Genomic DNA, 57671 nt, shown 5'->3' with positions numbered 1-57671 from the left:
CACCCGGCGGCCGGCGTCCAGCGGCGCCCTCGGATCGATCCATGCGATCTCGGCGATCTCGGCTGCCGCCACCGGCTCGCCGCGCAGTTGCGACGCGAACACCGTGGCCTCCACGTCGGTGTCGGCCTCATTTGCCGCCGGACACACCCAGCGGCCCAGCGGTGTGAGGATGTCGACGTTCAGGCCTACCTCTTCGCGGACCTCCCGGATCGCCGCCTCGATATCGGTCTCCCCGGGCTCATGCTTGCCGCCGGGCAGCATGAAGGCGTGGGTGTTGCGCTTGCGCACCACGAGCAGTCGACCGCGGTCGTCGAGCAGGCAGACCGCGGCCACCGTCAGGCGATTCATCTGACAGACCTTAATGTCACCGCCCGGCCGTTGGGACGCTGAAACGGCCGATCAGCTATATTTCGCACTTGTGACCGCAGAATCGGATAGAGAGCGACTCTGATGACGCGTCTGCGTATTCGCCATGCCGCCGACGTGCTCGGCGTCAGTGACGACACCGTGCGCCGCTGGATCGCCGCCGGCGAGCTGACCTCCGTCGACGACGCCTCTGGCCGTGCGACCATCGACGGCCGTGAGCTGGCGCGGCTCGCACAGCGACGTGCACCGGAAAACGCCGACGACGACGGTTCCGGGATCGTTCGTTCGGCACGAAATCACTTCGTAGGACTAGTCACCGACGTGCGATCGGATGCGGTGATGTCGCAGGTCCGGATGCAGTGCGGGCCGTTCGAGGTGACCTCTCTCATCAGCACCGAGGCGGTCGAAGAGCTCGGGCTCGAGCCCGGCGTGCTGGCGACCGCGGTCATCAAGGCCACCAACGTGATCATCGAGAAGAAGGACATGTCATGATGCGCTCGACTCTTCTGCGGGTGTCCGGGGTCGCGGTAGCTGCACTCGCGGCCGCCGGTGGTCTCGCCGCCTGCGACAACGGCGAGTCGTCGTCGAGTTCGGACGGCACCACACCGTCGGTGGTGACCGCGCAGGCGAGCAGTTCCGCGGCCGCCTCGACCGATCTGTCGGTGTCGGCTGCCGCCTCGCTCAAGACCGCCTTCACCACGCTCGCCTCGTCGTTCGAGAAGAGCCACCCCGGTGTGACCGTGAAACTGGAGTTCGACGGTTCGGCCACCCTGGCCAACCAGATCAACCAGGGCTCTCCGGTGGACGTGTTCGCCAGCGCCGACGAGAAGAACATGACCAAGATCGGCGACAAGGCACTGGACCCGAAGACCTTCGCCACCAACACCCTCGTGATCGTCACCGCCCCCGGGAATCCCAAGGGCGTCAACTCACTCAAGGATCTGCAGCGTTCCGACGTGACGACCGCTCAGTGCGCCGTCCCGCAGCCCTGCGGCAACGCCTCGGTGGCGGTCGAACGCAACGCCGGTGTGACCATCAAGCCGGTCACCGAGGAGCCCTCGGTCACGTCGGTACTCACCAAGGTGACCACCGGTCAGGTCGACGCAGGTCTGGTGTATGTCTCCGATGCCAAGTCCGCGGGCGACAAGGTGACCACCGTCGAGGACCCGGCCTTCGCGACGGTGGTCAACAAGTACCCGATCACCGTGGTCAAGGGCACCTCGAAGCAGGATCTGGGCAATCAGTTCGAGACGCTCGTACTCTCCTCCGAAGGGCGTGACGTCCTGACCTCGTTGGGATTCGGCGCACCCTAGGTTGTGCCGACGATGAGGCGACAGCGTGAGTGAGTGCTGATGCGTTCTGGAGTACGAGACCTGCCACTGTGGGCCTACCTGCCCGCGGTCGTGGGTATGGCGTTGGTGGTGCTCCCGCCGCTGGCAATGGTCGAGAAGACCCCGTGGCACGACTTCACCTCCTTGGTCGGCTCCGAGTCGTCGCGCCAGGCCCTCGAACTGTCGCTCAAGACCGCCGCGCTCAGCACGCTGCTGTGCCTGCTCCTCGGTGTGCCGATGGCGATGGTGTTCGCCGCACACGACGGAGTGGTCATGCGGATCGCGCGCTCGCTGGTGTTGCTGCCGCTGGTGCTCCCTCCCGTGGTGGGCGGTCTGGCTCTGCTCTACACCTTCGGCCGCTTCGGGCTCATTGGAAAGCACCTGTCCGCGTGGGGAATCGAGATCGGGTTCACCACCGCTGCAGTGGTGCTGGCGCAGACCTTCGTGGCACTGCCGTTCCTGGTGATCAGCGTGGAGGGTGCATTGCGGACCACCGGCACCCGCTACCAGCAGGTGGCCGCGACACTCGGGGCCTCGCCCACGCGGGTGCTCTGGCGGATCACCGTACCGCTGCTCATCCCGTCACTGCTCGCCGGTGCGGTGCTCTCCTTCGCCCGGGCGCTGGGTGAATTCGGCGCCACGATCACGTTCGCGGGCAACCGGCCGGGTATCACCCAGACCGCACCGCTGGCGATCTACGTCCAGCAGATCGACGATCCGAATCAGGCGCTCCCGCTGTCGATGGTGCTCGTGGCCATCTCACTGGTCGTGGTGGTCGCCGTGCACGGGCGCGCACGGCGACGCCGCGGTGTCGCCGCGATATGAGCGGTGACCCACACACGGGCGGGTCGTCACATCTGCGCGCTCACGTCGTCTCCGACGTCCCACATCTCGACGTCGACCTCGACGTTGCCTCGGGACAGGTGCTCGCGATCATGGGGCCCAATGGATCTGGCAAGACGACCACGCTGTCGGTGATCTCCGGATTGCTGCGGGGCGGGACCGGGACCACCGTCAGGCTGGGTGAGCGTGAGCTGTGCGGGCGGTCGACATTCGTCCCGCCGTATCGGCGCGGCATCGCGCTGCTGGCACAGGATGCCGGATTGTTCCCGCATATGACCGTCCGTCAGAACATCGCCTTCGCCGCGAGTGCGCGCGGCGACTCGCGTATGCAGGCACGCCGCCGGGTCGATGAGTTGCTCGAGCAGACCGCCACCACCGAACTCGCCGCCCGCCGCCCGGCCCAGCTCTCCGGCGGTCAGGCGCAACGGGTCGCCATCGCCCGGGCGCTGGCGGCCGAGCCGGCGCTGCTGTTACTCGACGAGCCGTTCCGCGCACTCGACGTCGACGTCGCGGCGCGTATCCGGTCGCTGCTGCACGACATCATCGCCGGGCGCTCGCAGACAACGGTTTTCGTGACCCACGATGTGGTCGACGCACTCACGCTGGCCCACCGGCTCCTGGTTCTCGTCGACGGGGAGGTGACCGATCGCGGTCCGGTGCGCGACGTGCTCTCCGCGCCGCAGACCGCGTTCACCGCATCGCTGGGCGGACGCAACCTCCTCGAAGGTGTGTGGGACGGTGCGTATCTCGACACGCCGATCGGACGTCTCGCCGGCGGTGTCGATTCCGGTGTCGACGCGGGTGCGACGCTGTTGGCGACCTTCCCCCCGTCTGCGGTGTCGGTGAATCCCACTGCGACCGACACGAGCATCGCCGCGCGGATCCTGGCTGTGGAGCCCTATGGTGATCGCGCGCGGATCCGTTGTCAGACAGAGCAATCCGAGAGCATTCCGGATGTGGTCGCCGACGCCGACTGGGATCTGGTGGTCGATGCGCATCTCGAGGCCGGCACTGCGGTGCAGCTGAGTGTCGAACCGTCGCAGGTACGGCTGTACAGGCGCACCGAGCGCTTATCGCCGTGAGTCGGAGTGTCTGCGGTTGGGCTGCAAAACCCGTGCGTGCAGACGGCGATACCCGTTGACCGACAACGTCGGGATGGTCTTGATGAAGAAGGTGTCATCGTCGGCGAGTGCGTCGGCGAGTTCGGAATCGATCAGCACCGAACCGGCACGCGCGGCGCCGGCGAGGCGGGCCGCGATGTTCACGCTCTCCCCGAAGACATCGCCGAACCGTGTCACCACCGGCCCGTAAGCCAGGCCCACGCGCACCGGCGGCATGGTCTGGTCGTCGGCGAGCTGCGTGAGTGCCAGCCCGGCATTGCCGGCCGCCGTCGGGTTGTCGATGGTGAAAAGTATTCCGTCGCCGAGGTTTTTGACCACCTGGCCACCCGCGTCGGTGACGATGCTGTGCGCGTTGGACTCGAAGGCGTCGAGGAGGTCGGTGAGCGCCCCGGTGTCGATGCGGCGGGTGAGCGACGTGTACCCCACGATGTCGACGAAGCCCACCACCGTCTCACTCGCGCCGTGCCGGTCGTTCTGCATCGCATTCTGGAGTCCGGCGACCAGATGCCGCCGCCACACCATCGTCTGGGCGATCTCGAATCCCCGGGCCAGTTCGGGGATCCGGTCGGCGAAGCGCGGGTCGCGAGCGATCTGTGCCAGTCGGACGGCCTCCCACTCGGCCAGTCGCGACATGGTCTGACCGATGGTGCGCGCGGTCGCGATCTCGTACTGCAGCGCACGTTCGTCGGCTTCCTCACCCGGCACATCCCGGTCGGCCATCACGAACAGTGCCAGGGCATCGAATTCGGCGTCGGTGAGCACCGGCCCACCGGTCGGATCGTGTGGGAGGCCGAACGCGCTCCACACCCGGTCGGCATGGTCGTTGCTGATCCCGTACTCGGTGAGGATGTCCTCGCGGGTGCGTGTGCGCTCGGCGCCGCCGAACAGATCGGTCAGCGCATCGGAGACCGATGACGTGGCGACCGGTGTGGAGTCGGGTGTGCTGGGGTCGGGGGTTCCCGAATCAGCTGTCCCCGCGTCCGTCGCCGATGAGTCCGAGTGCACCCTTCATAAGATAGGCCAGCTCGGCGGGGAAATCGGCGCGGTTGGCGTTTCGGCCCATCCGCACCGCGTCGTTGGCGATACTCAACGCCGCATGAACCTGTAGCGCTGCCTCGCCGACGTCGAGCTGCGCCTGGCCATCGCGCCGGCGGCATTCCTGGAGCAACGAGATCCATCGGCGCACGTAGTTGCGTTGGACGGCCAGCAACTCGCGCGTGGTCTCACCGTCGGCGTCGGCGAGGACATAGGTGTTGTCGAATCCGACCGACAGGTCGGGGGTCTCGGTGATGATCTGCACGTACGAGTCCACGAGTCCGGCCAGCAGCTCGGGCGGGCGGGCCGCCGCGGCGAAGATCGCGTCGGCGTCGGCCTCGAGCCGGTTACCGCTGCGCCGCGCGATTCCCGCGACGATCGCGCGTTTGGAATCGAAGTGGTTGTACACCGACGGGCCGGAGATGCCGACCGCAGCGCCGATCTCGTCGATCCCCACATGGGCGAAGCCGCGCGTCATGAACAGCTGGGCGGCTGCGTCGAGGATCTGTTCGCGACGCGTCGGGGAGGTGACCTCGGCGCGCTGCCGGCGCCGCTGGGCGGGCGCGTCGTCGGGAGACAGGCGGATGAGACGTTCGATCACCTCGGCGATCTGCGCGCGGGCGCGCACCGACGACAACCGGGTGTGGTGCACCGAGACGCTGCCCACCACGCTCATGATCGCCCACGACAGGGTGCGCGAGCCCGGTGCGGCTGCACGCTCGGGACCGAGCAACCCCTGTGACCAGTGCGAGAGCATCGCCTTGGTGCGGGCGGCGATCTCGTGATTCTGCTCGTCGGAGAGGAAGACGCTGTTGGCGCGCCACAGCACCGCGGTGGCGGGTCGTGAGACCGCGACCGAGCTCAACACCCGGAACAGGTCGGCGCGATCGGAGCGGTCGTGCACCGAGCTGACCGTGCACTCCTCGAGTTCCTCCACCCCGCGCAGCACGGCGGCGAGCAGCAGCGACTGTTTGTCGGGGAAGTGCCGGTAGAGCGCGGGTCCGGTGACGCCGGCGGCGCGGGCGACATCGGCCACCGACACATGGGCATACCCGCGTTCGAGGAAGAGTCCGGCGGCGATGTCGGCGAGCTGGTTCTTGCGTTCCCGTGATCGGGCGGCCCGCACACCGGTGCGCCCGATGGCGTTCGCGGGGCGCTCGTCGATACTCATGGTGAATCGAGACTAGCCCACGCTGGCGCGGTATCGCGACTATCTGACCAGTTGCTATGGTCTTTTCTGTTATCGGGGGTTAGCCTCGTGGCAGTAGTGCAACTCCCAGGCTGCCCGGTGCCCTGCGCCGGGTCATCGTGAAAGGAACGTCGAGTGCCTGAAAACGCATTCATCTACGAGGCGTTGCGTACGCCGCGCGGCAAGCAGCGCAATGGTTCGCTGCACACCGTCAAGCCGATCGACCTGGTCTCCGGGCTGATCAAGGAACTGCAGGTCCGTCATCCGGATCTGGACCCCACCACCATCGACGACCTCGTGCTGGGCGTCGTGTCCCCGGTCGGCGAGCAGGGTGCGGTCATCGCCCGCACCGCCGCGCTGGTCTCGGGCCTGCCGGAGACCGTTCCGGGCACCCAGGTCAACCGCTTCTGCGCCTCGGGCCTGGAAGCCGTGAACCTCGCTGCTCAGAAGGTCGCCTCGGGCTGGGATGACCTCGTCATCGCCGGCGGCGTCGAGTCGATGTCGCGCGTGCCGATGGGCTCCGACGGCGGTGCCCTCTTCGAGGACCCCACCACCAGCTACGACAACTACATCGCCCCGCAGGGCATCGGTGCCGACCTGATCGCCACCATGGAAGGCTTCAGCCGCGACGACGTCGACGCCTATGCCGCCGAGTCGCAGGCCCGCGCCGAGAAGGCGTGGAGCGCAGGCTACTTCGCCAAGTCCGTGGTCCCGGTCCGCGACATCAACGGCGTGACCCTGCTCGACACCGACGAGCACCGTCGTCCCGGCACCACCGCCGAGGCACTGGGCAAGCTGAAGCCGGCCTTCGAGGGTATCGGCGCGATGGGCGGCTTCGACGCCGTGGCGCTGCAGAAGTACTACAACTACGAGCGCATCAACCACGTGCACACCGGTGGTAACAGTTCGGGCATCGTCGATGGCTCGGGCATCGTGCTCGTCGGCAGCGAGGCCGCGGGCAAGGCGGCCGGCCTGACCCCGCGTGCGCGCGTCGTCGCCACCGCCGAGATCGGCTCCGAGCCGACCATCATGCTCACCGGTCCGACCCCGGCCACCGAGAAGGTGCTGCGCAAGGCCGGACTGACCGTCGACGACATCGACGTCTTCGAGCTCAACGAGGCCTTCGCCGCCGTCGTCCTCAAGTGGATGAAGGATCTGAAGATCCCGCACGAGAAGACCAACGTCAACGGTGGCGCCATCGCGATGGGCCACCCGCTCGGCGCCACCGGCGCGATGATCCTCGGCACCGTGGTCGACGAGCTCGAGCGCACCGGCGGCCGCTACGGCCTGGTCACGCTGTGCATCGGCGGCGGCATGGGTGTCGCCACCATCGTCGAGCGCGTCTGATCGTCGTCCAACCTACCGATTTCGAGACTCAAGGAATCTGAAAACTCATGAGTGACAACATGATTTCGTGGGAGAAGGACGCCGACGGCGTCGTCACCCTCACCATGGACGACCCGAATCAGGGCGCCAACACCATGAACGCGCTGTTCATGTCCTCCATCGCCGAGATCGCCGACCGCCTCGAGGCGGAGAAGGACGACATCTCCGGTGTCATCATCGCCTCCGCCAAGAAGACCTTCTTCGCCGGCGGCGACCTCAAGGACATGACCACCGATCGCAGTGACGAGGATCCGGTGGCCGTCGCCACCGAGATCGAGAACCGCACCAACGAGATGAAGCGCAACCTGCGCCGCATCGAGACCCTGGGCAAGCCGGTCGTCGCCGCCATCAACGGTGCCGCACTCGGCGGTGGCCTGGAGATCGCGCTGCACTGCCACTACCGCGTGATCGCCGACGTCAAGGGCGCCGTGGTCGGCCTGCCCGAGGTCACCCTGGGCCTGCTGCCCGGTGGCGGCGGCGTCACCCGTACCGTGCGTCTGCTCGGCATCCAGACCGCCCTCATGGGAGTTCTGCTGCAGGGCAAGCGTTTCCGGCCCGAGGATGCCAAGAACACCGGTCTGGTCAACGAGGTCGTCGCCTCGGTCGACGATCTGGTCCCCGCCGCCAAGGCGTGGATCGCCGAGCATCCCGAGAGCCAGCAGCCGTTCGACGTCAAGGGATACAAGATCCCCGGCGGCGGTCCAGCCCAGCTGTCCAAGGCGCAGATGCTCCCGGCCATCCCGGCTCTGCTGCGCAAGCAGGTCAAGGGTGCACCGATGCCGGCACCGCGTGCCATCATGGCCGCTGCCATCGAGGGCGCCTACGTCGACGTCGACGATGCCGATCTGGTGGAGACCCGCTACTTCACGTCGCTGGTGACCGGCCAGGTGTCGCAGAACATGATCAAGGCGTTCTTCTTCGACCTCAACCACATCAACGGTGGCGGCTCGCGTCCGGCCGGATACGAGAAGTACACCGCCAAGAAGGTCGGCGTCATCGGCGCCGGAATGATGGGTGCGGCAATCGCTTACGTGTCGGCCAAGGCCGGTATCGAGGTCGTCCTCAAGGACATCGATCTCGACGCCGCCAAGCGCGGCAAGGGCTACTCGGAGAAGCTCGAGGCCAAGGCTCTCGCCCGTGGCAAGACCACGCAGGAGAAGTCCGACGCGCTGCTCGCCCGCATCACCCCGACCATCGACCCGCAGGATTTCAAGGGCGTTGATCTGGTGATCGAGGCCGCCTTCGAGTCGGTCGAGGTCAAGCACAAGGTGTTCCAGGAGATCGAGGACATCGTCGAACCCGACGCGATCCTGGGCTCGAACACCTCGACCCTGCCGATCACCATCCTCGCCGAGGGTGTGAAGCGTCAGGAAGACTTCATCGGTATCCACTTCTTCTCGCCGGTCGACAAGATGCCGCTGGTGGAGATCATCCGTGGCGCCAAGACCTCGGATGCGGTGCTGGCCAAGGTTATTGACTACACGCTGCAGATCAAGAAGACCCCGATCGTGGTCCACGACAGCCGTGGCTTCTTCACCAGCCGCGTGATCGGCACCTTCATCAACGAGGCACTCGCCGCCGTCGGTGAGGGTGTGGAGCCCGCCGCCATCGAGCAGGCCGGCAGCCAGGCCGGTTACCCGGCCCCGCCGCTGCAGCTGTCGGATGAGCTCACGCTCACCCTGATGCAGAAGATCCGCAAGGAGACCGAGGCCGGCGCCAAGGCCGAGGGCAAGCCGTACCCGGAGCACGGTTCGTTCGCGGTGGTGGACTGGATGCTCGAGCAGGGGCGTACCTCGAAGAAGGACGGCAAGGGCTTCTACGACTACGACGAGAACGGCAAGCGCACCCAGCTCTGGCCGGGTCTGCGCGAGCACTTCAAGTCGGGCTCGGGCAATGTGCCGTTCAAGGATCTGCAGGAGCGCATGCTCTTCGCCGAGGCGCTCGAGACGGTGAAGTGCTTCGACGAGGGTGTTCTCGATTCCGTCGCCGACGCCAACATCGGCTCGATCTTCGGTATCGGCTTCCCGGCTTGGACCGGTGGTGTCATCCAGTACATCAACCAGTACGAGGGTGGACTGCAGGGCTTCGTCGACCGCTCGCGTGAGCTCGCCGCCAAGTACGGCAGCCACTTCGAGCCGCCGGAGTCGCTGGTCAAGAAGGCCGCGGCAGGCGAGAAGTACTGACGCTGTAGCTGTTTCGTGAGCGGGGTCCGGCCGGTCTGGTCGGGCCCCGCTTTCGCGTGTTCGGGGCCGTTCCCGCTCACCGATTTGGCTCCCGCTCACGGAGTTCGGTGAGCGGGAGGTAAAGCGGTGAGCGCGAGCGTTCGCGTGAATGACGGCGTGTGAACCTGATCGGACCCGGCGGCGTCTGTATGGGTGTGACGCTTTCCATCTCCGGCCTTCCAGCCGACCAGTTCGGTCTGATCCGTCGTGACGCGGCTCTCGCACACGATGTGTCCGACAAGCAGCTTGCCGCGGCGGTGCGACGCGGTGAGCTGATCCGGCTCGTGCCCGGCGTCTTCGTGGCCGACCCCGGCCGGTTCGCCGGTCACGGTGGTCGCGACGAGCTGTATCGACTCCGGTGCGTGGCCGTCGCAACGTCGGAGTCGGCCGGCGGATTTCCGCTCAGTCATGCATCCGCCGCCGCTGTTCACGGGCTCGGCACCCTCAAGCCCGATCGCGATCGCGTTCACGTGACGAACGGGCGTTCCTCGGGCGGCTCGATCCGCACATATCGCCACATCCATTCCGGTGCACTGCACACCGAAGACGTCACGGTGATCGACCAGATCGCCGTGACCTCACTCGAACGCACGGCAGTCGACGTCGCGGTCACCGGCGACTTTGCCCAGGCGCTGACCGTCTTCGATGCAGCACTGCGTCATGGCGCCGATCGAGACCTGATGTCCGATCTCCTCGCCGCTGGGCGCCGAACAGGTATTCGTGCGGCGCGCCGCGCCATCGCCCTGGCCGACGGACTGTCGGAGAGTGTCGGCGAATCGTGGAGTCGTGCACAGATGATCGACGCGGGACTACCGATACCCCGACTCCAATCGATGTTCCGGAGTCGGTCGGAGTATCGCTGCGACTTCGAGTGGGAGCGTCGGCTCATCGGTGAATTCGACGGCGTGCACAAGTACGGACGTCTGCTCCGGCCCGGCGAGACACCTGCCGACGCGGTGGTGCGGGAGAAGGTGCGTGAAGACGAGCTGCGGGCGATGGGTCTCATGGTGGTGCGATGGACGTGGGCAACCCTCGAACGCGGTGAGATGGTACCGCTGCTGCGGGCCTGGATGGCGCGGCTGGGTATTGCCGGGTGAGGCTCCCGCTCACCGAATTACCTCCCGCTCACGGAGTTCGGTGAGCGGGAGGTAAAGCGGTGAGCGCGAACACTTCGCGCGCAGATGCCTAGGCCGATGCGTCGAGGGCGCGCTCGTCTTCGGCACCGAAGGTGTCCTCGAGCGTCTCAGGGGAGTGGTCGAGGTCGATCTCGGCGACGTCACGACCGCGGGCGGATTCGATCGCCGACAGTCGTCGCTGGGCACGGTCGGCGGCGTAGGTGAGGAACACGTCGCTGTCGATGCCGAACGGCTCCTCCTCGAACTGATCGTTGACCCAGGTGATCATCCCCAGCGCGAGGGGTAACAGTTCACCCATCCGCTCGGTCACCGCATCCCAGAGTGAATCGTCGGCGGCCACATGTCGTCGGCAGGTGAAGGTGCCCCACGCCATGTGCCGACGTTCGTCGTTGCCGATGTGACGGATCAGCTGCTGCATGCCGGGGAAGATCTTGTTGCGGGTGCACACCGTCTGCCACGCGTAGTAGCCCGTCAGCGCCAGGCTGCCCTCGATCACGTGGTTGTAGGTGACGCTCGCGCGAATCTGGTTGCGCGGGGAGGGATCTCGGTCGAGCAGATGCAGCGACGCGGGCAGCTCCTCGTAGAACAACTGCCGGTAGTAGGGGTTGTCGGCGACATAGGACTGCAGGTCGTCGGTGAGCCCCACCGCATCCATCCAGAGGCGGAACACCTGCGTGTGTTTGGCTTCCTCGGAACAGAATTGGGTCAGATACATCTCGTCGCCGAAACGCCCTTCGGCGGCCATCGCGTTCATGAACGGCTGGATGTCCTGGGTGACCGCCTCTTCACCGGCGACGAACTGGCTCACCAGATAGGTGCTGCTGCGGCGTTGCTCGTCGTTGAGTCCGGCCCAGTCGTCGGCGTCCTGGCTGGAGTCGATCGACAACGGATCCCAGAACTTGGCGTTTCCCTTGGCGAACAATCTCAGCGGGAAGGACTCCCAGCTCAGTCCGCCGCTGCGTAGCGAGGAGAAGTCGTCGCGAGTGTGGGTGGGGTGCGGGGCGAGCGTCATGATCATCACCAACCGGGGCTGTTGAACCGCGTTGTCCGTTCACGCTATCCCGGTGACGTGCGTCACGTTGTGGTTTTCGGCGCTGGGGCGGCGACCATCCCGACCGGGTCGCGTCGGCCCAGACGGCGAAGCGTCGGCCACAGGTTCTTCGGGTCGTGCGGACGTTCGCAGAGTGCAACCGGAATGCCCTGTTCTTCGTTGTCGACGCCGATACCGTTGTCGAGGGTCGCGAGAACTGTCCACGATCGGATAAGTGTTGTTGCTCTGTGCAGTTGACCGCCGACGATGAGGACGGCGTCGGTCTCTGAGGGCGAGGCCACCGCGCACGATCGTCTGTCTGGGAAACACCCATGTGTGGCCCGGGTGGAGAACGGCCTATCCATCGGGTGGCAGCACTGATCGTCGCGTGGTGTCGCTGGCTCCGCATTCGGGCCGCGCGATGAATGCGCGGGCGCCGGTATCAATGGCAACCACGCTAATTCCCCGTCAGCCCGCCGGCGACCGCTCAGTGCGGCCGAGAGCTGGTGCGCCGCGACGGCGCCGTCACCCGATGGCGGGTGTCGGAAAAGCACAGTGACTCCAGAACACCCTGTGTCGTCTTGAGCACGTAGGTGGGGCCGGCGGCGTTCACGACGTCCGGGAGACCGATCACGGCCGACACCACGGTCGCGCCCACTGTGGCGATGTCGTCGAGGAGATCGGTCGCAGCCTCGGCCATGTCGAAGGCGTCGTCGAGCTGGACCTGTGACGCCGGGATCGCTTGGGACCAGCTGCGCTCGTCACTCTGTCGCACCACCCCACCGACGTACAGCGGAAAGGGTCCCAGGATGTCGAGGACGGTACCGAGCGTGCCGAGGTCGGCGGCTTCGAGCGGCAGTGCATTCTTGGGGACGCGAATGGTGTTGAGCGCAGCGAGGATACGTTTGCCCTCGGCATCGTAGGAACCTCGCTGGGCTGGGCTCACGCGATCACGCTCCTCGCGGAGGACGCGAATGGTGAACTGGCCGAGGCTCTCTGAGGCGATCGGCGCGCAGGTGGCGTCGGCGAGGTCGACCTTTCGTACGTCGGTCATCACCTGCGCGGGAATCGTGGTTGGGGCGGGGAGCGGGGACCGCTGATGGACGGGCCCCGGCCCGGCCAGACAGTTCTGAGTGGTGTACGCCTCGACGTACTTGCCCAGAAGGCCCGCGATCTCCGGCACGGTGGACAACACCGGCGAGAAGTTCGCCGCGAGCTCCAGACCGAGTAGCGAGTCCTCGAGTGCCTCGTTCAGCGTCAGGTCGCTCGCGCGGTATTGCGTGCGGTAGGTACCGTTCTTGATCGCGATCACTTGTTGCACAAGTGCATTCGACGAGTGCATGCCGCCGGCGGCGGTTTCCTGCGACACGTCGACGGCCGGATCGATGACGGCGAGTGCGCTCACCCGTGACCGATCGAGCCAGCCACTGACCGTGGCGCCGGCGGCCTCGATGGCCGGAGCCATCGCCGACGGCATCGACCGTCGCAGACTCGCGGCGGTGAAATCGACGACGTCGGAGAGGCTCAGCTGATCGGCGGTGCGACAGGTGGGGTGCTGCGGTGACGCTGCCGGCGCGGCCGACCCGGTGGGGGCGGTCACGGTGAGGGTGGCGAGCGTGGCCACGCACGAGATCACCGTGGTGGCTATGCGGGCGCCGGCGGATGGTGTGGGCATGGGTCTGCTTCTGTCGTGGCGGTCTGCGGGTGGGGTCGGTCCGGTCGTGTCAGAATCGCTGCGACTGGCTCGGTTGACCGTTCTCGAGATGGCCGGCGAACCGGCGCCGCAGGCCGGGATAGGTGGGGGAGGTGACGGTGACGTCGTACCAGCCGTGGTCGTGTGCCAGTGCGTCGATGATGTGCTCATGCCGCGCTGCCACGCCCGCGACGATCTCCTGTCCGCCGATGCGGATGCGCGCGGGCTTGTTCCCGAGATTGGAGATCGCGATCACCAGTTTGGGGTAGGCGGTGCCGATGACCGAGGTCGACACGTCGAGGGCATCCGACGGTTCACCCGACGCTGCGAGCAGAAATCCGTTGGGGCCGTGCACCGTCACGTCGAGCTGGCCGCTGGGGGACACGAACACGCTGGACGTGTGCTCGGGTGGGATGGTGAGGTGGGTGACCCCGATCTCGGGCGAACCCTGGTCGCGGACATGTATCGCGACCGCAGCCGAACCGAGGTTGTTGACCATCACCTCGTGGCCGCGCGGGGCGTGTACGGTGTGCGCGCCCAGCTGGTACGGCAGCGGGCGCGCGGGTCGGGTGCCACGCTCCTTGACGCTGGGGGTGTCGAGGCCGCCGAGTGGTGGAATGGTGGTGGGCAGCTTGGTCTGCACGCCCTGGGCGTGCAGCTTGAGCGCGTTGGCATCCGGGAGTGACGGGAAGGAAGCCTTCTTGGTGGTGAAGTCGAAACAGCTCAGGAGATCTCCACAGATCTGTCGCCGCCAGGGTGAGATGTTCTCTTCGCGAACGCCGGTCCACCGTTCGAGGAATTGGAGCACGGAGGTGTGATCGAAGACCTCGGAGTTGACGAAACCGCCCGTGCTCCACGGTGAGATCACGGTCATCGGCACCCTCATGCCCAAGCCGATCGGTGTCTGGCCACCGAGGTCAGCGGTGGGGATCCCCAGCGGCTGACCGGCCCAGGTGATGGGGAAGGAGTTCGCATCGGAGATGAGCGGCAGGAATTCCCCCGGTGTGCCCGGTGGTGGCACCGGCGGTGGGATGTGATCGAAGAAGCCGTCGTTCTCGTCGTAGTTGATGAAAACGACTGTTTTGGACCATAATTCGGGGTCTTTCCAGATTGCGTTGAGCATCGCCTCGACGAATGCCTCGCCGTAGGCGGGACGAGCGGAGGGGTGCTCGCACCAACCGTAGGGTGCGACCACCCAGGAGACCGCGGGCAGGTGTCCGGCGGCACAGTCGGAGAGGAAGGTGTCGAGGACATGCTCGACCTGTTCCCCCTTGCCGGAGTCCGGTTTCCATCGTGTGTGCAGGCCTGCACGTTGTGCGAGCCGTTGACGACGGGGATCGTGGGAGTTGAGGGCATCGTGATACTGCTTGAACAGCCACAGCGAGTTGTCGCCGTAGTCCCCGACGTAGGGGTGATCGTCGCTGTTGCCGACCTCGTCGTTGGCGTAGACGCGCCAGGAGATCCCGGCGCGCTCGAGACGTTCGGGGTAGGTGGTCCAGCTGAACGTCGGGGTGTAGTCGAGTGGATTGGTGCTGGCCGGGCCGCCGTGTCGTCCCTCGGGATCGATGGTTCCCGACCAGAGGTAGAGGCGGTTGGGGGTGGTCGGGCCGAGAAGTGAGGCGAAGTAGTTGTCGCAGATCGTGAATGCATCGGCAAGACCGTAATGGTATGGGATGTCGGTGCGGCTGAAATAGCCCATCGTGTAGTCGGACTTCCACGTTGGCCAGGAGTCGTTGCGCCCCTCATTCCACGCCAGGTGCATCGTTTCCCAGTCGTGCGGCAGCGAGGGGACCTCCTGCGCATCCGATCGGGCAGTGTCGAGATGAAAGGGGGCCAGCGTTGCCGTCTTGGCGAGGTTGAGCTGATCGAACACCGACCGGCCGCCGCCGATACGTACGGCAGTCGGATCGTCGAAACCGCGTACACCTCGCAGGCTTCCGTAGTAGTGGTCGAACGATCGGTTCTCCTGCATGAGGATCACGACATGCTCGACCTGGTCGAGGCCTCCCGGCGGTTTGGCTCTCGCCTCGGCCTCGGCCTGACGTACTCCGGACGAAACTGCGGCGGCGCCTGCGGTGAGTCCGGCTGATTTGAGAAGCGTTCGTCGGCGAATTCTTGTGGGCACCAGCCGGCTCCGATTCTGAACGGCACTGTGGGGGGTAAAGGGCGGAGGCAGTGAGGGCGGATTGGCGAGGCGTGGATGGTCGGGAGCGGATGGTCAGGGGTGTCCGGATCAGTTGTCGAAGTACCACGCGCGCGGTGCACAGACGACCGGGGTCGAGATCCCCAGTGCGCGTTCGGTGTAGGAGATGACACGCGGATCGTAGGTGAACGTGGTGTGGTCGGTGATGTCCTGCTCGCAGCCGTCCTGGACGAGGATGTTGTGGACGGTCGCGCCCGGTCCCGCCTTCAGGAAGGTCAGGTAGTAGGGCGTGGTGTATTCGTCATAACGGGTCGAGAGCACCGTGTAGTCGATCCCGCTGAAGGTGTCGCCGCCCTTGTTGAGTGCGGTGATGAACGGCGAGCCCACCTGCTGGTCGGTACCCGCATAGCCGGCGACCGGGATCATGAACGCGTTGGAATCGAGGTGGAGGGCGTTCAGTGCGTCGCGCACCGACGACAGGCCGTTGGAGGTGGTGCCGTGATTGGTGGCCACCAGCGTCACGACCTTGCGCACCTTGTTCTTGCTCGGGTCCGCGGCATCGGCACCGCCGTCGAACTTCAGATACTGCCGGATCATGGTGCCGCCCTGGGAATGTCCGACCATGTCGACCTGCTTGGCGCCGGTGGCGGCCAGTACGCGATCGACGAAGGCACCGAGCTGGACGGCCGATTGTGCGACGGGACCCGCCCCGTACTGGCCGCCGTTCTGCAGCGACTGGATGCCGCCGCCCTGCTGTGCGGACAGGATTCCGACGTTCGGCGCGAAGACGCAGAATCCCTGCGCCTTCAGTTTCGGCGCGAGGGCCGCCCACGTCTGATAGGCCGATTCCCACGTTCCGTGCACCAGCACCACCGGTCGCGGATGTTCGGCCGACGGCTTGCACGACCAGTCGTTGGCGCCGGGCGGGATCGCCTCGGGATGCGGGTAGGTGGCTGCGGTGCGAAATGCCGTCTGGACCGGACCGCTACCGACCGGATCCACCGATGTCGATGACGGCGCCGCGCCGGCGGTACCGCCGGACAGAGCGAGAACGGAGCATGCAGCGATCACGCTCGCCGCGACGGACACAAGCCTTGTGGCACGCACGAAAATCCCCCTGGTGGTCGATGACGTGAGTCAAACACCACGCCGAGGGTGAACGCAATCAAAGTGGCGATTGCGCACCGTTGCCACCGCATGTGACGGCGACCTCATCGACACCGTGTGTGTGAGTCACCAGATGCGGACGCGGTTCTCCGGTTCCAGATACAGCGAGTCACCCGGTTCGACCTCGAAGGCGTGATAGAACGCGTCGATGTTGCGCACCACACCGTTGCACCGGAATTCCGGCGGTGAATGCGGGTCGATCGACAGTCGTCGGATGGCCTCGGCCTCACGGGTCTTGGTGCGCCACACCTGGGCCCAGCCGTAGAACACGCGCTGCAGGCCGGTGAGCCCGTCGATCACCGGCGCCACCACATTCTCGGTGGCGATTTGGTAAGCGACCAGTGCGATGGACAGCCCGCCGAGATCGCCGATGTTCTCACCGATGGTGAAGCTGCCGTTGACCTTGTATTTCTGGTCGAGACCCGACGGGGTGAACTCGTCGTACTGCTTGATCAGTGCGTCGGTGCGCAGCGAGAATTCCTTGCGGTCGGCGTCGGTCCACCAGTCCACGAGATTGCCGTCGCCGTCGTATTTGGATCCCTGATCGTCGAAACCGTGCCCGATCTCGTGGCCGATGACTGCACCGATTCCCCCGTAGTTGGCGGCGTCGTCGGCGTCGGGGTCGAAGAACGGCGGCTGCAGGATCGCCGCGGGGAAGACGATCTCGTTCATCCCCGGGTTGTAGTACGCGTTCACCGTCTGCGGAGTCATGAACCACTCATCATGATCGACCTCGCGGCCGATCTTGGCGAGTTCGCGGTCGTTCTCGAAGATGTTGGCGCGCGCGACATTTCCCAGCAGATCGTCGCGGCGGATCTCCAACTCCGAATAGTCGCGCCACGTGGCGGGATAGCCGATCTTCGGCGTGAACTTGTCGAGTTTGGCCAGCGCCTTCTCGCGGGTCTCCGGGCCCATCCAGGCCAGCGTGGAGATGTTGCGGCGGTAGGCGGCGATCAGATTGTCGATCAACTCGTCCATCCGCGCCTTGGCCTCGGGCGGGAAGTGCTTGTCCACGTAGAGTTTTCCGACCGCGAAGCCCAGTGTCCCCTCGACGAGCGACACGCCCCGCTTCCACCGATCGCGGATCTGCGGTGCTCCGGTGAGGGTCTTGCCGTAGAAGTCGAAGTTCTCGTCGACGAATGCCGAGGAGAGATACGGCGCCGCCGAGTGCAGAATTCGCCAGGTGGTCCAGATCTTCCAGTCCTCGAGCGGCTTGTCCGAGAACAATGCCGCGGCTCCAGAGAGGAAGGACGGCTGGCCGATGACCACCTCGGCGAAGGTCGGGTCGGCGTCGGAATTGAGACCTGTGAGCCATGCGTTGACGTCGAAACCCTGTGCCTGCGAGGCGAACTCGTCGAAGGTCGCGAGGTTGTAGCTGAGTTCGGCGTCGCGGCGACGCACCACATCCCAGTGTGCGGAAGCGATCTCTGTCTCCAGGTCGAAGACCCGTCGTGCCTTGTCTGCGGCATCGTCGATACCGGCGAGGGTGAACATCTTCTCGATGTGCGCCAGATACGCCTCACGGGTCTGCGCGTGGTTGTCTTCGCGGTAGTACGACTCGTCGGGGAGGCCGAGCCCCGACTGCATGATGTGGACGAGGTAGCGATCGGAGTTCTTGGCGTCGGTGTCGACGTAGAAACCGAACAGGCCGCCGGTCCCGGTGCGCTGTGCCTCGCCGAGGAACCGTGCCAGCGAGGAGGTGTCGGTGATGTCGTCGACGGCGGCGATCTGGTCGGCCACCGGGCCGAGTCCGAGCTCCTCGACGCGATCGGTATCGGAGAAACTCGCGAACAGATCCCCGATCTTCTGTGCGTCGCTACCGGGTTCGGGATGTGAATCGGCGGCCTCGGTGATGATGTCGCGTACGTTCTCCTCGGCGCGGTCGCGCAGTGTGTTGAACGCTCCGTCGATCGAGCGGTCGTCGGGGATCTCGTGCTCGGCCAGCCACGTTCCGTTGACGTGGACGTACAGATCGTCGCCCGCCGACACGGAGTCGTCGATCCACTTCAGATCGAGTCCTGACGGACGATCGGTACCGGTGGATACTGTGCTGTCGGTCATGGGTCCTATCCTGTCACGATTTCGTCACGATAGATGTACCTGCGGGACGGGTCAGTTCGTGAGTCTTCACGCCGGATCCATCAGGCCGCGGTGCATCTCCCAGATCAGGATCTCGGTGTCGGGGTCGATCCCGCGCACCGACACCGCGGTGGTGGCGCCGTCCTCGCCGGCATCGGGATCGGTGAGCCGCAGTGAGCCCCCTGCTTCCATGACGACCGGTCCGTCCGTGTCGGCTCCGGACAGGTCGAGTCCGGTCATCTCGGCCCGACCCGACGTGACGAACACGTGCACGTACCGCGCCTGCGGGAGCGTCACCGACTGGCCCGGTGCCGGGCGGGCGACGTGCAGAGCCGCGCCGCTCGTTCCCAGGCCGATGGCTCCGGGCCGCTCGGGGATACCCGAGGCCAGCGTGACCAGGACCGAGCGCGCGAGGTCGGCGGAGACGTCGGCGTGTTCGTAGGTCGCAGCGGTGTCGGCGTCGTCGGGCGCCAGTGTCATCTGGATGAAGTGGACGGGGGTGGCGGCATCGTTGCGTTCGGAGTGTTCGACTCCGGCGCCGGCACTCATGCGCTGCACCACACCGGGGGGCACCGATCCTTCGTTGCCGTCGGAGTCACGATGACTGAGCACACCCTCGAGTACCCAGGTGAGGATCTCGGAGTTGCGGTGGCGATGGAGGTCGTAGCCGCCGCCGGGTGTCACGGTGTCGTCGTTGAAGATCAGCAGGGTCCCGTGATGGGTGTTGTCCGGGTCGTAGTGATCGCCGAAGGAGAATCCGTGGCGTGACACCAGCCAGTCGGTGGTGGTCACCGCGCGCTCGGCGGAGCGGATCAGGGTGGCATACACACACATCAGTGTGGCTGCGTCGCGGCCGAGCCGGTGCGCCGGGGCGATCGGGAGGCACAGAAGGTCGGGCGGTCGGGCGATCTTGTTCCGTTCGTGACCGGGATGCTCATCCGCCCGCTGATGCACTTCGCTATCGTGAAGCCAGGTGTGAAGACAGTGTTGAGACGCAACGAGTTGCAACACTGTGACTAACCCGTTAGCCAACTGACGGGTTTCGATACATTGTTATTGATGTGACCAGAGTGAAAATTGTTACGTGGCTGGGGTGCGAATGGCTGGTGGTGCGACGGTGCGGGCGGTTGTGAGTGCTCTCGCCGTGACTGCGGTGGCGGGTTCGTTGCTTGCCGGATGTGGTTCCGACAAGCGATCGGGTCTGGAGAAGGTCGCCGACTCGTATGCGTCGGCGCTGGAGAAGCGGGATGCCTCGAAAGCGGCGAACCTCACCACGTCGCCGGTCCAGGCCGGTGAGGCGATCGACGCCACGCTGCGCGGTGTCGATCCCGAGCGGGTGGACGTGGAGATCGCCAACCCCGTCTCGTACTCCGACGGCAGCGGCAGTTTCACCCTCAAGACCACCTGGGACATCGGGACGACCCCGCACGCAGGAGCAGACGCCCCACATCGCACCTTCGTGACCACCTCGCAGGCGACCGCTCGGCATCTCAGCGCCGGGTGGCGTCTGCAGTGGAACCCGTCGTTGATCTACCCGGGACTCCAGCCCGGCGGATCGCTGCAGGTGATCGACACCGACGCGAAGCCCGTGCCCAAGGTGGTGGCGGCCGACCGCAGCACGTGGATGGCGCAGCAGCCGGTCAACACCGTGACGATCGCGTTCTCCAAGACACCCGACCCGGTGGGGTCGGCTCGTGCACTGTCGGCCGACCTGGCGCCGGTGGCGCCGGCGATCACCACCGAGGTGATCCGCAAGGCGGGTGCCGCGGCCAACGGGGCGCCCGCAACGGTGGTGAGCCTGCGCGACGACGACCTGGCCGCACTGCCCAACGACCCGGCCACGATTCCCGGGGTGGCGGTGACCAAGGGGTCGGACCTGCTGGTTCTCGACCGTCGGCTCAACACTCCGCTCTCGGCCGGGGTGAAGGCCGCCTGGCAGGACATCCGTGACGCGACCTCGGGGTGGCAGGCACGCATGGTCAACCCGAACGCGGCGCCGGTGATCATCGACCAACAGCAGGGCAAACCGGGCCCGAATCTGACCACCACATTCGACCCCAACACCCAGCTCGTACTCGAGGACTCGGTGGTCGAGGTGGCCCAGCCGGCGGCGATGATGGTGCTCAACGCCACGACTGGTGGCATCCAGGCCGCGGCGTTCAACTCCGCGGCGAGCGCTGGCGACCTGAGCCTCACCGACTCCTACCTGGTGGGGAGGACGCTGGATCCGGTCCGGGCGGCGATCGACGCCGGCGCCAACGGTGACGACAAGAAGCGCGGCGCGATCACCGACACCCTCGGGTTGGGGCTGTCGTTCCAGGTGCCCGGCGTGCAGGCGGTCGGGCAGACCGTGCAGGCCAGTTCCTCGACATCGTCGATGAGTGTGGTGCCGGTGTCGTTCGACAAGAGCGACCCCAAGTCGACGATGCTCGGGATGGGTGCGCTCGGTCTGGCGATCGCCCAGGGCAAGACGGTGCTGCCGTCGTTCGTGACGGTGGGCAAGACGAAGGTCACCGGTGGTGATCCCGGCACGGTCGACCCGAAGGTGAACGCCGCGATCAACGCCGCGATGAAGACCACTGCGGCGACCGGCGACGCCAGCGATCTGGTCGACGCGCCCGGACTGCGCGCACTGGTCGGCACCAACGGCCCGCAGGGACCCGGCTGGTTCCTCGGCATCCAGGGCAACCGCGTCGTGGTGATCTACTGCGAGGGTGAGAAGTCGGGAACGGCCTCACTCGCGGTGGCGCAGCGTTACTTCCGTGAGATGCGCTGAGCGGCGGAGTCGGTCGGTCCGGTGTGCCGGCGGCGTTCGACCGCTCCGGCGATCACACGCCAGCCGAGCAGGAACACGCCCAGTACGACGGCGGCGACGATCACGAAGCTGACCGCGATCCCCTGGTTGAACAGCACGCGTAACACCATGCCGATGGCGACCGTGCACACCCAGATGACCACACCCTCGGGAACCGGCGAGGCCGGTTCGAACCGGTGACGGGTGTCGGCGGTGGAGCGGGCCTGGACCCACACGTAGCAGAGCGACCACCCGACCGCGGCGCCGGCCGCGAACGGCCACCACGTGGACACGATGCCGGGGATCGAGAGCCCGTCGTCGTGGTTGGCGCGGCCGATGATCACGAAGATCAGGATCAGCACGGCATCGGCGAGGGCGGCGCGCAGCAGCACGGTGCGGTTCAATCCGTCTCCATTCGCGTCGGTGAGAGCAGTCCACGGTGTGAGGATCCGGTCCGCGGGCACACCCACGGTACGCCCTGTCAGTCGGATGACCGGGCAGCGGCGTCGCCGGAGTCGGGCGGATCGTCGGTGGCTGCGCCGATGCCGCCGATCCCGTACTCCTCCATCTCCTCCTCGTACTCGGCCATCCCCGACTTGTCGGCGAGGTCGCTGCGGTAGTTGAAGAAGATCACCACCCAGCCCACCGCGGCCACCAGCAGGTAGCTCACGAGGCGATACACCAGCACCGAGGTCACCGCCTGACCGGCGCTCATCCCCGCCGAGGTGAGGGCGGGCACCAGAACCCCGTCGACGACCCCGAGTCCACCCGGCAGCAGCGGGATGGCGGTGCCCACGGCCTTGCCCGCGGCGTAGGCGACCATGAGGCCCGAGATGCTCGGGATGTGGTCGACCGCGGCACAGGCGAACGCCAGACAGGCCACGTCGGCGATCCAGTTGAACAACGACCAGCCGAACGCCGTCGCCGAGTCGCGTCGGGTGAGCTGGACCGCACGCACCTGTTCGATGGTGTCGTGGACACGACGGGCGCCGTAGTCGTCGGGTTTGTCGCGAATGTGGTTGATCCACTTGAGAACTCGTAGTGCCGCCGGGCGGATGGAATCGGGATGGCCGGCGACGTACTGCGCGACGAGTGCGAAGGCGATGAAACCGGCGACCGAGAAGATCACCGAGAACGGGCTGGTCTTGGCTCCGGCCAACAGGGCGCCGCCGAGACCGAGGACCGCGAGTCCCACTGCCATCAGCAGCCCCGACATCACCAGCTGCCATGACGCGACCACCGGCGAGGCACCCCACTTGCGGGAACGGCGGTAGACGAATGCCGGCGCGAGGACCTGACCGCCGGGCATGGTCTGGCTGATCGAGTTGGAGGCCAGCACCACCCGCAACGACTGCCATTGGCTGATCCTGACGCCGGCCGAGCGGAACAGCGCACGTTGCACCTGCGCGAAGCTGTCCATCGATGCCGCGGCGGCGAGGATGCAGGGCAGTAGCCACCACCAGTGCAGGGAGTCCTTGGATCCCCATGCCTCGGTCAACTTGGGCCACACGAGGACGACCTCGACGCCGAGGACCACCACCACCACCGCGAGCGCGGCCCAGCGGAGCCACCAGAACCGGCGCCGTGTGGGGGATGTACCGGACATGTCGCCGTCCGGTACACGAGCAGTCATGTCGGTCACGATAGCGGCCACCACCTGCGCACCGGTTCAGGCCCGCGTCACCGGCGGTTACTGTGACACCTGTGGCTCAGGGGGACGCGCGCGCCGACGCGACGACAGGTGGCGATGAATCGAGTTCGACGCCGGCGGCATCGACGGCGTCGAAGGAGACGACCAGCGATGCAACGGCGGCTGCCGACCGCATCTCCGACGCGATCGGCAGCATCCGTGAGGTGATGACCGGCAGCGATCACGACAGCGATCGCACCAAGGTCCATCCCGTGGTGCGCGCGGCAGCGGAGTGGGCCTGGCGGTTGCTGCTGCTGGTCGCGGCGGTGTACGTGTTCTTCAAAATCCTCCGCGAGTACTCCGAGGTGACGGTGCCGGTGGCGTTGGCCATCCTGGTGGCGGCCTTCCTGGTGCCCTTCGTGGACTGGATGGACCGCCACGGTCTGCCGCGCAGTGTGGCGGTGATCGTGGCGCTGGTTGTGTCGGCGGGTGTCGTGGCCGGGGTGCTGACCTTCGTGGTCGAACAGTTCATCGACGGCCTCCCCGGCCTCACCTCAGAGGTCACCAGCACCATCAACTCGATTCGTGACTGGCTGGTCAACGGCCCCTTGCATTTCCGCGAGGCGCAGATCGGCAACATCTCCGAGGACTTCACCGACTTCCTGAACAAGAACCAGGACAAGGTGACCAACGGCGCGATCGCGACCGCGACCCGGGTCACCGAGATCGCGACCGGCGCACTGATGACCGTCTTCCTGGTCATCTTCTTCACCTACGGCGGCGGCAAGATCTGGGACTTCTGCACGAATCTGGTGCCCAGGGGATCGCGCGAGCGGGTGCGCAACGCCGGCCGCGCGGGCTTCGGCAGCCTCGTCGGCTATGTGCGCGCGACGATCATCGTGGCGCTGGTCGACGCGGTGGGTATCGGGACCGGTCTGGCGATTCTGGGTGTCCCGCTCGCATTGCCGCTGGCGTCACTGGTGTTCATCGGTGCGTTCATCCCGATCGTCGGTGCGCTGGTGACTGGAACGCTGGCGGTGCTGGTCGCGCTGATCACCAAAGGATTTCTCGCCGCGGTCATCGCGACCGCGGTGGTGATCGGCGTGATGCAGCTGGAAAGCCATGTGCTGCAGCCGTTCGTGATGGGCCGATCGGTCCGCGTACATCCGGTCGCGGTGATCCTGGCCATCGCGGCGGGTGTGGTCACCGCGGGGATCGTCGGAGGTCTGCTGGCCGTGCCGCTGGTTGCCTTCTGCAACACATTCGTCAGGTCGGTGCGCGCTCAGCTCGACGCGGAGCAGGGGATCCCCGACCGCGAGGAGTCCGATGAATCCGACGACTCTGACGGGCCCTTCGACGATGTGCCCGCCGATGAGCCGATGTGGGACGACCCGGACGCCCCGGGTGTGCACGGCAACGTCTATCCGCATGACAAGGACGACAGGGCTGACAGCGACGACAGGGCTGGCAAAGACGACCGGGCCGACAGCGACGATAGGGCTGGCAAGGACGGCCGCGACAGCGACGACTGACCGGGGGCGACTGGGGTCAGTCGCGTCGGCGGCTGCGCTGCAGCAGATCCTGGACGCTGATCCGGTTGAGTCCGGTGTCATCGTGACGACCGGACTCGCCCCCGTCGCGGCTGCCGTTGCGGCCCTCGGCGGGAACCGGATCGTGTGACTCCTCGGGGTTCACCGAGGCGGCCAGCGGGCGGTTGTCGTTGCTGGTCCCGATCGTCGGTCGACGGCGCAGGAGATCGTCATCCCGGGAGCCGGTAGATCCGCCGCCGCGTCGATCGTCGAACCGGTCGTCGTCGAACCGATCGTCGGGGCGTTGCGCGGCGAGCGGCTCGTCGGGGCGGGGCCGGGGCGCCGTCACGCGGGGCTGTTCGTGGTTCTGATAGGTCGGCTCGGGTCGGGGCGCCTGCGGTCGCGGGCTATCCGGTTCGACCACGGGGCGGGCGTCTGCCGCCGGTCGCCGTGATGGTGTGGGTTGCCGTGATGGTGTGGGTTGCCGTGATGGTGTGGGTTGTGGTGCGGCAGTGCGTGATTCGGCGGCATCGAGTGCGGCCAACCGGATCCCGGACTCGCCGAGCGACCAGCCGCCGGTGTCGGGGGCTGAGCGGGGGGCGCGCCGGTCGCCGGATGTCGATGCGCCGCGGCCGGTGCCGAAGCGCCCCAGCGACGTCACCGCAGCATCCCCGTTCTTGCCACCCGTCCCGTTTTCGCCACCTGTCCCGTTGTCACTGCGTACTGCGGTGAAACGTGTTGTCGGAGCGGCGCTGGCGCCGGCAGGGCCCTGATCCGTTGAGCCCTGATTCGGCGAGCCTTGATCCGTTGGCGTCTGGTCGACCGCGGGTGTGCCGGCCTGACGCGCCGATGCCGCTCGGCGCTCGGCGCGGGTGGTCTTGCGCGCGGCCGGCGCGGAGACGGTGCGTGCCGGGGTGACCTCAGGAGTCGCGCGGACCCGGAAGTCGCCAGGCGCGCCGGCTCCCACGGTCGCCAGTGCACCGGCTCGCTGCGAGAGCACCCGACCGGCGGGTTCACGGTCGTCGTCGTCATCGAGCGGCGTTTCGCCGAGACCGATCTTCTGCTGGATCACCTTCATCCAGCGCGGTGCCCACCAGCAGTCGTCGCCGAGCAGCTTCATCACCGCGGGCACCAGCAGCATGCGGATGACCGTGGCGTCGATGATGAGTGCGGCGATCATGCCGTAGGCGATGTACTTCATCATCACGATGTCCGACAGGCCGAAGGCCCCGGTGACCACCACCAGGATCGCGGCGGCAGCGGTGATGATGCGCCCGGTCAGCGCGGTGCCTTCGCGGATCGCCTCGGTGGTGGAGGCGCCGCGTGCCCGCGCCTCGACCATCCGGGACAACAGGAACACCTCGTAGTCGGTGGACAAACCGAAGATGATGCAGATGATTAGCACCAGCACCGCCGACATCAGCGGGCCCGGGGTGAAGTTGCCGATGGACGCGCCGTGGCCGTCGATGAAGATCCAGGTGAGGATGCCGAGTGTGGACCCAAGGCCCAGTGCCGACATCAACGCTGCCTTGATGGGCAGCACCACCGACCCGAATATCAGGAACATCAGCACACCGCTCACCAGGATCAGCAGTGCCACCATCAGCGGTAGGTCGTCGATCAGGGCATCGATCGAGTCCTGTGTGAGCGCAGGAGTGCCGGTGACGTACATCCGTAGTCCACCGGTGTCGATCTTGCGCAGCGCCTTCACGGCGTCGGCGGCGTAGTCGTCGTTCACCAGACCCGCCGACATCTCCACGACGTTGTCCTGCGACTTCGCGTCGGCGAGGCTGAACTGCTTGGTGAAGCCCGGCACCTTGTTGGCCTGGTCGGCGATCGACTGCAGTTTGGCGCTGTCGTCGGCGTTGTTGGGGTCGTAGACGATCACCAGGTTCACCGCGTTGGTGCGCTCGGCGGGGAAGTAGGTGTCGAAGTGCTGTTGGGCCAGGCGGGTCGGGTTGTCCGGCGGCAGATACTTCTCGGTGATCCCGCCGAACTTGATCCCGCTGAACGGGATGATCAGCACGAGCAGCAGCAGGATCGTGGGGATCGCGAACTTCAACGGATGCCGCATCACCAGATCGGCCCAGCGACCCCAGAACGAGTGCTCGATCTCCTCGCGGGACTTCGTGCGGCGCAGGAATTTGAAACCGAGCATGTCGATGCGTTTGCCGAGAATGCCCAGGATCGCCGGCAGCACCGTCACCGACAGCAGCGCGGCGAGCGCCACGGAGAACATCGCGCCGTAGGCCACCGACTTGAGGAATCCCTGCGGGAACAGCAGCAGACAGGCCAGCGCCGCGACGATGATCGTGGCCGAGAACGCCACGGTCTGACCCGAGGTCATCACGGTTCTTCGGACCGCATCGGGCGTACTTCGGCCCTCGGCGAGTTCCTCACGGAAACGGCTGACGATGAACAGGCCGTAGTCGATGGCGATGCCCAGGCCGATCAGCGTGATCACCGACTGCGCGAAGACGTTGATCTCGGTGATCTGGGCGAGGATCGTCATGATGCCCAGCGATCCGGCGATCGTCAGACCGCCGATGAGCACTGGAAGGCAGGCGGCGATCACACCGCCGAAGATGAAGAACAGCATCACCGCGACCAGCGGCAGCGCGATCACCTCGGCGCGGCGCACGTCTTCGTCCATGCCGTTGCTCATCGCGCTGGCGACCGGTTGCAGGCCGGCGAGTTCGAACGTCGTGCCCGGCAAGCCGTAGCGCTCGTCGATGTTGTCGAAGAACGGTTCGACCTTCTTGAAGTCGTTCAGGACGGTCGTGTCGTCGTTGCCTTTGATTCCGATCGACAGGAATGCGTGTTCTCGGGAGGCGTCGAAGGTGTGTTCGCGGATCTGTTTGAGCGTTTCGCGGCCGAGTGCGTTGTCGGCGACCTGCTGGTAGGGGTCGATCAGCCCGGGATCACTGCGGTTGACCACGTCGGGGTGCGCGGCGATCAGATCGTCGACGAATTTCTCGATCTTCGCGCCGAACGCCGGGTCGTCGACCTTGGTGCCCGCCGGTGGGGTGATGAGCAGGATGACGTCGGACTGATGGTCGCGGCCGAAGGTGTTGTCGGCGAGCTGGGCGCCCTCCGAGGACTGCGAACCCGGATCGAACCAGCCGCTCTGCGACAGGTGTTTGCCCAGACCGAGACCGTAGATGCCGAGTCCGGCCATCAGGGCGATCATCACGACGATGACGGCGTAGCGCATTCGGTAGACGAATGTGCCCAGAGCTCGGAACACCTGTAATCCTTTCTTGCCGACGAGAGCGCGAAGCGACGACCCAACACGGGCTTATAGGGCGCACTGTCGCCTACGAGTGTGCCTGTTCATCTCATCCCGCCGCACTTCACCGTAGGCGCTGACGTCCGATTGGTCCTTGTTGACCGTCGATGACCTGCGGCGATGTGAATGCGCACCGCCCGCGAGGTCAGTGCGGGCGCGAGGACAGCAGGGCCGACAGCGGCCGGAACGGCGCGAGCCAGGCACCCTCGTCGGGAAGCGAGTCGAGGCTGATGCGCGGCAGCGGCTCGCGGAAGACGCCGGGGATCTCCTCGAGGTCCACGAAATCGAGGAGATCCGAGGACAGCGCCCAGGCGGCGTGTTCGCGGAAGCCGATCACCTGGACCGGTGTGCCGTCGGCGGCCACCTCCTCCAGCGGCTCGCGGAACGCCTGTCCGTCGGCCGAGGCGACGATCAGCCCGGCCAGTCCCACCGTATGTCGGCGCAGCTCGATGTGATCGAGCATGTCGGCGTCGACGTCACTGTCGTCGCTGGTCTTGGGTTTGGCGAAGACTGCGAAACCCACGTTGCGCAATGCCTCCACCCACGGGCGCACGACGTCGGCCGATCCGGAGGCGATGTTGGTGAAGACGGTCGCCTCGGGCTCGATCGTCTGCTCGGGATCGTGGTCGGGCGGGGTCCACGACTCGGAGATGTCGGCGGTGCGAGCGAGCAGCCAGCGACCCAGCGCATCGAAACGCGGCCGATAGGCCGAGGTGGGCCGACCGCCCAGGATGGCGCCGAGCCCCATGTCGAGATTGGGGGCGTCCCAGATCAGCAGCACCCGCGCGGCGGGTGAGGTGCCCGAGATGGCCTGCGCCACGCCGCCGTCGGAGGCGGCGGTACTGGTCGAGGGGGCGGAGTTGCTCACGGCCGGCCCCCGCTGTCGGCGCCGATGGATGCCCGCGGGCGTCGGCGGTAGACGAATTCGGTGACGCTGCGGCCCTCGTCGGCAGCGCGGCCCTCGAACTTGGTGGTCGGCCGACTCAGGCTGAATCCGATGCGCTCGGCGTCGACCTCGCCGGACTCGTCGGCGACCGGGACGAGGACGTCCTGATCGGCGAGCATCTCGGCGATCCACTCGGCGTAGTCGGCGTGGTCGGTGGCGATGTGCAGACCGCCTCCGTCGTTGAGCACATCGGCCATCAGGGCCAGCGTGCCGGGCTGGATGAGTCGGCGTTTGTGGTGGCGAGCCTTCGGCCACGGGTCGGGGAAGAACACCCGGATGCCGTCGAGCGAGGCCGGTGCGAGCAGCTCGCGCAACACCACCACGGCATCGCCGCGGATCACACGCACATTGTGCAGGTCGGCGCGGTCGATGAGACCGAGCAGTTGGGCGATCCCGGGCCGGTAGACCTCGACAGCGATCACGTCGATCTCGGGTTCGGCCTGTGCCATCGCGGCCGTAGCGGTGCCGGTGCCGCTGCCGATCTCGAGCACGACCGGCGCGGAGCGGCCGAACCAGTCGGCGGGGTCGATCGGTTCGCCGGAGTCCTCGGCTGTCCCCACGTCGCGGCCCATGGTCGGCCACAGGCGGTCCCAGTTGCGTGTCTGGGCCGGCGTCAGGGTCCCGCGCCGCGACCGGAAGCTGGTCACGCGCGGATACAGCCGTGCGCGGTCCTGCGCCGTCAGCAGGTCGCCGTCGAGATCGTCGTCACGGTCGCCGGTGGCACGGTCGCCCGGGTGGGCCTGCACATTGTTCACCCCACCATGGTCGCACGACCGATCGACAGACCTGCTGTTCCGCTGTGACGACCGATGAGGGAGGCCCTATTCTGCTGCCGTGCCCGCCATCACGACCGAGCCTCCGATCGCCTCCGACGATCCGGTCCTCGATCATCTGACCGACGACGATCGCACGTCCGTGCTCGACGCGCTGCGCCGCCACACCGAGCCGATGCGGATCGCCGTCGTCGGACGCGAGCGCACCGGTCGTGACACCGTTGCCAGGGCCGTCCGCGAGCGATTCCACGTCTCGCCCATCGGGCCGGGCGACGACGATGCCGGCGACGCAGACGCGTGGATCTACGTCCTCGTCTCCGGTGTGCGCCAGGAGGACCGCGAGGCCATCTCCCGCCTGCCCGCCGACCGGACGGTGGTGGTGCTGTCCAAGGCCGACACCCTGGGCTCCTGGGAGGAGGCGCGGGCGGTGGCGCGTCGGTGCGAGGCGGTGGTGCGTCGGCCGGTACTCGCGCTGATGCCACTGTTGGCCACCGCACTGTTGCGCGACGACGAGTTCTTCTTCCTGAGGTCACTGGCCGCCGAGGGGGAACAGATGCCGTCGATGGCCGGGGAGTTCCTCACCGGAGGCAGTGATGAACGCGCGGTGCGCACCCGGCTGCTTCGTCGGCTCGACCAGTTCGGGATCGATCTGGCGCTGACGGTGCTCGCCTCGGCTCCTGAGGTCGACGCGACCCGGCTGGCCGAACTGCTCCGCGGGGTGAGCGGTATCGATGAGCTCGCCGAATTGCTCAGCGGTCTGGAGGAGCCCGTTCTCGCGTTGCGCGAGGACAGACTCCGACGCACGCTTGACCGCATCGCCGCCACCGACACCGGTGCCCGTGAGGCGATCGAGGAACTGCTGGCGGAGTGGTCATGACCGTCACATCGCAGGCCCAGACAACATCTCAGGACCCGACGACGTCACAGGACCCGACCGACGCTGCGGGACCCGATCCCGCCGCCGATCCGTTGGCCTCGGCGGCGCAGCTCACCGGAATCGATCCGGCGCGCTGGACGGTAGCGCCGCCGCAGGTCGCGATCGTCGGGGCGCCCGGCGCCGGTGGTAGGACCCTGCTCGAGGCGATGAACGACCTCGACCCCGACACCCCCGTCCGGCTGTGGGGCGGATCCGAGCCCGCATGTGCGGGAATCGTGCTCATCGACCCGGCGTCGGCGATCGGTTACACCGAGCGGGCCGCTGTGGACGCGATGCGGCAGTCGTTCGGCGTGGTCGCGCTGGTGTGCACCAAGATCGACGCGTTCTGGGACTGGCCTTCTGCGCTGCGGGAGGCACGAGACGACCTCGACCCCACCGGTTCGATGGCGCTGTTCGCCACCTCGTCGGCAGCGGCGCTGGCCGGGGCGCCCGAGGAGTCCGGCATCGGCGAGCTGCTCGCCTGGGTGCACGCCCACACCGACGCCGACGAGCAGCTGCGGCTCGAGAGGGTGCGTGCCGGGGCGCTCGACGCGGCGCTCGACCGGATGGCCATCGACGTCGAACGCGCCGCGAGCGCTGATCCCGAGGAGCAGATTGGCCCGATGCGGCGTGAGCGCAGCCGGTTGCTCGCACTGCGCGACCAGAGTCGTGGCGACCGGGTCGGGGTGCTGCGCAGCGGGCTGACCGACCTGAGAGCCGGTGTGCGAACCGCACTCGACGAGGGGGTGAACGAGATCTCCGAGGCGGCCCGCAGCGGTGATTTCGGTCGGGCCGTGCGCATCGACCACCACGATCGCAGGGGTGACGATCACAGGGGTCATGACGATCACGAGCAGGTGCCGGCCGCCGAGCGGATGGCCTGGATGCGTGAACAGGCAGACGCCCTGGCGATCCATCTCGCTGACGTCCACCACGGTCAGGTCGCGCAGCTGCGGACCACCGCGCTGCTCGGGTTGGAGGATTCCGCACCCGCGGGGCTGCCGCGTCCGGCCCCGGCCCGGGTGGAGATCCCCGAGCCGCCGCGCCGCCGACGTCGCGCCGAGGACCTCATCGTGGTGCTGCTCGGCATCTCGGTGGGACTGGGCCTGGGTCGTCTGCTGGGCGGACTGGTCGCCGATGCGGCCGACACCGGCGTCCCGGGCCTGCGGTGGATCGGCATGCCGGTGATGCTCGTCGTCGGACTGGTCATCGCGATCTGGGTGATCCGCGTGCGTCGTGCGTCGGCGGCCCGAGCGGCGACCCAGACATGGACGGAGCAGGCGCTCGCGGCGGTACGCACCGGCCTCGAGCGTGACCTCACCGACCGGACGAATGCCGCCGACGCCGCCCTGACCAGCCGGCTCAACCGGCTCACCGCGCGTCAGGATCGTCGTATCGCCGGACAGCTCGCCGAGATCGACAACGCCGCACGTGCGGTGCTCGCGCGTTCGGAGCGGGCCGCCCGCCGACGCGATGAGATCCTGCCCCGGGCGGCGCAGGTCAAGGACGCACTCGAGGAGCACCGCGAGAAATTGGGACCCGCATGAACTGCGCGGCAACCGGTGCCGATGCTCGCCGGACGCGCGCACCGAGGGCGGGTGTGATGGCTGGTCGCGCACATGACACCATGGGGCCACGTCACGGCTCGGCGGTACCCATGATCTGGGGATTCGGTGGGTCGTCGGACTTCTCCGGATACGCGCGATGATGGATTTCGGGTTCGGTGCATTCGGTTTCGGTTCATTCGACGGCGATCTGCCGTCGGGCGGGTACACCGATGCCGGCGGACACCAGCCGACGGATCACGGAGAAGTCGATCATCACCGGGCGGACCGTCTCGGCGACGATCTGGTCCCCGGCGTTGCGGCACAGGATGATCATCTGTGGCTGGCGAACGGTGACCGACTGTGGGATCTCGGCCCTGCCGACGTCGACCTCGACGGCGACGGGGTGGCGGATTCGATCACCACGATCGGGTCCAGGGAAATGACGACATACAGCGACATCGATCGCAGCGGATGGGTCGGGCGGATCACCCGCGTGGACGTCGGCGGGGAGGTGAGCGTCCACACACGGGTCGGACATGCCCCGACCCCGGATGCGCGAGGTGCGGACGCGGCGACCCCATCCGCAGACGAGTGGATCCGCACACGTGGCGGACGGCTCGATTAGGTGGAAATCTCAATCAGCCGTCGCACTTGTCGGGTCTGAACGTCCTGGTCATCCCCTATGCGTAGTGTGATCGGTCACTACCACTGCCACCATGTCTGATATTCCACTGTCCCCGTTAAACTGTAGGTAACCGGCGGTGGTGAGGGATTCACCCTTCGGCGGTAGACCGAGGAGAACACAATGACTTCAGCGACGATTCCAGGGTTGGACTCCGACAGCGCGCCCACCACCCATCGCGAGCTGCTCGCCTGGGTGTCCGAGGTGGCCGAGCTCACCCAGCCAGACCGTGTGGTGTGGTCCGACGGCAGCGACGAGGAGTGGCAGCGCCTCACCTCGCAGCTCGTCGATGCGGGCACCCTCATCAAGCTCAATCCCGAGCTCAAGCCCAACTCATTCCTGGCCCGCTCCGATCCGGCCGATGTGGCGCGCGTGGAGTCGCGCACCTTCATCTGCTCGAAGACCGAAGAGGACGCCGGACCCACCAACAACTGGGTCGACCCCGACGAGATGCGCTCGACGATGACCGAGCTGTACCGCGGCTCGATGCGCGGGCGCACCATGTTCGTGGTGCCCTTCTGCATGGGTCCGCTCGGCGCCGACGACCCAAAGCTCGGTGTGGAGATCACCGACTCCGAGTACGTGGTGCTGTCGATGCGGATCATGACCCGCGTGGGCGCACCGGTGCTCGAGAAGCTCGGCACCGACGGCTTCTTCGTGAAGGCGCTGCACTCGGTGGGTGCTCCGTTGGAGCCCGGTCAGGCCGACGTGCCGTGGCCGTGCAACCCGGACAAGTACATCGTCCAGTTCCCCGAGACCCGCGAGATCTGGTCGTACGGATCGGGCTACGGCGGCAACGCCCTGCTGGGTAAGAAGTGCTACGCGCTGCGTATCGCCTCGGCGATGGCCCACGACGAGGGCTGGCTGGCCGAGCACATGCTGATCCTCAAGCTGATCAGTCCCGAGGACAAGAACTACTACATGACCGCGGCCTTCCCGAGTGCCTGCGGCAAGACCAACCTCGCGATGATCCGCCCCACCATCCCCGGCTGGCGCGCGGAGACCGTCGGCGACGACATCGCCTGGATGAAGTTCGGCGACGACGGACAGCTCTACGCGGTGAACCCGGAGAACGGCTTCTTCGGTGTGGCGCCGGGTACCAACTACAAGTCGAACCCGAATGCGATGAAGACGCTGGAGGCCGGCAACACCATCTACACCAACGTCGCGCTGACCGACGACGGCGACGTGTGGTGGGAGGGCCTCGAAGGCGACCCGCAGCATCTCATCGACTGGCAGGGCAACGAGTGGACGCCTGATTCGGATACCCCTGCGGCACATCCGAACTCGCGCTACTGCGTGCCGATCGACCAGTGCCCGAGCGTTGCCGACGAGTGGGATGACCCGAAGGGTGTGCCGGTGTCGGCGATCCTGTTCGGTGGACGTCGCAAGACCACCGTTCCGCTGGTGACCGAGGCGCGCGACTGGAATCACGGCGTGTTCATGGGCGCCACGGTGGGCTCCGAGCAGACCGCTGCCGCCGAGGGCACGGTCGGCACCGTCCGACGCGACCCGATGGCGATGCTGCCGTTCCTGGGCTACAACGTGGGCGACTACTTCCAGCACTGGATCAACATCGGCAAGAACGCCGACTCGACCAAGCTGCCGTCGGTGTACTTCGTGAATTGGTTCCGTCGCGGTGCCGACGGGCGCTTCCTGTGGCCCGGATTCGGCGAGAACAGCCGTGTGCTCGAGTGGATCGTCGATCGCATCGAGAACCGTGCGGGCGGCAAGGACACCCCGATCGGTGTGGTCGCACGTCCGGAGGATCTCGATCTCGACGGACTCGACACCCCGGTCGAGGACGTTGCCGCAGCGCTGGAGGTCCGCCCCGAGGAGTGGCGTCAGGAGTTGCCGCTCATCGAGGAGTGGTTCGACTTCGTCGGCGATCGTCTGCCCTCGGGCCTCAAGGATGAACTGTCCTCTCTGCGTGAGCGTCTGAGCTGAGCAACAGGGTCCGGGGAGGGCACAGCACTCCTGCGGATCCCGGTGGAAGCGCCCGTCGGCCAGATGGCTGGCGGGCACTTTTGCTGGGCCGCTATGTGGGCACCGCCGCGGTCATCGCCGGCGGTGTCCTGCTGTATGCCACCAACGTTTTCGTCACCACCGCACTGCTGCCCACGGCGATCGGCGACATCGGTGGGGAGAGCTTCTACGCGTGGACGTCCACGGTGTTCCTGGTCGCCTCGGTGGTCTCGTCGATGCTGGTCGCACGTGTCTTCGCGGCGTTCGGTGCGCGTGGGGCCTACCTGATCGCCTTCGGCGTATTCGGGGCCGGCAGCGTGGTGTGCGCCTTCGCGCCGACGATGGGAGTGCTGCTCGCGGGGCGTCTGCTGCAGGGCGCCGGGGGTGGGGTGCTGGCCGGACTCGCCTACACCGTGATCAACGCGGTTCTGCCACAACAACTGTGGACTCGCGGCACCTCGCTGGTGTCGGCGATGTGGGGCGTGGGCACGTTCGTGGGGCCCACCATCGGCGGTCTGTTCGCCCAGATCGGTCAGTGGCGCTGGGCATTCGGTGCGCTGGCGATCATGGCGGCTGCCGAATCGGTGCTCGTGGTGCTCGTACTCCCGAATGCTCGCGCTCGTGCAGCGACAGCACGTGACCGATTCCCGTTGTGGCCGTTGGTGATGATGACGGCCGCGGCACTTCTGGTCAGCGTCGCCAGCGTGGTCGACCAGCTCACGCTGACCATCGGGCTGATGGTGATCGCGGTGCTGGCGATGGTCGGTTTCGTTCTCGTGGACCGGCGCGGTCCCGCTCGCGTACTGCCGTCGTCGACGTACAGCGCCTCGCGGCTGAAATGGATCTATCTGCTGATCGGCTTCGTGGCCGTCGCGGCGGCCACCGAGACGTTCGCGCCGTTCTTCGGTCAGGAACTCGGCGGATTGTCTGATCTGGCTGCCGGATTCCTCGGCGCCGCACTGGCAGTGGGCTGGACGGTGGCCCAGATCGCCTCGGCCGAAGCCGATTCCACCACGTCGATGGTGCCCATCGTGCGGGTCGGGACGCTGTTGATCGTGGCCGGTGCGGTGGTCGTCGGGTGTTCGGTGGCAGCGCAGGCCGGGATGGGCCGCGTGGTCATCTGGGGCATCGGACTGGCGATCATCGGCATGGGTATCGGTTCGACATGGCCACATCTGGCGGTGGCGACCATGCGCAGCGCGGCGGACTCCGGTGAAGGCGCTCAGGCGTCGGCGGCGATCAACACCGTTCAGCTCATCGCCGAGGCGGTCGGTGCCGCGATCGCCGGCGTACTGGTCAACGCCGGCCTGCCCGACGAGGTCGCCGCCGCCCGCTGGCTCTTCTTCGGATTCGCGATACTCGGAGTCGTCGCTGTCGGTATCGCGTGGAGTTCTGCCGTGACGGTGCGGCCGGGGCGCGAAGATGCGCGCTGAACTGGTTGCGTGGTTGTGAACTGGTTGCGCGGTTGTGAACTGGTCGCGTTTGGCTGAACTGGTTGCGCGTGTGAACTGGTTGCGTGTGTGTATACGCAACCAGTTCTGGTGAACGCATCCTGTGCAATGGGTGCGTATGACGGAACTGGTTGCGTCTGTGACCGCGCAACCAGTTCCCACAGCGGCAACCAGTTCCCACAGCGGCAACCAGTTCCCGCAGCCGCAACCAGTTCCCACAGAGCTTCTCGCCGCGACCTTCTTCACCACGTTGCCGCCCGCCCTCCGGACGTGGGCTGATGCGGGCAGCCGCGCAGCCAGGCAAGATCAAGTGCGGCGGCGGTAGTCAGGTCGTCATGCGAGCCGTCGGGCTCGTCATGGCGACGCGGCGAGCGGGCCCGGCAAGATCATGGGGGAAGTCAGGGAGAACCCCGATGGCTGCCACCTCGAGGATCGACGACGATTCTCGGGTGACCACTGCGAAGGAGAGGGATCCGATGACCCCCACCGATGGCGACCAGACACCGGCGGAGAGCGCCGAGTCGGAGTCCGCTCACCCCGACCAGCGCCCGGGCGGCCCGGCTGCCCGGGCCCAGCATCTGTCGAAGATCTACGGCGCCGGTGACACCGAGGTGCGTGCACTCGACGATGTGAGTGTCGATTTCGGGCAGGGGAGATTCACCGCGATTATGGGGCCCTCGGGTTCGGGCAAGTCCACGCTCATGCACTGCCTGGCAGGTCTGGACACCGCGACATCGGGTTCGGTGACCATCGGCGACGTGGAACTCACCACCCTGGGCGACAAGCAGATGACGCGCCTGCGCCGCGACCGTATCGGATTCGTCTTCCAGTCGTTCAACCTCGTACCGACCCTCACCGCACGCGAGAACATCACGCTGCCGCTCGACATCGCCGGCCGCGAGGTGGACACGCAGTGGTTCGACATGGTCGTCGACCGGCTGGGTCTGCGCGACCGGCTCGATCACCGCCCCAACGAACTCTCCGGCGGCCAGCAACAGCGCGTGGCATGTGCGCGCGCGTTGATCGGGCGACCCGACATCATCTTCGGCGACGAGCCGACCGGCAACCTCGACTCGCGGTCATCGGGTGAGGTGCTGTCGATCCTGCGTGCCGCCGTCGACGAGTTCGGGCAGACGGTGGTGATCGTGACGCACGACCCGCGAGCAGCCGGCTATGCCGATCGAGTGGTGTTCCTGGCCGACGGTCACGTGGTCAACGACATCACCGACCCCGACGCCGACGAGATCTTCGAGTACATGAAGCAACTCGACCGTGCACCGGCAGAATCAACGGCGACCACCGCTGCGACTCACGGTCGTCACGAGGGGGCCTGAGATGGCATCCGCGGCCACCGGTCGCGCGGCGATGTTCAAGGTCTCACTGAGAAACCTTGCCGCACACAAACTCCGGCTCGCCCTCACGGTTCTCTCGGTACTCCTCGGCACGTCGTTCGTCGCCGGGTCGATGGTGTTCACGGGCACCATCTCCAATGCCTTCTCGTCGATCTTCGACAACGTCGCACTCGGCACCGCGGTGCAGATCTCGCCGGAGAAGGGGCAGTCGGCAGGTGTACCCGACTCGGTGCTCGACGAGGTGACCGCGCGCCGCAGCGAACTCGGCGCCGATCGCATCGTGGCGGACTACCGGGGCACGGTCACCCTGGCCAAGGCCAACGGCAAGGCGTTGTCGACCGGCGGCGCACCGAGTATCGGCAGCGCCTTCCTCCCGCCCGACCAGCGGCTGTCGGACACCGACAGTGCTCTGAAGCCCGGCGGGCGGGCCCCCACAGGTGACACCGAGATCGCGCTGAACGCCGCCGCAGCCGACAAGGCCGGGCTGCATGTGGGGTCGCGGACCAAGGTCGTGACCGGTGCGGGCAGTAGTATGCCGATCCCGGTGACGGTGGTCGGCATCCTCGACGTGCCCGGCGACACAGGCGGATTCGTCAACGTCCAGTTCGACCAGTCCTTCGCCAAGGACATGTTCACCGACGGCAGCCATTCCTCCTACATCGCGATGTCGGCTGTACGAGGGGTGAGCGACGACCAGCTCAAACAGCGTGTGGAGCAACTCGTCGGCAACGGATACAAGGTCCAGACGGGCGATGAGATCCGGCAGGAGGAGAAGGACCGGATCAACCAGTTCCTCTCGGTGTTCAACTACATCCTTCTCGCTTTCGCCGCAATCGGTTTGGTGGTCGGCACCTTCATCATCTACAACACCTTCTCGATGATCGTCGCCCAGCGGGTGCGCGAACTCGCACTGCTGCGCGCCATCGGAGCCTCCCGCGGTCAGGTCACCCGCTCGGTGCTCTTCGAGGCATTCGTGGTCGGACTCCTCGGCGGCGTCCTCGGCCTGGGGATCGGCATCGGAATCGCGGCGATCCTGCGCGCGGTGACTTCGGGAAGTGGTCTGCCCCATGCGAGTCTGGCGATCAGCGCCACCGCGGTGATCGCCACGATCCTCGTCGGTGTGATCGTGACGATGCTCAGCGCGTGGGCGCCGGCTCGTCGAGCGTCATCCATCTCGCCGGTGGAGGCCATGCGCGAATCGATGACCGACGGCGCGTCGTCGCTGCGCGGGCGCACGATCGTGGGAACAGTGCTCGGGATCATCGGGATCGCGCTGATCGTCATCGGGGCATTCGGCGAGGGTACCGGTCCGGCGATCACCGTCGGCGCCGGCGCGGTCGCGGTGATCGTGGCGGTGGTGCTGGTGGCGCCGGCACTGTCGCGACCGATCGTGGGTGCGATGGGAACGGTCCTGGGCAAGCCGTTCGGCAAACTCGGATTGCTCGCGCGGACCAATGCCGTGCGCAATCCGCGACGAACGGCGGCAACGGCTTTCGCGCTGACGCTGGGGCTGATGCTGGTGGCCATGATCGGCACCATCGGCACCAGTTTCAAACACACCGTCGACACGACGGTCGACGCGGGAATCAAAGCCGATCTGATCCTGTCCAGCTCCAACCAGGGCACCGTTCCGGCCAGTGTGCGCCCGACCGTGTCGCGGGTCGACGGGGTGAGTCAGGCGGTCGGTTTCGGCGGCATCAGCGCGACTGTCGACGGAGCATCGGTGGTCGGCACGTCTCCGTCGGGGCCGATCGGATCGGTGCTGTCCGTCGACAAGGTGGGCGGCGGGAAATTCGGTCCGCAGGAACAGGTTCCAGCCGACGGACTGTGGGTGTCGAAGTCGAAGTCGGGCGATCGCGGCTGGGCGGTGGGTGACACGGTCACCTTCACCGGGCCGTCCGGGACCACGGTTCCGGTGAGGGTCGAGGGCGTCTACGACAACAACCAGCTGCTCGGCAACTGGTTGATGGGCAGCGGCGCATATGAGCGGCTTATGCCGGAGGTGTTACGTAGCGACCAGGTGATCCTCGTCAAAATCGCTCCAGGGCAAAGCCTTTCGGTGGTGAAGAAGCGACTCGAGGATGCCACGGGGGATTTCCTCACGGTGTCGGTTCAAGACCGCGCGGAGTTCAAGGGGCAGGTGTCCTCCCAGATCGACCAGATGCTCAGCGTGCTCTACGCGATGCTCGGCCTGGCTCTGGTGATCGCGGTACTCGGCATCGTCAACACACTGGCACTGTCGGTGATCGAGCGCACCCGCGAGATCGGCATGTTGCGGGCCATCGGCATGTCGCGGGCACAGGTGCGGCGGATGATCTATCTGGAGTCGGTTCTGATCGCGATCTTCGGAGCTGTGCTCGGCGTGCTCATGGGGTGCTGTTTCGGTGCCGCGCTGGTGTCGACGCTGAAGAAGTGGGGTATCGGCGACCCGGTGCTGCCGTGGTCGCTGATCATCACGACGCTCATCGGCGCGGCCGTGGTCGGTGTGCTCGCCGCGCTGTGGCCGGCGAGCCGGGCGGCACATATCCGTCCCCTGGAGGCGATCGCCGAGTGAACGTCGCCCGGTTCGCCAGGTTCGGCGTGTAGGTTCACAGGCACCATGCACGACGAACCGCGTAGATCCGGCCGCCGCGACGACAACGGTCGGCCCGACGACCACAGCCGCCAGCCGGACGATCGCCGGCCCGATGATCGCTGGTCAGACGATCCGGAAGCGACGCGTCCGTATGAGGTGCCCCCGGACTATGAGGGCAGATACAGCCAGGGGTACGGGCAGGAGGGTGCGCCGCAGACCCGCCCCTATGGCCCCGACCAGGGCGGCTACTACTCAGACCAGCCACCCGACTATGGCAACGGCGACTACCGCAACGGCGACTACCGGAACGGGGGCCCGGCCGACTACGGCGACTACCGGAACGACGACTACCGCAACGGGAACGACGACAACGGCAACGGCCGCAGCGGACACGGTCGGACGATCGCGCTGTTGGTCCTGCTGGTGGTCCTCGTGGCGGTGATCGGTCTGCTGTTCGGCTTCTATGTCACGCGCGACAAGAAGTCGTCGTCGCCGACGACCCCCGCGGTCACGCCCACCACCAGCGCCGTGACCACCACCCGTGCCCTGCCGACCACCGAGACGTCGGCGACCCCCACACCCACCACGACGGCTCCGGCTCCCGTGGCCGGCGAGGTGGTCTACGCCCTCACCGGCGACGGCAGCGTGCTGGGTCTGACGTATCCCACGTCCTCGGGGACCAAGGTGATCCCCGAGGTGACCCGCGCGCCGTGGCAGGCCACCGAGTCCGGTGTGGACAATCCGACTCTGCGCGGCGTGGTGGTCCGCGGCAGTGTCACCTGCACCATCACTCGCGACGGGAACGTGGTCCATCGCACCACCAGCGGCATCGGCCCGCTGAACTGTGCCTGACCGGGGGCTCAGCCGCGACGAACACCAGCATCAGATTGCTCCCCAGCACCTCGCGCAGCAGCGGGATACGCATGATCGGCCACAGCCGGGCGGGCAGATAGCGGGGCAGCGCGGCGACCAGACGTCCGGCGCCGGCGGCCTCTGCTCGCCGGGCCCACCGCAACCCGTCGGTGGCCGTCAGTGCGAACAATGAGGTCCCGTACAGATTCTTGGGCGGATGACCGTGCCGGCGGGTGTACCACCGGGCGGCACGCGCACCGCCGAGATAGTGGGTCAGTCCCATCTCGTGGCCGCCGAATGGGCCGTACCAGAGCGTGTAGCTGTAGACCACCAGTCCGCCGGGACGGGTGACGCGCAGCATCTCCTCGCCCATCCGCCACGGCGCCGCGATGTGTTCGGCGACATTCGACGAGAAGCAGATGTCCACGCTGTCGGTCGCGAACGGCAGTGCCGTTCCCGACCCGCGCACCGACGATCGCTGCGGTAGCCCGGCGGCATGCATCTCCGACGGGTCGGGTTCCACCGAGTAGTAGTGGGCCCCACGGCGTGCGAATTCGTCGGCGAAGTAGCCCGGGCCGCCGCCCACGTCGAGGACGATCGTCCCCTCGAGATCCCCACCGTTGAGGTCCCGATCACAGACATCCCCGTACAGATCGGCGAGGAGGTCGGCGGTGTCGCGGGCCAGTGCGGTGTAGAAGCGCGCCGGATCGGGCTGTTCGTAGCGGAACTCCGCGAGCAGATGCGCGGCCCGCCGCCACGTTGCGCGGCGGCGCAGGCGCGCGAGCGGATCGGCTTCGGTCACCGGCACGACTGTAATGTGGTGGTCCGACGGGTCGGGAGACGGGAGTGGATGCGCAGGTGCCTGATCTGCCACATGAGGTGTTGCTGCTGTGCTGGCGCGACACCGGACATCCGCAGGGCGGCGGCTCGGAGCGATACCTCGAACGTCTGGGCGCCGAGCTGGCGCGACGCGGCGTGCGGGTGACGCTGCGCACCGCCGCGCATCCGGGTGCACCGCGCACGGAGTTCCGCGACGGCATGCGTATCTCGCGCGGCGGCGGACGCCTGGGTGTCTATCCGGCGGCTCTGATCGCGATCGCGGCCGCACGCTTCGGAGTGGGACCCCTGGCCGGTACACATCCCGATGTGATCGTCGACAGCCACAACGGTGTGCCGTTCTTCGCCACGGCGATCGCCCCGCACACGACGGTGATTCTCGTGCACCACACCCACCGCGAACAGTGGCCGGTGGCCGGGCGGCTGCTCGGCCGGCTGGGCTGGTTCATCGAGTCGAGACTCTCACCGTGGGTGCATCGCCGACGGCCCTACGTCACGGTGTCGCAACCCTCCGCCGACGAGCTCGTGGCGCTCGGCGTCGACCGCGAGCGGATAACGGTCGTGCGCTCGGGTGCCGACCCGGTGCCCGAGGTGGCCGGTGTGCACGGATCGTCTCCACGCCTGGTGGTCTTGTCGAGATTGGTGCCGCATAAGCAGATCGAGGATGCCCTCACCGTGACCGCCCGTCTGCGTGGCGAATTCGGCGGTCTGACGCTCGATGTGATCGGCGGCGGCTGGTGGGGGAGTGAACTGCGCAGTCGTGCAGATGAACTCGGTGTCTCCGACATCGTCCGCTTCCACGGTCACGTCGACGACCTGCGTAAGCATGAGCTGCTTGCCGGCGCCGATGTCCATCTGATGCCCTCACGTAAGGAAGGGTTCGGACTTGCGGTGATCGAGTCGGCCCAGCACGGGGTGCCGACCGTCGGCTACCGGTCGTCGAAGGGGTTGTGTGCGTCGATCGCCGATGGAAACACAGGCATGCTTGTCGACGGTGTCGACGAGATGGTCTCCGCGACAAGGAAACTCATCGAGAATACGTCCTTGCGTGCGGCGATGGGAGAGCGGGCACGTACTGCCGCCGAGGAACTCTCGTGGGAGGCGTCGACCGATGCCTGGATCGAGGTGTTCAGGAACCTGGGTCAGGCGCCCGAGGCATCCTGATCGTCTCGACCGCCACGTGAACGCGCGAGGCTGCGCGATACCGCCCCTGTCGCGGCGCCGATCACGCCGGCGAGGAAGACGAGAAGCCACAGGATGTGGGCGCACCAGGCCAGGATTCGGGCGCTGGTCGACGCGGAGACGATCTGCGGATCGGGAATCCGGTACACCGACAGGCCCTCGCCGGAGTACACCCGCTGCGCACCGCGCACGCCCGACGGTCGGCCGTCCTCGGTGACCACCCAGCCCACACCCAGGCGTGCCAGTTCGGCAGAGGTGGTGCCGCGCTTGATCTTCAAGGCGACGTAGGTGGCGCGCGAATCGCTGCTGTCGACGGTCGTGTCGCCGATCTGCAACTCGCCGCTCTCGAGCACCACCGCCCGCAGCATCCGCGGCAACGGGTCGAGCGACACCCGGTCGTGGGCGAAGGGATAGCTCCGGTTGGTACCCGGTGGACGCAGCGCCACATCGCCCTGCCCGGCCGGGATCACTGACGCCACGGCAGCGAAGTCGGGCGGATAGTGCACCGGTCGCAACGTCCCCCCGACCCCCCACGCCAGATCGGGCAGCGGTGCGATCACCAGGATGGCGGCGACGGCCGCCGCGAACGATGTCGGGACCACCCGTCCCAGCCACACCACCGCACCGCTGCCGCAGATCGCGTAACCCGGCAGCGCCAGACCCAGCCACTTCTGCGCATCTCGCAGCAGTCCGGCGCCGGGCACCTCGGTCACCACCACACGCAATGCCGCCTGACCGGGGGTGGTGGCGGCGATGACGACCACTGCCGCCACGATCACCGCGAGTCCCACCGCGACGATGGCGAAGCTGGTGTGGCGTCGCCGCCACACCGCGGGGACCCCGGCGATCACGACGGCGAGCAGACAGCAGGTGGCCACCAGGGCCCACCCGATCTGTCGGCTGGCCGGCACGGCGTCGGCGTTCCAGATGCCGCCGAGACCGAATACCGATCCGACGGTGCCCAGTAGCCGTTCGGCACGCGCGGAGAAGACCGCGACCCCGGCCGGGTCGGAGGTCACCGGGGCGTTGCCGACGACTCCGCTGATCAACCAGGGTGCCGCGCTGAGCACCCACAGCACGAGGATGCCGCCCACGCGCCGCCAGTGCGCGCTCGACGACAGTGTGCGGGTGTTGGCGATCAGGGCTCCGGCCACCACCAGCGCCATGATCAAGGCCATCACTGAACCGGTGGGTGTCAGACCCGCCACGCACAGCCACGCCGCCAGAGCGGGCCAGCTGGTGCTGAGGTGGGTGGGGGTGCGCGAGACACCGATGATCGCCGTGGCGATCCACGGCAGCGCGGCGACCCCGAGCAGCAGACTCCAATGACCCTGGAGCAGGCGTTCGGCCACGTAGGGGTTCCACATCGCGACGATCGTGGCGACGGCGGCGCCCGCGGCCCCGCCGACCGGGAGCACGATGGCAGCCAGTCGCCCGCAGCCCACCCCGAGCAGCACCAGAGCCGCGAGCAGCAGAAGCCGCACCACCACGCCGCCGTCGATCACGTGTGAGGCCAGCGCGACGAACCAGTCCTGCGGCACCGCACGTGGCGGGAGATCGCCGATTCCCAGCGCGGTGTCGGTGACGAACGAGCGCGGCGTGGAGACCGCATCGCCCCACAGGAAGTAGCCCGAACCCAGCAACGGACCCATGATCACCACCGCTGCGATGATCGCGGTGATGGTCACCGTGACGGTGATGCGCCGGTGCGTGCTCATCGCCTCAGAGGGTATCCCGGGCCTGCGGTGGGTATCCGGCGCTGCGGTCCCGATGGTGCCGTGCGGGCTGGATGGAACACTGGTGCCATGGCGGTTGCGACATCGATGCGCAGGCCCACGGCGCGCGCCGTCGGGTCGGTTGCGGTCGCGACAGTGGTCGCCAACGTCTGCTCCTACCTCGTTCATCTGCCCGCCGGTCGCTGGCTCGCACCGTCGGGATACGGCGAGTTCGCGGTGTTGTTGCAGGTCATCCTGTTGTTGAGTGTCCCGGCGGTGGCGGTGCAGTCGGTGATCGCGCGAGAGGTGGTGCGCGGTCGCGACCTGGCAGCGGTGCTGCGCGCCGCCATGTGGACAACGCTCGGGGTCGCCGCGGTGAGTGCCTGCGCGGTGCCGATCGTGGCGGCGGTCTGCGCCACCGACCCGGTGGCCACCGCAGCCGCCTTCGCCTGCGCCCCGCTGCTGGTGGTGATCTCGGTCGTCCAGGGTGTCTACCAGGGCAGGCAGCAGTTCACGCAGCTGGCGTGGATGATTGCCGGTGTCGCACTGGCGCGTACGGTCCCCGCTGTCGTGGGGCTTGCGGCGACCCGCAGCGCCACCGGCGCATTCGTCGGATTCGCCCTCGGGACCCTCGTCGCAGCGCTGCTGACCTGTGCGGCACTGCTGCGCGACGATCCTCATCTGCGCCGATCCGGTCGCGAGACGACATCGCTCACGGCGACGTCGCCGCGTGTAGTGCTGGCGGCGTCGCAGGTGCAGTTGGTGCTCGTGGCGCTCACATCGGTCGATCTGCTGGTGTCGCGCCCGCTTCTCGGCGAGCATGAGGCCGGGCTGTACGCGCTGGGCACCATCGCGGCCAAGATCGCGTTCTGGTTGCCGCAGGCGGTGGGTGTGGTGTTCTTCCCCCGGCTGGCAGTGGCGGATCGGTCCCGTGACGGACTGCGTGTCGCGCTGGGAGTGGTCGGAGTGATCGGGCTGGTGGTGGTCGGCGCGTCGGTGGTCGGAGCACCACTGGTGGATCTGCTGTTCGGCGACCAGTACCGGCCGATCACCGGCTGGTTGTGGTTGTTCGCGCTGGCCGGTGCCGCGCAAGCGCTGGTCCAGGTGGTCGCGCTCGCGGCGATCGCGACCGACCGGACGTGGGTGGGGCTGATCGTCTGGGCTGCGGTGGCTGTCGAGATCGTGCTCGCCGTGTGGGCCGCGGAGTCGGCGGTGTCGCTGGCGGTGATCTCCGCCGGTGTCTCGGCGGCGACGGCGGTGGTCGCGGCGGTCGCTGTGACCCGATCTGCGGCTACCGTGGAGGTATGAGCATCCGTCTGGGTTACCAGATCCCGAGCTTCAGCTATCCCGGTGGTGTCGGCGACATCTTCCCGACCGTCGTCGCACAGGCGCAGGAGGCCGAGCGGTCCGGATTCGACACGGTCTTCGTGATGGACCACTTCTATCAGCTGCCCAACATCGGCTCGCCCGACGAGCCGATGCTCGAGGCGTACACGACGCTGGGGGCACTCGCCGCGGCGACATCGAAGATCAAGCTCTCGACGCTGGTGACCGGCAACACCTATCGCAATCCGGCGATGCTCGCCAAGGTGGTGACCACCTTGGACGTGATCAGCGGCGGCCGTGCGGTCCTCGGGATCGGGGCGGGCTGGTATGAACTCGAACACCGCCAGATGGGCTACGAATTCGGCACGTTCACCGAGCGTTTCGAACGACTGACCGAGGCGCTCGACATCATCGAGCCGATGCTGCGCGGCAGCCATCCCGAGCATGAGGGCAAGTGGTATTCGGCCGTCGGCACGCTCAACGAACCCCGCATCCGCGATGATCTGCCGATCATGCTCGGCGGCGGTGGCGAGAAGAAGACCTTCGGGTTGGCCGCCCGCTATGCTTCGCACCTCAACATCATCTGTGGCGCAAGCGAATTGCCCACCAAGCTGGAGGCTGTGCAGGCCCGCTGCGACGAGGTCGGGCGCGACCGGGAGTCACTGGAGACCAGCTTCCTGGCGTTCGTGATGACCGATCCCGATGCCGACGCCGCCCGGTCGATGCAACTCGACTACGCCGCGTCGCTGGGGTTGGACCTTTCCTCCGACGACCCGCGTGCAGCGGTGCTGCGCGACCGGATGTTCGTCGGTACTCCCGACGATGTGGCGCAACAGATCCGGGACCGCGTGCTGGACACCGGCGTCGACGGGATCATCATCAACATGGTGCGCAACGGGTACGTCCCCGGCATGGTCGGCCTCGCCGGAGAAGCGATCGCCAAGGTTCTCTAGAGCGAAGGTTCCCTAGAGCGAAGGTCCCCTGGCCCCCTGCGCTCAGTTCTCGTGGCGTCCGTGCGGGTTGCCGCTGCCCTCGTCGCCGGTCCACTCGTCACCTTGCTGGGTGTCGCCGTATCCGTGTTTGGGGTACCCCTGCTCCCCATACCCCTCTTCGGGCAGGGTCACCCGCGGCAGCTGGGCGGTCACCTCATTCGACGGCAGCGGCTGGACATGTGAGGCATGGTCGGGGGAGTAGGTGAATTCGCCGTACCCGTGTTCGCCGTACCCGTGTTCGCCGTATCCCTGGTCGCGATAGGCGGGGTCGGCGTATTCGCCCTCATACACCGGGTGGTGGTCGGCATCGTCCGCGTCGTGATCGCTCTCGCCGGAACTGTAGTGCTCGAGGTCGGTCCCGGTGGTGGGTTCGGCCTTGTTCTGGCGGTAGATGACGAATGCGGCGGCGATGAGGAACAGGCCACCGAGCACACCGAACACGATCGGCATCCACAGACCCCACAGCTTCACCGGTCGGGCCAGTCGGGCTGCCTCGTCGGCCATGATCTTCTGGGTGTCGCCGGTGTACTCGAAGTTCGCGTCGATGTTGGTGATCCGGAAGTCCAGCAACTCCTTCGGGGAGTCGTCACTGAACCCGGAGAACCGGAAGTACTGGTCGGTGTCGAGCTTCTCGTCGATGATCACGCCGGTGGTCGGATCGACGTAGAGGTCGCGTTTGGCCGTGTAGAACAGCGTCGCCGGCAGGGTCATCGTCGGATCGATGTCCGGGAAGGTGCCGTACCACGATGCGGGCTTGTTGATCGTGGTGCCCGCCAGCGGCTGCCCGTTGGCATCGGTCAGCTTCGACAGATCGGTTTCGGGGATGTCCTGGGTGAAGTGGTAGGTGTTTCGCCCGGCGACCTTCTTCTCGTCGACGTACTTGGCGGGGAACGCTTGTCGTGTGGTCTGGTCGAAGTAGCTGTAGGTCTTCTTGTCGACGTCGTAGGGGAAGCGGTACTGCAGCCCCGTGCGGTTCCTGATGGCGACGGTGTTCCTCGAGGAGTCGATCTGCAGCTCCGAGGTGCCCCCACCCGACGAGCTGGCCTGACTCGACGACCGGTCGATGGTCACGCGGTCGATGGTGGCGCTGAGCACTGCGGCCAGACACGACCCGTCCTCGCCGGTGCCGGTCGGCGTCGTGATCTCGTCGCCGTCCTTGATGCGGTCGATGTTGACCGACGTACCCACCTGCAGCGTCACCTTCTGTGAGCTCGCCGGCTCGACGGCCACGATGCGCTGCTGCTGGGTGAGCGCAGCCTCATTGACCGCGAACTTCTTCTGTTTCAGGGAGCACTGGTTGAACACGGTCGCGGGCAACTGGTCGCTGCCGCCGGCATCCTGTGCACGCTGGGCCCTCGAGACGGTGGTGGAGTCGAGATCCATCGGGGTCTTCTCGAGGTTGTCGACGAAGTAGAGCGGCAGCGCGATCGAGGCGACCACGAGCAGGACACCGAAGAAGATCAGTACCGGTCCCACCAGGTCTTTGACCGACAACCGGCCATTTCGCATCCGTGTGCTCCTTCGTCTGGGCGCTGGATGCGAGACTAACAGTCGTACTGATTACCCTGTCGCCCATGAGCGACGTGGTGCCCGTGACGCTCTCACCCGCAGGGCGGATGAGCGCCTATGTGGTCTCCCTCGACGGGCTGCGCGCGGTGGCCGCGCTCGGCGTGCTCACCACTCACGTGGCCTTCCAGACCGGCGGCCTCGGACCGCACTGGCTACATCAGGTGTGGGGGCGCCTGGACCTGGCCGTCGCGGTCTTCTTCGCACTCTCGGGCTTCTTGCTGTGGCGCCCGCACGCCGGCGCCGCACGTCAGGAGCGGTCGTCGCCGCCGGTCAGGCGCTATCTGGCGCATCGGTTCGTGCGGATCTGGCCGGCATATGCCATCGCCGTGGTGGTGGTGCTGCTCGTGTTGCCGGACAATCATCTGGCTGATGCCACGGTGTGGCTGGCCAATCTCACGCTGACGCAGATCTACGTCCCGCTCACGCTCACCGCGGGGCTGACCCAGATGTGGAGTCTGGCGGTGGAGGCGTCGTTCTACCTGCTCCTGCCGGTGCTGGCGTGGGCGATGCGCGGGTTCAGCGGCCGCCGCGCCCGTCTGCGCATCCCCGTGCTGGCGGCTCTGGGACTGGTGGCACTGGGCTGGGCTCCGCTGACCACCCTGTTCACCCTCCGGCCGGGGATCACGGCCACCAACTGGCTGCCCGGCTACCTGCCGTGGTTCATCGCCGGGCTGATCCTGGCGGAGATGGCCGCCGACGAGGTGGGCCGGACCACCGATCGTCCGACCAGACGGGTGCGTCGGTTGTCCTCACATGCTCTGCCGATGGCGGTGGTCGCCGTCGTCGCCTATGTGCTCGCATGTACGCCGCTGGCCGGCCCGACCGGTCTGGGGGAGGTGTCGACCGGTGCGTTCATCGGTAAGACCGTGCTGGGTGCGGTGCTGGCCTATGCGCTGATGGCCCCGCTGGTGCTCGCCGACGGGCGCCACCGGTTTCTCGACTCCGCACCGATGCAGGCGCTCGGTCGCTGGTCGTATGGGATCTTCATCTGGCATGTCGCGATCCTCGCTGCGGTGTTCGAGCTGTTCTCGATCGCACCCTTTCGCGGGCAGATGCCGCTGGTGTGGGTCCTCACCGCGGTGTTGTCGGCCGGGGTCGCGGCGGTCAGCTATTCGATGGTCGAGGAACCGTTGCGCCGCGCACTGCGAGCACGGGAACGTGAGCGCGCGGAACGAGAGCGTCGGGAGAAGGAGCCTGGCCAGTCGGGCGACCGCGCATCCGTCGCGATCACCGCGCGCCAGCCGAGCGTCAGCAAGGCGACCAGCGCGGGTAGCTGAGTCCACCACGAGAATCCGGCGTAGCCGTGCGACGAGTGCCACGGCGCATGCGCCAGCAGCAGCGCTGAGAGTGTCATCTCCGCACCGGTCAGCACGACGGCCGCGGCAGTCGACCGTGTGCGCCACACGACGGCCGCGACGATCACCGCGACCACCAGGCCGACCCAGCCGCACAGCAGCCAGCTCGCCGCCAGCACGCCGACGCCCCCCACTATCGGCGCGTGGATCAACTGCGCGGGCTCGGACTCGCAGCGCCGGCCGCGGGGGCCGAAGGCGGTCACCACGAGCAGCAGCGCACAGGCGATCAGCCCCAGCAGGATCGACCAGCGGTAGGGCGTGTCGAGAGGGTAGGTGAGTGTGACGGTCCCCGAGGCGCCGGCGGGCACGATCCAGCCCTGTTGCCAGCCGTTGACGGTGATCGGGCGCAGCGTCGAACGATCCAGCCGCGCATGCCACCCGGTGTTGGTGCTCTCCGGCACGATCAGCACACGGTCGCGGGATGCGGCGGTGACGTCGACGCTGCGGGTGTCCGACGACCACTGTGTGGGCGCAACCGGCTGTAGTCGCGCCGGTGTATCGGTCCTCGGTGTGCCTGCGGCTGGGCCCGGTGTGTCCAGACTCAGCGAGTCGACGGTGAACGCGGCGGTCGGATCAAGGGTCAGATCGGCCTCACCTGCGGGCAATGTCAGCGGCGGCTGGTCGGGGCAGACGCTCGCCCGAACGGGTTGCCCCGACCTCAATCGCGCCGCGGTGGTCTGCACCGACAGGTTCACCCGCTCATGGCCGACGTGGAGGGTCGGGCCGAGTCCGCAGGCGAGGGTGACGGTGCGATCGGTGTTCGAGGCGGGTGCCACCGGCGAGCCGTGATCGAGCGGGGTGACCTCGGCGATACCCGCCGGGGCCTGCGCGGCGAATCCGAGGCTGTTGACGTCGAGGAGTTCGGCGGTCTTCAGCACCGTGACCCGCAGGTGGTCAGTGGTCGCGGGGTCAAGTGTGATCACGCCGTCGCGCCCGACACTGCGCACCTGACGTCCGGAGCCCAGATCGACGGCCACCTCCGTAGGGGCGGCCGGGTAGCCACCGACCGGTGGGGTCAGGCGGAGCCCGTCGATCCGGCGAGCGGCGGGCAGGCTGATCTCGATCGTCGGCTCGTCGTGGGTGTTCTGGCCGTCGGGTGCCGGTGCGATCCAGGTGGTGCGGTCGTCGCCGTCGACGGCGGCCTGTGCGTTCGCGCGCGGGTCGAGCACCGACGCCGGTCCCACCGCCCGTAGCGCCGACGCATCGTAGGTCAGCGCGTCGAGTGCCGAACCCGGCATCGGATCGAGCAGGACTGTCGGTGTCACGGTGGTGGTCTGCGGTACCGACACCACCCGGCCGAAGGTGCCGGGCTGCTCGGGTGACAACGACAGCGCCGCACTGCATCGGACCGCGCGCTGGTCGGGTACGCACGCGCTGCGGGGTCCCAGTTCCTGCCCGAGATACCAGCTCGACACCTGTTGTCCAGCAGTGGTTTCCGGCAACACCACTTGATGGGCGATGTCGAGGTCCGCGCCGGTGCGGCTGTTGCGCAACGACAGCTGCGAGAGCGCGAACTGATTGCCCGCGGTGCCGTCGGCTGTTCCGATGGCGCGCACCGAGATCCATCTGGTCGGGGCAGACGGGGCGGCCACGCTCGTGGCAACCCCCGGCGTGAGTCCCTGTGCGACAGTCGTTCCCGCCTCGGTGGACACCAGCACGGAGGTGACGTCGGGGCCCAGTGCCTGCGCCGGGGTGAGGGTGAGCACCAGATTCGACTGCGGCGTGGTGAAGTCCACGCGCATCCACTGTCCGACCGCCGAGTCGAGTCCGCTCGACACCCACGACGTGTCGGGGTCGCCGTCGAAGGCTGCGGCGGCGGAGTTGGCGGGGGAGGTCTGTCCGGGCTGGGTGGCATCGGATGCCGAACCCGAGGTCTGCACCGAGACCTCGCCCGCGCGGCCGTCGAGTGTCCAGCGACCCTGCGTGAGCGGCTGCCCGTCCACGGGGTAGTCGGGGGCGGCGTTGAGTGTGCGCCGCCGATCGTCTGGTGAACGGATCGCCGAGCTGTGGTCATCGACGCGACCGAAGTCGGTTTCGCGATCGGCCGGCGTGTCGGTGAGGATGCGTGAACCGGTCGCGCTCGCGGGGGCCACCCCCGCGCGCCTGGCGTCGGCAGACAGCAGCGCCGGGCCGAACGGCTGTGGTGCACTGGTCTTCTCGAGTCCGGCGAGCGCCTCCGGGCCGCCGTCCACACGCGGCATCGCGTCGAGATCGGCCAGTGCCGGGCCGGTGCCGTCGAAGGTGTCGGTGGTTCGCACCTCGTAGACGGTGACCGCGCGCATCGGTGGTCGCAGGCCATCGTCGCCGATCACACCGCGGATGGCGGTCGGTCCCACCTCGGGACCGAAAGTCGCTACCGGAACCAGACCGGGTGAGTCGGCGATCGCGTGGCGGGCGAGTATCGGGCGCGCTGACCGCGACCGTTGCGGGTCGAGGTCGGCGCGTAACACCACGTAGCGGATTCCCTGCTGCGCCAACGTGTTCGCCAGACCGTCCGACGGTCGTCCGGCGGCGATGTCGCGCTGTACCGAATCCAGTGCGCGGATGGCGCCGGGCGGCACGAGGGGGATCGCGTCCCGGACGGCCCACGGGGTGGAGGCGAGTGCCTGCAGCGGTTCGTCGCGGGTGAGACCCCACAGCTGGTCGGCGAACGGCGAGCCGGGCACCACCAGCGCACGTGCGGGGGTGGTGGGATTCCCGCGGTGGTGATCGAGCCAGCGAGCGGTCTGCTTCCAGTAGTCGGGAATCGACGTGTAGGTACCCGCGGGGGCGAGATTCGCCGTCCACACCAGTGAGCTCGCGGCCACCACCGCGACCAGCAGTCCGATCGTGGCAGCCACCGGCGCGGAGCGTTCGGGGTGGGCGAAAGCCGCTGCGGCGGTGCGGATGCGCACTCGTGGCGGCAGCGGTGCCCGGGCGATGAGGTGGGCGATGCCCAGCACCACCGGGATGCGGATCAGCGGTTCGAACTTGTGCACGTTGCGCAGACTCGCGCCGGATCCGTCGAGGAAGGTGCGCACCGTCTCCGAGATCGGCGACGACAGCTCGCCGGCGAAGCCGACGCAGATCGCCACGGTGCCGACGAACAGGATCACCACCAGCGGGGCGCGCCAGGGCATCCGGCGCATCGCCAGACCGGCGAGCCCGGCCGCGGCCACCACTCCCGTCGCGAGGACCGCGGCCGGCATGGTCACCAGTGCCGAACCCGCGATGCGTTCGGGCGAGACGAACGGGGTCCAGGAGCTGGTGCCGCGCAGCACCTCGGGCAACGACACCCACTCGGTGGTGGCTCTCGACGACTCGATGAAGTCGAGGAACGGCGGGCTCACGCGCGACAGGATGGCCAGCGGCACGATCCACCAGATGCAGGCGAGCGCACCCGCCAGCGCCCACCAGCCGCTGAACACCAGCCACCGGCGGGTGCCGGGGCCGCGTCGGATCGGCAGATGCGCCAGCCACCAGATGATCGCGGGGAGCACTGCGACCACGGTGGCCACGGCGTTCACCGCCCCCATCAGTGCGACCGCACAGCCTGAGGCGAAGGCCAGCCAGCGCAGGCCGTGGCGCGGCCGACTGTGGTCGAGCGCGATCACCACCGGGGTGAGGACCCACGGCGCGAGCATCATCGGCAGGGTCTCCGACGATATCGACCCGAGGGTGGTGAGCACGCGGGGACTGATCACGAATGCCAGTCCGGCGATCAGTCGCGAGCCGGGCGACCCGATGTGCAGCGCCTCGCAGAGCCGCACGATGCCGACGAAGCCGATGGTGACCAGCAGGGCCCACCAGATGCGCTGGGTGATCCACGCCGGCATGGCGATGACCTCGCCGAGTGCGAAGAAGGCGCCGTGTGGGAAGAAGTAGCCGTAGGCCTGGTTCTGTACCTGACCCAGTGGTGCCTGCGAGGACCACAGGTGTGAGGCGCGGCCCAGGAAACCGATCGGATCGGCGGTGAGGTCGAGTTTGGTGTCGGCGGCGATGCGGCCGGGTGACTGCAGGAGCGAGACGACCAGCGCCACGAACCCCACCACCGCGATGCCCCGGCGGGACAGGAACGAGGGGGAACTCGCCTGGGTCAGTTGTTGACCTCGGCGTCGCCGCGGGAGCCGTAGTCCACTGAACCCTCGACGAAGCCGTTGCTCGCGCTGAACCGGTTGAGGCTGGTGGAGGGGGTCGTATCGGTGGTCAGCCAGCTGGTGAGGAAAACCGCGCAGATCGCGACGATGAGACCCGCGATCGCGGCCACCGATCCGGCGATAAGGCGGTTTTGCGACATGGCAAGCAAACTACACCACCGGTGCGGCCGGGCCGTCGCATGTCAGACTGCATGTATGGCTTCATCACACCTGTGGGGCGTCCTGCACAACTCGGGGGAGACGGCCACGGAGTCCGAACTCCGCAATTCGACCAGGTCAGCGCGCTTTCGCAGACTTGCCGGCTTTCCTGTCCTGTCCACGATGGTGTCGGTGGTCGCGGTCGCCCTCGCGGTGAGCTCCTGTTCGTCGGGTTCGGACACGGCCACGGCGACGTCGTCGTCGGAGAAGATCGTCACCTCGGCGACGCGGTCGTCACCGGCCTCGCCGGTGGCGGGCTCCTCGGGATTGCCGTCGCAGGTGGCGCCCGGGGTGTGCGAACCGGTGCGACTGAAGAACATGACGCTGCGCGACAAGCTGGCGCAGATGCTCATGGTGGGGGTGACCGGTTCCGAGGACGCCGCGTCGGTGCTGCAGAACAGTCACGTCGGCGGCGTGTTCGTGGGTAGTTGGACCGACAAGTCGATGCTCACCAGTGGAGACATGAAGCGGATCGCCGCAGCCTCTCCCACGCCGCCGATGGTCTCGGTGGATCAGGAGGGTGGCCGGGTGTCGAGGCTCGCCTCGATCGGCATCGACTTCCCTTCGGCGCGCGAGCTGGCAGCGACCCGAACCACCGGGCAGGTGCGCGCGATCGCGCGTGATGCGGCGGTGAAGATGCGTGAGCTGGGGATCACCGTCGATTTCGCTCCCGACGTGGATGTGAGCGACGAGCCCGACGATGCGGTGATCGGCGACCGGTCGTTCAGCAACGACCCGCAGGTGGTGGCTCGTTACGGTGCCGCGTTCGCCGACGGCCTGCGCGACGGCGGGATCCTGCCGGTGTTCAAGCACTTCCCCGGTCACGGCCACGGGTCGGGCGATTCGCACCTGGGCACGGTGACCACACCGCCGCTGTCGCAGCTGATGACCAGCGATCTCGTGCCGTATCGCAGCGTGCTGACCCAGCCGAGTGGTGTGCTGGTCGGACACCTGATCGTGCCGGGTCTCACCGAGCCGCAGACGCCGGCGAGTCTGAGTCCGGCGGCCATGTCGCTCTTGCGCAACGGCACCGGGTACGGGGGCAATCCGTTCACCGGGCCGATCTTCACCGACGATTTGTCGAGCATGGCGGCCATCAGCGCGCGCTACAGCGTGGAGGAGGCGGTGACCAAGGCGTTGACCGCGGGTGCCGACATCGCACTCTGGATCACCACAGATCAGGTGCCCGCCGTGCTCAACGCTCTGCAGGGGGCCGTGCGGTCGGGTCGCCTGACGATGGAGAAGGTCAACGCGTCGGTGACCCGCATTCTCACCGCGAAGGGCCTCGGCCGCTGCTGAACTGACCTTACTGACAAGTAAGGTCAGTTATGATGATCCACAACGCCGCGCCTCGTCAGTGGTGGTGAGAATCTGTTCGGCGGAAGGACGGTGACGGGTCGATGGCCGGTGGGACCAAGCGGTTGCCTCGCGCGGTTCGTGAGCAGCAGATGCTCGATGCGGCGGTGAAAGTCTTCTCGGCCAATGGTTTTCGCGACACTTCGATGGATGCGATCGCCGCCGAGGCGCAGATCTCCAAGCCGATGCTGTACCTGTACTACGGGTCCAAGGATGAGCTCTTCGCCGCCTGTCTCAACCGTGAGAGCACGCGCTTCATCGAGGCGATGAGTGTGGGTTTCGATCCGCACCTCAAACAACGTGACCAGGCGCGGACGGTCATCTACGCCCTGCTTGCTTACGTCGATTCCAATCGCGAGTCGTGGCGTGTGCTCTATCGCGTGGCGATGGGGCAGGCGAGTTTCGCACATCTGGTGTCGTTGAGCCGCTCGCAGTTGATCGAAATGGTGGCTGAACTGCTCCGGCGCGGCACCACCGACCCGACGGCCACCGACACCGATTTCGAGTTGATGGCCGTGGCACTCGTCGGCGCCGGTGAGGCTGTGGCCGACAGGGTCTCCGAGGGCGATATCGACCTCGACGAGGCGGCTGACCTCATGGTCGCGATGGGCTGGCACGGCTTGGCCGGTGGGAAACACCATGAGGAGCATGCGGAGCCTGAATCATCTGAATCAGAGGCCCGTTCCGTCGGCTGAATTGTCGCGCATGGTCGCGTGAAGGTTCCCTCTGTCATTCACGTGAATGATCTTTGGGCAGGGTCCGGTTTGTGGTTGTTTTCCCTTGTCGGGGTGGGTTTTTCTCGGTAGACTCGAACATGTATTCGATAGATGGTTCGAGTTCTACTCATCCACCGGGAGGGGGTTCCGATGTCTCTGGTTGAACAGTTTGTTGAGGCAGGNGTTGTTCGGGCGCGGCGTGCTGGTGCGTTGATGGAGTGGCACCGGTTGCGGGCGATGGCCGAGGTTTTCGAACGGCTGGTCGCGCCGTATGTCGGGGAAGACCGCCGTGTCTACGACGCCCATACCCGTGCGGCGAATGAGATCGCGATGATGGTGGGTCGTAGTCAAGCCGGTGTGGAGACCGAGTTGATGGACGCCGCGCACCTGTTCGCGGGCCTTCCGCAGGTGGCGCACTGCCTGCATGACGGGGTGATCACCGGCGGACACATCCGGACGGTCATCGCGCGCACCGCACTGGTCGGCGGACAGGACTACGCACCCCTGGTCGACCAGGAACTCGCTGACGCGTTGCGGCGGCAGGGCAGCTGGTCGTTGCAACGCCTGCGGGATGTGTGTGACCGGATTGTGTTCCGCCACGACCCTGCCGCCGTCCGGGAACGCCGTAAAGCTTCCGTCGAGGACCGTAGAGTCTGGGCCGAGAACGCCGGTGACGGCATGGCGGTGCTGCATGCGTCGATGACCGCCGAAAACGTGCGCATCGCTACAGCCCGCATCGACGCCCTCGCGAACAGTGTGTGCGAGTCCGATCCGCGACGTGACGGGGCCCGCCGCTCCGATGCAGTGTTCGCCCTGCTGTCCGGGGACGTGTTCGAGTGCCAGTGCGACCGTGGTGACCAGTGTGACGCCACGGTTCCCGCGCCGGCGATGGTGCAGGCGGCTGAGGCGCAAGTGATCATTCATGTGATCACCGAAGCCGCGACACTCGACGAACCCGAGCCGGAGCCGGAGGCTGCGGAAGCGGCGGCGGTTGAGGCGGATTTGGAAACCGCTGCCTCGGCTGCCACGGTGCCGACTGCGACCGAGGTGGATGACGCCGAGCCCACACTGTTCGAGGGTTCCGATACCGGCAGTGTCTCGGAGGACTCCGAGCCCGCTGATCCTGTTGCCGCTGAGCCTGACTCGAGCTTGTCAAGATTTTTGTGTAAGTAGTTGTGCTCGTGTGGGTTAGAGGTAGGGGTTGATTCGGTCGGGGTAGGCTAGGGCGAGTTGAGCGAGGGCTTGTT

Annotated in this window: 43 protein-coding genes and 1 pseudogene (1 of these 44 running past the window's edge); 24 read left to right on the top strand and 20 right to left on the bottom strand. The window is 67.2% G+C overall.

The features are described from left to right. Window positions 1-348, bottom strand: the 5' portion of a protein-coding gene (locus IEW22_RS07740; protein ID WP_188586034.1) for an NUDIX hydrolase. It extends 57 nt beyond the left edge of the window; the window shows 348 of its 405 coding nt (coding positions 1-348); the start codon lies at window positions 346-348; the stop codon falls past the left edge of the window. A 102-nt stretch (window positions 349-450) separates the two neighbouring features. On the opposite strand from IEW22_RS07740, the gene IEW22_RS07735 reads away from it, so the two are divergent. The 4 genes from IEW22_RS07735 to IEW22_RS07720 are packed head-to-tail and all read left to right on the top strand — an operon-like array spanning window position 451 to window position 3622. Continuing rightward, window positions 451-858 carry a TOBE domain-containing protein gene (locus IEW22_RS07735; protein ID WP_188586033.1) on the top strand — a complete coding sequence of 136 codons (408 nt, stop codon included), beginning with the start codon at window positions 451-453 and terminating at the stop codon, window positions 856-858. After that, window positions 855-1679: a molybdate ABC transporter substrate-binding protein gene (gene modA, locus IEW22_RS07730; RefSeq protein WP_229742294.1), complete on the top strand. Its 825-nt coding sequence runs from the start codon at window positions 855-857 to the stop codon at window positions 1677-1679. Before IEW22_RS07735 ends, modA begins: the two co-directional genes overlap by 4 nt. Before the next feature lie 39 nt (window positions 1680-1718). Next, window positions 1719-2522 (top strand): ABC transporter permease, encoded by an 804-nt coding sequence (locus IEW22_RS07725; protein ID WP_188586032.1) that lies wholly within the window; start codon window positions 1719-1721, stop codon window positions 2520-2522. Next, window positions 2519-3622 (top strand): ABC transporter ATP-binding protein, encoded by a 1104-nt coding sequence (locus tag IEW22_RS07720; RefSeq protein WP_188586031.1) that lies wholly within the window; start codon window positions 2519-2521, stop codon window positions 3620-3622. The genes IEW22_RS07725 and IEW22_RS07720 overlap by 4 nt, the downstream gene beginning before the upstream one ends. Here the strand turns inward: IEW22_RS07720 and IEW22_RS07715 are convergent. Next, complete coding sequence (locus tag IEW22_RS07715) at window positions 3611-4666, bottom strand: adenylate/guanylate cyclase domain-containing protein (protein WP_188586030.1); 1056 nt, start codon at window positions 4664-4666, stop codon at window positions 3611-3613. The two genes, IEW22_RS07720 and IEW22_RS07715, sit on opposite strands and share 12 nt — an antisense overlap. Next, window positions 4626-5867: a TetR/AcrR family transcriptional regulator gene (locus IEW22_RS07710; protein WP_188586029.1), complete on the bottom strand. Its 1242-nt coding sequence runs from the start codon at window positions 5865-5867 to the stop codon at window positions 4626-4628. The genes IEW22_RS07715 and IEW22_RS07710 overlap by 41 nt, the downstream gene beginning before the upstream one ends. Before the next feature lie 153 nt (window positions 5868-6020). Here IEW22_RS07710 and IEW22_RS07705 point away from each other — a divergent pair, with 153 nt between their 5' ends. The 3 genes from IEW22_RS07705 (at window position 6021) to IEW22_RS07695 (ending at window position 10590) form a co-directional block, all read left to right on the top strand. Then, on the top strand, window positions 6021-7232 hold the full coding sequence (locus IEW22_RS07705) for an acetyl-CoA C-acetyltransferase (RefSeq protein ID WP_188586028.1): 1212 nt from the start codon (window positions 6021-6023) through the stop codon (window positions 7230-7232). A 47-nt stretch (window positions 7233-7279) separates the two neighbouring features. Further along, window positions 7280-9454 (top strand): 3-hydroxyacyl-CoA dehydrogenase NAD-binding domain-containing protein, encoded by a 2175-nt coding sequence (locus IEW22_RS07700; protein WP_188586027.1) that lies wholly within the window; start codon window positions 7280-7282, stop codon window positions 9452-9454. 188 nt (window positions 9455-9642) lie between these two features. Beyond that, window positions 9643-10590 (top strand): type IV toxin-antitoxin system AbiEi family antitoxin domain-containing protein, encoded by a 948-nt coding sequence (locus IEW22_RS07695; RefSeq protein ID WP_188586125.1) that lies wholly within the window; start codon window positions 9643-9645, stop codon window positions 10588-10590. Window positions 10591-10678: 88 nt separating this feature from the next. Here the strand turns inward: IEW22_RS07695 and IEW22_RS07690 are convergent, their stop codons facing one another. The 7 genes from IEW22_RS07690 to IEW22_RS07660 all read right to left on the bottom strand — a co-directional run bounded on the left by IEW22_RS07690 (window position 10679) and on the right by IEW22_RS07660 (window position 19575). After that, window positions 10679-11641: a R2-like ligand-binding oxidase gene (locus IEW22_RS07690; RefSeq protein ID WP_188586026.1), complete on the bottom strand. Its 963-nt coding sequence runs from the start codon at window positions 11639-11641 to the stop codon at window positions 10679-10681. Between the two features lie 62 nt (window positions 11642-11703). Beyond that, window positions 11704-11961, bottom strand: a complete 258-nt coding sequence (locus tag IEW22_RS07685; RefSeq protein WP_188586025.1) for a hypothetical protein — start codon at window positions 11959-11961, stop codon at window positions 11704-11706. Window positions 11962-12146: 185 nt separating this feature from the next. Then, window positions 12147-13334, bottom strand: a complete 1188-nt coding sequence (locus tag IEW22_RS07680) for a hypothetical protein (RefSeq protein WP_188586024.1) — start codon at window positions 13332-13334, stop codon at window positions 12147-12149. A 49-nt stretch (window positions 13335-13383) separates the two neighbouring features. Further along, window positions 13384-15477, bottom strand: a complete 2094-nt coding sequence (locus tag IEW22_RS07675) for a phosphocholine-specific phospholipase C (protein ID WP_229742293.1) — start codon at window positions 15475-15477, stop codon at window positions 13384-13386. Window positions 15478-15585: 108 nt separating this feature from the next. Beyond that, window positions 15586-16602 carry an esterase/lipase family protein gene (locus IEW22_RS07670; RefSeq protein ID WP_229742292.1) on the bottom strand — a complete coding sequence of 339 codons (1017 nt, stop codon included), beginning with the start codon at window positions 16600-16602 and terminating at the stop codon, window positions 15586-15588. A gap of 126 nt (window positions 16603-16728) precedes the next feature. Next, window positions 16729-18723 (bottom strand): M13 family metallopeptidase, encoded by a 1995-nt coding sequence (locus IEW22_RS07665; RefSeq protein WP_188586023.1) that lies wholly within the window; start codon window positions 18721-18723, stop codon window positions 16729-16731. A gap of 66 nt (window positions 18724-18789) precedes the next feature. Beyond that, window positions 18790-19575: a pirin family protein gene (locus IEW22_RS07660; protein WP_188586022.1), complete on the bottom strand. Its 786-nt coding sequence runs from the start codon at window positions 19573-19575 to the stop codon at window positions 18790-18792. A 295-nt stretch (window positions 19576-19870) separates the two neighbouring features. On the opposite strand from IEW22_RS07660, the gene IEW22_RS07655 reads away from it, so the two are divergent. Then, on the top strand, window positions 19871-21517 hold the full coding sequence (locus tag IEW22_RS07655; protein ID WP_188586021.1) for an NTF2-like N-terminal transpeptidase domain-containing protein: 1647 nt from the start codon (window positions 19871-19873) through the stop codon (window positions 21515-21517). Here IEW22_RS07655 and IEW22_RS07650 read toward each other — a convergent pair. Beyond that, the gene (locus IEW22_RS07650; protein ID WP_229742290.1) at window positions 21496-21939 is read right to left on the bottom strand and encodes a DUF3054 domain-containing protein; all 444 of its coding nucleotides are present in this window, start codon (window positions 21937-21939) and stop codon (window positions 21496-21498) included. The two genes, IEW22_RS07655 and IEW22_RS07650, sit on opposite strands and share 22 nt — an antisense overlap. A 77-nt stretch (window positions 21940-22016) precedes the next feature. Next, complete coding sequence (locus IEW22_RS07645) at window positions 22017-23168, bottom strand: lysylphosphatidylglycerol synthase transmembrane domain-containing protein (RefSeq protein ID WP_188586020.1); 1152 nt, start codon at window positions 23166-23168, stop codon at window positions 22017-22019. A 224-nt stretch (window positions 23169-23392) separates the two neighbouring features. Between IEW22_RS07645 and IEW22_RS07640 the strand changes: the two genes are divergently transcribed. Continuing rightward, complete coding sequence (locus IEW22_RS07640; RefSeq protein ID WP_188586121.1) at window positions 23393-24697, top strand: AI-2E family transporter; 1305 nt, start codon at window positions 23393-23395, stop codon at window positions 24695-24697. A gap of 16 nt (window positions 24698-24713) precedes the next feature. Here the strand turns inward: IEW22_RS07640 and IEW22_RS07635 are convergent, their stop codons facing one another. The 3 genes from IEW22_RS07635 to trmB all read right to left on the bottom strand — a co-directional run bounded on the left by IEW22_RS07635 (window position 24714) and on the right by trmB (window position 29684). Continuing rightward, on the bottom strand, window positions 24714-27941 hold the full coding sequence (locus tag IEW22_RS07635) for an MMPL family transporter (protein WP_188586019.1): 3228 nt from the start codon (window positions 27939-27941) through the stop codon (window positions 24714-24716). Window positions 27942-28128: 187 nt separating this feature from the next. Beyond that, window positions 28129-28851, bottom strand: coding sequence for an NYN domain-containing protein (locus tag IEW22_RS07630; RefSeq protein WP_373284150.1), 723 nt, complete (start codon window positions 28849-28851; stop codon window positions 28129-28131). After that, a complete protein-coding gene (gene trmB, locus IEW22_RS07625; RefSeq protein WP_373284149.1) occupies window positions 28848-29684 on the bottom strand; it encodes a tRNA (guanosine(46)-N7)-methyltransferase TrmB in 837 nt (278 codons plus the stop codon). Before trmB ends, IEW22_RS07630 begins: the two co-directional genes overlap by 4 nt. Window positions 29685-29763: 79 nt before the next feature. On the opposite strand from trmB, the gene IEW22_RS07620 reads away from it, so the two are divergent. The 8 genes from IEW22_RS07620 to IEW22_RS07585 all read left to right on the top strand — a co-directional run bounded on the left by IEW22_RS07620 (window position 29764) and on the right by IEW22_RS07585 (window position 41042). Then, window positions 29764-30579, top strand: coding sequence for a hypothetical protein (locus IEW22_RS07620; protein WP_188586018.1), 816 nt, complete (start codon window positions 29764-29766; stop codon window positions 30577-30579). Next, window positions 30576-32165: a hypothetical protein gene (locus IEW22_RS07615; protein ID WP_188586017.1), complete on the top strand. Its 1590-nt coding sequence runs from the start codon at window positions 30576-30578 to the stop codon at window positions 32163-32165. Before IEW22_RS07620 ends, IEW22_RS07615 begins: the two co-directional genes overlap by 4 nt. Window positions 32166-32322: 157 nt before the next feature. Continuing rightward, on the top strand, window positions 32323-32790 hold the full coding sequence (locus IEW22_RS07610; protein ID WP_188586016.1) for a hypothetical protein: 468 nt from the start codon (window positions 32323-32325) through the stop codon (window positions 32788-32790). 180 nt (window positions 32791-32970) lie between these two features. Next, window positions 32971-34794: a phosphoenolpyruvate carboxykinase (GTP) gene (locus IEW22_RS07605; protein ID WP_188586015.1), complete on the top strand. Its 1824-nt coding sequence runs from the start codon at window positions 32971-32973 to the stop codon at window positions 34792-34794. Between the two features lie 80 nt (window positions 34795-34874). Then, entirely contained in the window at window positions 34875-36245 is a 1371-nt protein-coding gene (locus IEW22_RS07600; protein WP_229742289.1) for an MFS transporter, read from the top strand. Window positions 36246-36739: 494 nt separating this feature from the next. Then, entirely contained in the window at window positions 36740-37597 is an 858-nt protein-coding gene (locus IEW22_RS07595) for an ABC transporter ATP-binding protein (RefSeq protein WP_188586014.1), read from the top strand. Between the two features lie 31 nt (window positions 37598-37628). Next, window positions 37629-40169: an ABC transporter permease gene (locus IEW22_RS07590; RefSeq protein ID WP_188586117.1), complete on the top strand. Its 2541-nt coding sequence runs from the start codon at window positions 37629-37631 to the stop codon at window positions 40167-40169. Between the two features lie 45 nt (window positions 40170-40214). After that, on the top strand, window positions 40215-41042 hold the full coding sequence (locus IEW22_RS07585; protein ID WP_188586013.1) for a hypothetical protein: 828 nt from the start codon (window positions 40215-40217) through the stop codon (window positions 41040-41042). On the opposite strand, the gene IEW22_RS07580 is transcribed toward IEW22_RS07585, so the two are convergent. Next, window positions 40978-41844 carry a class I SAM-dependent methyltransferase gene (locus IEW22_RS07580; protein ID WP_229742287.1) on the bottom strand — a complete coding sequence of 289 codons (867 nt, stop codon included), beginning with the start codon at window positions 41842-41844 and terminating at the stop codon, window positions 40978-40980. The two genes, IEW22_RS07585 and IEW22_RS07580, sit on opposite strands and share 65 nt — an antisense overlap. Window positions 41845-41900: 56 nt before the next feature. On the opposite strand from IEW22_RS07580, the gene IEW22_RS07575 reads away from it, so the two are divergent. Then, complete coding sequence (locus IEW22_RS07575) at window positions 41901-43043, top strand: glycosyltransferase family 4 protein (RefSeq protein WP_229742286.1); 1143 nt, start codon at window positions 41901-41903, stop codon at window positions 43041-43043. Here the strand turns inward: IEW22_RS07575 and IEW22_RS07570 are convergent. Continuing rightward, window positions 43022-44779 carry a hypothetical protein gene (locus IEW22_RS07570; protein WP_188586012.1) on the bottom strand — a complete coding sequence of 586 codons (1758 nt, stop codon included), beginning with the start codon at window positions 44777-44779 and terminating at the stop codon, window positions 43022-43024. The genes IEW22_RS07575 and IEW22_RS07570 overlap by 22 nt on opposite strands. A gap of 87 nt (window positions 44780-44866) precedes the next feature. On the opposite strand from IEW22_RS07570, the gene IEW22_RS07565 reads away from it, so the two are divergent. Together IEW22_RS07565 and IEW22_RS07560 are read left to right on the top strand one after the other, a co-directional pair. Continuing rightward, window positions 44867-46084 (top strand): lipopolysaccharide biosynthesis protein, encoded by a 1218-nt coding sequence (locus tag IEW22_RS07565; RefSeq protein ID WP_188586011.1) that lies wholly within the window; start codon window positions 44867-44869, stop codon window positions 46082-46084. Continuing rightward, complete coding sequence (locus IEW22_RS07560; protein WP_188586010.1) at window positions 46081-47055, top strand: LLM class F420-dependent oxidoreductase; 975 nt, start codon at window positions 46081-46083, stop codon at window positions 47053-47055. Before IEW22_RS07565 ends, IEW22_RS07560 begins: the two co-directional genes overlap by 4 nt. A 42-nt stretch (window positions 47056-47097) precedes the next feature. On the opposite strand, the gene IEW22_RS07555 is transcribed toward IEW22_RS07560, so the two are convergent. After that, the gene (locus tag IEW22_RS07555) at window positions 47098-48603 is read right to left on the bottom strand and encodes a DUF3068 domain-containing protein (RefSeq protein ID WP_188586009.1); all 1506 of its coding nucleotides are present in this window, start codon (window positions 48601-48603) and stop codon (window positions 47098-47100) included. 65 nt (window positions 48604-48668) lie between these two features. Between IEW22_RS07555 and IEW22_RS07550 the strand changes: the two are divergent. Then, window positions 48669-49709 (top strand): annotated as a pseudogene (locus IEW22_RS07550) (acyltransferase family protein); the annotation flags it as partial. 62 nt (window positions 49710-49771) lie between these two features. Here the strand turns inward: IEW22_RS07550 and IEW22_RS07545 are convergent. Both IEW22_RS07545 and IEW22_RS07540 read right to left on the bottom strand, forming a co-directional pair. Further along, window positions 49772-54037, bottom strand: a complete 4266-nt coding sequence (locus IEW22_RS07545) for an alpha-(1->3)-arabinofuranosyltransferase (RefSeq protein ID WP_229742285.1) — start codon at window positions 54035-54037, stop codon at window positions 49772-49774. Between the two features lie 56 nt (window positions 54038-54093). After that, window positions 54094-54294 (bottom strand): DUF2613 domain-containing protein, encoded by a 201-nt coding sequence (locus tag IEW22_RS07540; protein WP_188586007.1) that lies wholly within the window; start codon window positions 54292-54294, stop codon window positions 54094-54096. Between the two features lie 55 nt (window positions 54295-54349). Here IEW22_RS07540 and IEW22_RS07535 point away from each other — a divergent pair, with 55 nt between their 5' ends. The 3 genes from IEW22_RS07535 to IEW22_RS07525 all read left to right on the top strand — a co-directional run bounded on the left by IEW22_RS07535 (window position 54350) and on the right by IEW22_RS07525 (window position 57597). After that, window positions 54350-55651 carry a glycoside hydrolase family 3 N-terminal domain-containing protein gene (locus IEW22_RS07535; protein ID WP_229742284.1) on the top strand — a complete coding sequence of 434 codons (1302 nt, stop codon included), beginning with the start codon at window positions 54350-54352 and terminating at the stop codon, window positions 55649-55651. 101 nt (window positions 55652-55752) lie between these two features. Further along, complete coding sequence (locus IEW22_RS07530) at window positions 55753-56403, top strand: TetR/AcrR family transcriptional regulator (protein ID WP_188586006.1); 651 nt, start codon at window positions 55753-55755, stop codon at window positions 56401-56403. Window positions 56404-56661: 258 nt separating this feature from the next. Continuing rightward, window positions 56662-57597, top strand: a complete 936-nt coding sequence (locus IEW22_RS07525) for a DUF222 domain-containing protein (RefSeq protein ID WP_188586005.1) — start codon at window positions 56662-56664, stop codon at window positions 57595-57597. The last annotated feature ends 74 nt before the right edge of the window (window positions 57598-57671 follow it).

The organism is Gordonia jinhuaensis (assembly GCF_014639795.1).
GTDB lineage: Bacteria > Actinomycetota > Actinomycetes > Mycobacteriales > Mycobacteriaceae > Gordonia_B > Gordonia_B jinhuaensis.
The sequence above is the reverse complement of the archived record's forward strand: the minus strand, read 5'-3'. Positions and strand labels throughout refer to the sequence as shown.

Coding starts and splice junctions, on each gene's coding strand:
- IEW22_RS07590 (WP_188586117.1), top strand. CDS start 37,629: ATGTTCAAGGTCTCACTGAGAAACCTTGCCGCACACAAACTCCGGCTC.
- IEW22_RS07525 (WP_188586005.1), top strand. CDS start 56,662: ATGGCCGAGGTTTTCGAACGGCTGGTCGCGCCGTATGTCGGGGAAGAC.
- IEW22_RS07570 (WP_188586012.1), bottom strand. CDS start 44,779: ATGAGCACGCACCGGCGCATCACCGTCACGGTGACCATCACCGCGATC.
- IEW22_RS07585 (WP_188586013.1), top strand. CDS start 40,215: ATGCACGACGAACCGCGTAGATCCGGCCGCCGCGACGACAACGGTCGG.
- IEW22_RS07680 (WP_188586024.1), bottom strand. CDS start 13,334: ATGCCCACACCATCCGCCGGCGCCCGCATAGCCACCACGGTGATCTCG.
- IEW22_RS07605 (WP_188586015.1), top strand. CDS start 32,971: ATGACTTCAGCGACGATTCCAGGGTTGGACTCCGACAGCGCGCCCACC.
- IEW22_RS07725 (WP_188586032.1), top strand. CDS start 1,719: ATGCGTTCTGGAGTACGAGACCTGCCACTGTGGGCCTACCTGCCCGCG.
- modA (WP_229742294.1), top strand. CDS start 855: ATGATGCGCTCGACTCTTCTGCGGGTGTCCGGGGTCGCGGTAGCTGCA.
- IEW22_RS07695 (WP_188586125.1), top strand. CDS start 9,643: ATGGGTGTGACGCTTTCCATCTCCGGCCTTCCAGCCGACCAGTTCGGT.
- IEW22_RS07530 (WP_188586006.1), top strand. CDS start 55,753: ATGGCCGGTGGGACCAAGCGGTTGCCTCGCGCGGTTCGTGAGCAGCAG.
- IEW22_RS07595 (WP_188586014.1), top strand. CDS start 36,740: ATGACCCCCACCGATGGCGACCAGACACCGGCGGAGAGCGCCGAGTCG.
- IEW22_RS07610 (WP_188586016.1), top strand. CDS start 32,323: ATGATGGATTTCGGGTTCGGTGCATTCGGTTTCGGTTCATTCGACGGC.
- IEW22_RS07565 (WP_188586011.1), top strand. CDS start 44,867: ATGGCGGTTGCGACATCGATGCGCAGGCCCACGGCGCGCGCCGTCGGG.
- IEW22_RS07540 (WP_188586007.1), bottom strand. CDS start 54,294: ATGTCGCAAAACCGCCTTATCGCCGGATCGGTGGCCGCGATCGCGGGT.
- IEW22_RS07720 (WP_188586031.1), top strand. CDS start 2,519: ATGAGCGGTGACCCACACACGGGCGGGTCGTCACATCTGCGCGCTCAC.
- IEW22_RS07660 (WP_188586022.1), bottom strand. CDS start 19,575: ATGTGTGTGTATGCCACCCTGATCCGCTCCGCCGAGCGCGCGGTGACC.
- IEW22_RS07735 (WP_188586033.1), top strand. CDS start 451: ATGACGCGTCTGCGTATTCGCCATGCCGCCGACGTGCTCGGCGTCAGT.
- IEW22_RS07700 (WP_188586027.1), top strand. CDS start 7,280: ATGAGTGACAACATGATTTCGTGGGAGAAGGACGCCGACGGCGTCGTC.
- IEW22_RS07640 (WP_188586121.1), top strand. CDS start 23,393: ATGACCGGCAGCGATCACGACAGCGATCGCACCAAGGTCCATCCCGTG.
- IEW22_RS07535 (WP_229742284.1), top strand. CDS start 54,350: ATGGCTTCATCACACCTGTGGGGCGTCCTGCACAACTCGGGGGAGACG.
- IEW22_RS07560 (WP_188586010.1), top strand. CDS start 46,081: ATGAGCATCCGTCTGGGTTACCAGATCCCGAGCTTCAGCTATCCCGGT.
- IEW22_RS07690 (WP_188586026.1), bottom strand. CDS start 11,641: ATGACGCTCGCCCCGCACCCCACCCACACTCGCGACGACTTCTCCTCG.
- IEW22_RS07615 (WP_188586017.1), top strand. CDS start 30,576: ATGACCGTCACATCGCAGGCCCAGACAACATCTCAGGACCCGACGACG.
- IEW22_RS07665 (WP_188586023.1), bottom strand. CDS start 18,723: ATGACCGACAGCACAGTATCCACCGGTACCGATCGTCCGTCAGGACTC.
- IEW22_RS07710 (WP_188586029.1), bottom strand. CDS start 5,867: ATGAGTATCGACGAGCGCCCCGCGAACGCCATCGGGCGCACCGGTGTG.
- IEW22_RS07645 (WP_188586020.1), bottom strand. CDS start 23,168: ATGACTGCTCGTGTACCGGACGGCGACATGTCCGGTACATCCCCCACA.
- IEW22_RS07555 (WP_188586009.1), bottom strand. CDS start 48,603: ATGCGAAATGGCCGGTTGTCGGTCAAAGACCTGGTGGGACCGGTACTG.